The organism is Paenibacillus elgii NBRC 100335 (assembly GCF_004000865.1).
Lineage (GTDB): Bacteria > Bacillota > Bacilli > Paenibacillales > NBRC-103111 > Paenibacillus_G > Paenibacillus_G elgii.
In genome coordinates this window covers 57672-114630 of the sequence record NZ_BIMB01000015.1, presented here as the reverse complement: position 1 = coordinate 114630, position 56959 = coordinate 57672, and the positions used below count along the sequence as shown (strand labels likewise).

The 56959-nt window shown below is 55.1% G+C and carries 54 protein-coding genes (2 of these 54 only partly in view); 24 read left to right on the top strand and 30 right to left on the bottom strand.

Going from position 1 to position 56959, the window contains the following annotated elements:
- From PEL01S_RS13885 to PEL01S_RS13870, 4 genes are all read left to right on the top strand, one after another.
- Positions 1–909, top strand: the 3' portion of a protein-coding gene (locus tag PEL01S_RS13885; RefSeq protein ID WP_127460698.1) for an extracellular solute-binding protein. The gene continues 354 nt to the left of window position 1, outside the view; the window shows 909 of its 1263 coding nt (coding positions 355–1263); its start codon lies beyond the left edge, outside the window; its stop codon occupies positions 907–909.
- Positions 910–1032: 123 nt separating this feature from the next.
- Positions 1033–2436 (top strand): extracellular solute-binding protein, encoded by a 1404-nt coding sequence (locus tag PEL01S_RS13880; protein ID WP_127460697.1) that lies wholly within the window; start codon positions 1033–1035, stop codon positions 2434–2436.
- 78 nt (positions 2437–2514) lie between these two features.
- On the top strand, positions 2515–3399 hold the full coding sequence (locus tag PEL01S_RS13875) for a carbohydrate ABC transporter permease (protein WP_010500152.1): 885 nt from the start codon (positions 2515–2517) through the stop codon (positions 3397–3399).
- Between the two features lie 12 nt (positions 3400–3411).
- Complete coding sequence (locus PEL01S_RS13870) at positions 3412–4281, top strand: carbohydrate ABC transporter permease (protein ID WP_127460696.1); 870 nt, start codon at positions 3412–3414, stop codon at positions 4279–4281.
- Between the two features lie 127 nt (positions 4282–4408).
- Here the strand turns inward: PEL01S_RS13870 and PEL01S_RS13865 are convergent, their stop codons facing one another.
- The 3 genes from PEL01S_RS13865 to PEL01S_RS13855 all read right to left on the bottom strand — a co-directional run bounded on the left by PEL01S_RS13865 (position 4409) and on the right by PEL01S_RS13855 (position 6899).
- Positions 4409–5194, bottom strand: a complete 786-nt coding sequence (locus tag PEL01S_RS13865; RefSeq protein WP_127460695.1) for an endonuclease/exonuclease/phosphatase family protein — start codon at positions 5192–5194, stop codon at positions 4409–4411.
- Between the two features lie 104 nt (positions 5195–5298).
- Positions 5299–6213 (bottom strand): ABC transporter ATP-binding protein, encoded by a 915-nt coding sequence (locus PEL01S_RS13860; RefSeq protein ID WP_127460694.1) that lies wholly within the window; start codon positions 6211–6213, stop codon positions 5299–5301.
- Positions 6213–6899: an ABC transporter permease gene (locus tag PEL01S_RS13855; RefSeq protein WP_063181063.1), complete on the bottom strand. Its 687-nt coding sequence runs from the start codon at positions 6897–6899 to the stop codon at positions 6213–6215. Before PEL01S_RS13855 ends, PEL01S_RS13860 begins: the two co-directional genes overlap by 1 nt.
- Before the next feature lie 169 nt (positions 6900–7068).
- Between PEL01S_RS13855 and PEL01S_RS13850 the strand changes: the two genes are divergently transcribed.
- Both PEL01S_RS13850 and PEL01S_RS13845 read left to right on the top strand, forming a co-directional pair.
- A complete protein-coding gene (locus PEL01S_RS13850; RefSeq protein WP_127460693.1) occupies positions 7069–7794 on the top strand; it encodes a response regulator transcription factor in 726 nt (241 codons plus the stop codon).
- Positions 7791–9524 carry a sensor histidine kinase gene (locus PEL01S_RS13845; RefSeq protein WP_127460692.1) on the top strand — a complete coding sequence of 578 codons (1734 nt, stop codon included), beginning with the start codon at positions 7791–7793 and terminating at the stop codon, positions 9522–9524. Before PEL01S_RS13850 ends, PEL01S_RS13845 begins: the two co-directional genes overlap by 4 nt.
- Before the next feature lie 82 nt (positions 9525–9606).
- Here the strand turns inward: PEL01S_RS13845 and PEL01S_RS13840 are convergent, their stop codons facing one another.
- On the bottom strand, positions 9607–10698 hold the full coding sequence (locus PEL01S_RS13840) for a M24 family metallopeptidase (protein WP_127460691.1): 1092 nt from the start codon (positions 10696–10698) through the stop codon (positions 9607–9609).
- 105 nt (positions 10699–10803) lie between these two features.
- Here PEL01S_RS13840 and PEL01S_RS13835 point away from each other — a divergent pair, with 105 nt between their 5' ends.
- Complete coding sequence (locus PEL01S_RS13835; protein WP_063181055.1) at positions 10804–11082, top strand: DUF3784 domain-containing protein; 279 nt, start codon at positions 10804–10806, stop codon at positions 11080–11082.
- Positions 11083–11148: 66 nt separating this feature from the next.
- Here the strand turns inward: PEL01S_RS13835 and PEL01S_RS13830 are convergent, their stop codons facing one another.
- A complete protein-coding gene (locus PEL01S_RS13830; RefSeq protein WP_127460690.1) occupies positions 11149–12219 on the bottom strand; it encodes a YiiG family protein in 1071 nt (356 codons plus the stop codon).
- A gap of 238 nt (positions 12220–12457) precedes the next feature.
- Between PEL01S_RS13830 and PEL01S_RS13825 the strand changes: the two genes are divergently transcribed.
- Positions 12458–14482: a peptidoglycan D,D-transpeptidase FtsI family protein gene (locus PEL01S_RS13825; RefSeq protein ID WP_127460689.1), complete on the top strand. Its 2025-nt coding sequence runs from the start codon at positions 12458–12460 to the stop codon at positions 14480–14482.
- Positions 14483–14638: 156 nt separating this feature from the next.
- On the opposite strand, the gene PEL01S_RS13820 is transcribed toward PEL01S_RS13825, so the two are convergent.
- Positions 14639–15010 (bottom strand): winged helix-turn-helix transcriptional regulator, encoded by a 372-nt coding sequence (locus PEL01S_RS13820; protein ID WP_010500138.1) that lies wholly within the window; start codon positions 15008–15010, stop codon positions 14639–14641.
- A 133-nt stretch (positions 15011–15143) separates the two neighbouring features.
- On the opposite strand from PEL01S_RS13820, the gene PEL01S_RS13815 reads away from it, so the two are divergent.
- The 4 genes from PEL01S_RS13815 (at position 15144) to PEL01S_RS13800 (ending at position 18981) form a co-directional block, all read left to right on the top strand.
- Positions 15144–16361, top strand: a complete 1218-nt coding sequence (locus PEL01S_RS13815) for an MFS transporter (RefSeq protein WP_127460688.1) — start codon at positions 15144–15146, stop codon at positions 16359–16361.
- Between the two features lie 68 nt (positions 16362–16429).
- Positions 16430–17272, top strand: a complete 843-nt coding sequence (locus PEL01S_RS13810) for an aldo/keto reductase (protein ID WP_127460687.1) — start codon at positions 16430–16432, stop codon at positions 17270–17272.
- Positions 17273–17485: 213 nt separating this feature from the next.
- Positions 17486–18040: an RNA polymerase sigma factor gene (locus tag PEL01S_RS13805; RefSeq protein WP_127460686.1), complete on the top strand. Its 555-nt coding sequence runs from the start codon at positions 17486–17488 to the stop codon at positions 18038–18040.
- Positions 18037–18981 (top strand): DUF4367 domain-containing protein, encoded by a 945-nt coding sequence (locus PEL01S_RS13800; protein WP_127460685.1) that lies wholly within the window; start codon positions 18037–18039, stop codon positions 18979–18981. Before PEL01S_RS13805 ends, PEL01S_RS13800 begins: the two co-directional genes overlap by 4 nt.
- A gap of 193 nt (positions 18982–19174) precedes the next feature.
- On the opposite strand, the gene PEL01S_RS13795 is transcribed toward PEL01S_RS13800, so the two are convergent.
- The 4 genes from PEL01S_RS13795 to PEL01S_RS13780 all read right to left on the bottom strand — a co-directional run bounded on the left by PEL01S_RS13795 (position 19175) and on the right by PEL01S_RS13780 (position 22800).
- A complete protein-coding gene (locus PEL01S_RS13795) occupies positions 19175–19579 on the bottom strand; it encodes a hypothetical protein (protein ID WP_108533099.1) in 405 nt (134 codons plus the stop codon).
- Positions 19580–19836: 257 nt separating this feature from the next.
- Positions 19837–20016 carry a hypothetical protein gene (locus PEL01S_RS13790; protein WP_127460684.1) on the bottom strand — a complete coding sequence of 60 codons (180 nt, stop codon included), beginning with the start codon at positions 20014–20016 and terminating at the stop codon, positions 19837–19839.
- A 69-nt stretch (positions 20017–20085) separates the two neighbouring features.
- Complete coding sequence (locus PEL01S_RS13785; RefSeq protein ID WP_127460683.1) at positions 20086–22296, bottom strand: DUF4434 domain-containing protein; 2211 nt, start codon at positions 22294–22296, stop codon at positions 20086–20088.
- A 171-nt stretch (positions 22297–22467) separates the two neighbouring features.
- A complete protein-coding gene (locus tag PEL01S_RS13780) occupies positions 22468–22800 on the bottom strand; it encodes a hypothetical protein (protein ID WP_127460682.1) in 333 nt (110 codons plus the stop codon).
- Positions 22801–22969: 169 nt separating this feature from the next.
- On the opposite strand from PEL01S_RS13780, the gene PEL01S_RS13775 reads away from it, so the two are divergent.
- Complete coding sequence (locus PEL01S_RS13775) at positions 22970–23197, top strand: helix-turn-helix domain-containing protein (protein ID WP_010500131.1); 228 nt, start codon at positions 22970–22972, stop codon at positions 23195–23197.
- Between the two features lie 276 nt (positions 23198–23473).
- Here PEL01S_RS13775 and PEL01S_RS35290 read toward each other — a convergent pair whose 3' ends face one another.
- The 11 genes from PEL01S_RS35290 to PEL01S_RS13720 all read right to left on the bottom strand — a co-directional run bounded on the left by PEL01S_RS35290 (position 23474) and on the right by PEL01S_RS13720 (position 35039).
- On the bottom strand, positions 23474–23803 hold the full coding sequence (locus PEL01S_RS35290; protein ID WP_127460681.1) for a hypothetical protein: 330 nt from the start codon (positions 23801–23803) through the stop codon (positions 23474–23476).
- Positions 23804–24065: 262 nt separating this feature from the next.
- The gene (locus tag PEL01S_RS13765) at positions 24066–24473 is read right to left on the bottom strand and encodes an SUKH-3 domain-containing protein (RefSeq protein WP_127460680.1); all 408 of its coding nucleotides are present in this window, start codon (positions 24471–24473) and stop codon (positions 24066–24068) included.
- Positions 24474–24861: 388 nt separating this feature from the next.
- Positions 24862–25260, bottom strand: coding sequence for a ribonuclease toxin immunity protein CdiI (cdiI, locus tag PEL01S_RS13760; RefSeq protein ID WP_127460679.1), 399 nt, complete (start codon positions 25258–25260; stop codon positions 24862–24864).
- A 4-nt stretch (positions 25261–25264) separates the two neighbouring features.
- Positions 25265–28426 carry a CdiA family toxin C-terminal domain-containing protein gene (locus PEL01S_RS13755; protein ID WP_127460678.1) on the bottom strand — a complete coding sequence of 1054 codons (3162 nt, stop codon included), beginning with the start codon at positions 28424–28426 and terminating at the stop codon, positions 25265–25267.
- Between the two features lie 30 nt (positions 28427–28456).
- Complete coding sequence (locus tag PEL01S_RS13750; RefSeq protein ID WP_063181035.1) at positions 28457–28957, bottom strand: DUF4280 domain-containing protein; 501 nt, start codon at positions 28955–28957, stop codon at positions 28457–28459.
- A 26-nt stretch (positions 28958–28983) separates the two neighbouring features.
- On the bottom strand, positions 28984–29607 hold the full coding sequence (locus PEL01S_RS13745) for a hypothetical protein (protein WP_127460677.1): 624 nt from the start codon (positions 29605–29607) through the stop codon (positions 28984–28986).
- A gap of 11 nt (positions 29608–29618) precedes the next feature.
- Positions 29619–30119, bottom strand: coding sequence for an imm11 family protein (locus tag PEL01S_RS13740; protein ID WP_127460676.1), 501 nt, complete (start codon positions 30117–30119; stop codon positions 29619–29621).
- 15 nt (positions 30120–30134) lie between these two features.
- Positions 30135–31241 carry a pentapeptide repeat-containing protein gene (locus PEL01S_RS13735; RefSeq protein WP_127460675.1) on the bottom strand — a complete coding sequence of 369 codons (1107 nt, stop codon included), beginning with the start codon at positions 31239–31241 and terminating at the stop codon, positions 30135–30137.
- A gap of 18 nt (positions 31242–31259) precedes the next feature.
- On the bottom strand, positions 31260–32708 hold the full coding sequence (locus PEL01S_RS13730) for a contractile injection system protein, VgrG/Pvc8 family (RefSeq protein WP_127460674.1): 1449 nt from the start codon (positions 32706–32708) through the stop codon (positions 31260–31262).
- Between the two features lie 299 nt (positions 32709–33007).
- Positions 33008–33925, bottom strand: coding sequence for an AEC family transporter (locus PEL01S_RS13725; RefSeq protein WP_127460673.1), 918 nt, complete (start codon positions 33923–33925; stop codon positions 33008–33010).
- Positions 33926–34070: 145 nt separating this feature from the next.
- Complete coding sequence (locus PEL01S_RS13720; protein WP_127460672.1) at positions 34071–35039, bottom strand: YbhB/YbcL family Raf kinase inhibitor-like protein; 969 nt, start codon at positions 35037–35039, stop codon at positions 34071–34073.
- A 202-nt stretch (positions 35040–35241) separates the two neighbouring features.
- Between PEL01S_RS13720 and PEL01S_RS13715 the strand changes: the two genes are divergently transcribed.
- Positions 35242–35991 carry a PaaX family transcriptional regulator C-terminal domain-containing protein gene (locus tag PEL01S_RS13715; RefSeq protein WP_239551592.1) on the top strand — a complete coding sequence of 250 codons (750 nt, stop codon included), beginning with the start codon at positions 35242–35244 and terminating at the stop codon, positions 35989–35991.
- A gap of 152 nt (positions 35992–36143) precedes the next feature.
- Here the strand turns inward: PEL01S_RS13715 and PEL01S_RS13710 are convergent, their stop codons facing one another.
- Genes PEL01S_RS13710 through PEL01S_RS13700 form a run of 3 tightly spaced genes read right to left on the bottom strand, consistent with a single transcriptional unit; the run spans position 36144 to position 39051 of the window.
- Complete coding sequence (locus tag PEL01S_RS13710; RefSeq protein ID WP_127460670.1) at positions 36144–36989, bottom strand: DUF72 domain-containing protein; 846 nt, start codon at positions 36987–36989, stop codon at positions 36144–36146.
- Between the two features lie 36 nt (positions 36990–37025).
- Positions 37026–37268 carry a hypothetical protein gene (locus PEL01S_RS13705; protein ID WP_108534508.1) on the bottom strand — a complete coding sequence of 81 codons (243 nt, stop codon included), beginning with the start codon at positions 37266–37268 and terminating at the stop codon, positions 37026–37028.
- A 52-nt stretch (positions 37269–37320) separates the two neighbouring features.
- On the bottom strand, positions 37321–39051 hold the full coding sequence (locus PEL01S_RS13700; protein ID WP_127460669.1) for a proline--tRNA ligase: 1731 nt from the start codon (positions 39049–39051) through the stop codon (positions 37321–37323).
- A gap of 504 nt (positions 39052–39555) precedes the next feature.
- Here PEL01S_RS13700 and PEL01S_RS13695 point away from each other — a divergent pair.
- Positions 39556–40410, top strand: a complete 855-nt coding sequence (locus PEL01S_RS13695) for an EcsC family protein (protein ID WP_127460668.1) — start codon at positions 39556–39558, stop codon at positions 40408–40410.
- On the opposite strand, the gene PEL01S_RS13690 is transcribed toward PEL01S_RS13695, so the two are convergent.
- From PEL01S_RS13690 to PEL01S_RS13675, 4 genes are read right to left on the bottom strand one after another with little or no spacing between them, the layout of a single operon-like run.
- The gene (locus tag PEL01S_RS13690) at positions 40407–41702 is read right to left on the bottom strand and encodes an MBL fold metallo-hydrolase (protein ID WP_127460667.1); all 1296 of its coding nucleotides are present in this window, start codon (positions 41700–41702) and stop codon (positions 40407–40409) included. The two genes, PEL01S_RS13695 and PEL01S_RS13690, sit on opposite strands and share 4 nt — an antisense overlap.
- 6 nt (positions 41703–41708) lie before the next feature.
- Positions 41709–43379, bottom strand: a complete 1671-nt coding sequence (locus PEL01S_RS13685; protein ID WP_127460666.1) for an ABC transporter permease — start codon at positions 43377–43379, stop codon at positions 41709–41711.
- Between the two features lie 12 nt (positions 43380–43391).
- Positions 43392–44483 carry an ABC transporter substrate-binding protein gene (locus PEL01S_RS13680; RefSeq protein ID WP_127460665.1) on the bottom strand — a complete coding sequence of 364 codons (1092 nt, stop codon included), beginning with the start codon at positions 44481–44483 and terminating at the stop codon, positions 43392–43394.
- 18 nt (positions 44484–44501) lie between these two features.
- Positions 44502–45473, bottom strand: coding sequence for an ABC transporter ATP-binding protein (locus PEL01S_RS13675; RefSeq protein ID WP_127460664.1), 972 nt, complete (start codon positions 45471–45473; stop codon positions 44502–44504).
- A 170-nt stretch (positions 45474–45643) separates the two neighbouring features.
- On the opposite strand from PEL01S_RS13675, the gene PEL01S_RS13670 reads away from it, so the two are divergent.
- Together PEL01S_RS13670 and PEL01S_RS13665 are read left to right on the top strand one after the other, a co-directional pair.
- Positions 45644–46537, top strand: coding sequence for a LysR substrate-binding domain-containing protein (locus tag PEL01S_RS13670; protein ID WP_127460663.1), 894 nt, complete (start codon positions 45644–45646; stop codon positions 46535–46537).
- Between the two features lie 129 nt (positions 46538–46666).
- Positions 46667–47533: a hypothetical protein gene (locus PEL01S_RS13665; RefSeq protein ID WP_127460721.1), complete on the top strand. Its 867-nt coding sequence runs from the start codon at positions 46667–46669 to the stop codon at positions 47531–47533.
- A 174-nt stretch (positions 47534–47707) separates the two neighbouring features.
- On the opposite strand, the gene PEL01S_RS13660 is transcribed toward PEL01S_RS13665, so the two are convergent.
- Positions 47708–49051, bottom strand: coding sequence for a DUF2252 domain-containing protein (locus tag PEL01S_RS13660; RefSeq protein ID WP_127460662.1), 1344 nt, complete (start codon positions 49049–49051; stop codon positions 47708–47710).
- A 410-nt stretch (positions 49052–49461) separates the two neighbouring features.
- Here PEL01S_RS13660 and PEL01S_RS13655 point away from each other — a divergent pair, with 410 nt between their 5' ends.
- From PEL01S_RS13655 to PEL01S_RS13625, 7 genes are all read left to right on the top strand, one after another.
- Positions 49462–50355, top strand: coding sequence for a carbohydrate ABC transporter permease (locus tag PEL01S_RS13655; protein WP_063180993.1), 894 nt, complete (start codon positions 49462–49464; stop codon positions 50353–50355).
- On the top strand, positions 50352–51233 hold the full coding sequence (locus tag PEL01S_RS13650) for a carbohydrate ABC transporter permease (RefSeq protein WP_127460661.1): 882 nt from the start codon (positions 50352–50354) through the stop codon (positions 51231–51233). The genes PEL01S_RS13655 and PEL01S_RS13650 overlap by 4 nt, the downstream gene beginning before the upstream one ends.
- 42 nt (positions 51234–51275) lie before the next feature.
- Positions 51276–52646, top strand: coding sequence for an ABC transporter substrate-binding protein (locus PEL01S_RS13645; protein WP_127460660.1), 1371 nt, complete (start codon positions 51276–51278; stop codon positions 52644–52646).
- Between the two features lie 134 nt (positions 52647–52780).
- Positions 52781–53791, top strand: coding sequence for a LacI family DNA-binding transcriptional regulator (locus PEL01S_RS13640; protein ID WP_127460659.1), 1011 nt, complete (start codon positions 52781–52783; stop codon positions 53789–53791).
- Positions 53792–53818: 27 nt separating this feature from the next.
- On the top strand, positions 53819–54805 hold the full coding sequence (locus tag PEL01S_RS13635; protein ID WP_127460658.1) for an N-acetylglucosamine kinase: 987 nt from the start codon (positions 53819–53821) through the stop codon (positions 54803–54805).
- Positions 54798–56117 carry a 6-phospho-beta-glucosidase gene (locus tag PEL01S_RS13630; protein WP_127460657.1) on the top strand — a complete coding sequence of 440 codons (1320 nt, stop codon included), beginning with the start codon at positions 54798–54800 and terminating at the stop codon, positions 56115–56117. Before PEL01S_RS13635 ends, PEL01S_RS13630 begins: the two co-directional genes overlap by 8 nt.
- A gap of 208 nt (positions 56118–56325) precedes the next feature.
- Positions 56326–56661 carry a hypothetical protein gene (locus tag PEL01S_RS13625; protein ID WP_063180981.1) on the top strand — a complete coding sequence of 112 codons (336 nt, stop codon included), beginning with the start codon at positions 56326–56328 and terminating at the stop codon, positions 56659–56661.
- A gap of 88 nt (positions 56662–56749) precedes the next feature.
- Here PEL01S_RS13625 and PEL01S_RS13620 read toward each other — a convergent pair whose 3' ends face one another.
- A protein-coding gene (locus PEL01S_RS13620) for a hypothetical protein (protein WP_127460656.1) crosses the window boundary here: on the bottom strand, positions 56750–56959 show its end. 369 nt of this gene lie beyond the right edge of the window; the window shows 210 of its 579 coding nt (coding positions 370–579); its start codon lies off the right edge, out of view — the gene reads right to left on this strand; it ends in the stop codon at positions 56750–56752.

The window sequence follows — 56959 nt, the reverse complement described above, 5'->3', positions numbered from 1 at the left end:
CTGTCCCCGGAGCTGAAGGCGAACCTTCTTCCCAAGTTTCTGGAAATGGATTATTGGAACGGCGCCCAATACGCGATCCCTTATCTCACCACCGTCCGCAATCTGTATTACAACAAGGACATTTTTGACGAAATCGGGCTGACCGAGCCGCCGAAAACGTGGTCCGAGCTGGTCGAGACGGCGCGGAAAATCAAACAGACGGGCAAAGCCGAAGGCTTCGGCGTGGACTTGACGGACAACGAAAGCCAAGCCTACTTGTCCTACTTCTTCTTCGGAGCGGGCGGAGGCTGGATGAAGGACGGGCAGTGGACGATCAATTCGCCGGAAAACGTCGAAGGGCTGACCTTTCTGAAGTCGCTGTACGATCAAGGACTGACCGATGCCGAGCCGACCGTCACGACGCGCGACGAGAAGCACCGCATTCTCGGGAACGGAAAGCTCGGGACGATGATTTCGGGCAATTATTTCCCATCTGTCGTTCCCAGAGAATTTCCCGGTCTGAAATGGGGGATCGGACCGATGCCGGTCAAGGACGGAACCCCGCCTATCGCCTTCGGCGTGCAGGATGTGCTGGTGTCCTTCAAGACGGATCACACGAACAAAGAGGCGCTCTCCAAATTCATCAGCTTTCTGTACGACGATGCGCGCTACGAGAGCATCATTCTGCGCGAAGGCTTCCTACCGGTGACCAAATCCGTAGGGGACAAGCTTGCGGCCAAGGACAAGAATGTAAAAGACAGCCTCGAAGCGCTGCAGACGGCCCAATTTTATCCGGTCAACCACCCTGCCTGGCAGAAGGTCATGGACGGAACGCGAAAGATGGGCCAGGCCGTCCTGATCGACCACATGCCGCCCCAAGCCGCCCTCGATCAGCTTCAGCAGATCGCCCTCACGAAAAGCCGCGAGTAACGCAGTAAAAAAATAAAGAACTCTTGGAAGATATTCAATGGAGCTTTCGAACCAAACCTCCTAAGATAAGGGTAAGCAATCAAGATATGCCTTAGAGGTCCTAATTTTAGGAGGGTTCGAAAGATGAAAAAAGCATTGACTAAAAGCGCGGCCTTGGGCATGGCCTCCCTGCTTTGCGCGCTTTCGCTGGCCGGCTGCGGGGGCGCTCCGGCGGCTAAACCGGCCGACACGGCCAAGCCGGGCGAAGCCGCCAAGCCCGCCGACGGAGCGAAGCCTGCAGACGGCGCCAAACCGGCGGAAGGCGCCAAACCGGCGGAAGGCGCCAAAATCGCAGGCGACTTCGAGATCCAATACTTCGTCGGCGGCTACGGCGACGCCTGGTGGAAAGAAGTGATCGGCGAGTTCCAGAAGAAGTACCCGGATCTCAAAATCAAGCAATCGGCCGGCTCGCAAATCAACGATCAAATGAAGCCGCGTTGGATTCAAGGCAATCCGCCCGACGTCGTCTACATCGACGGGGCCGGATCGAACGAAGCCCAGATGGTCAAAGACGACCAGCTCATGGACATCTCCGACTGGGTGAAAACCGCGAAGAACGTCGACGGCGACAAGCTGACCGACCAATTGATCGCCCCTCCTCAGGATTTCAACGGCAAAAATTTCACGATCCCGCTCGTCTTCGGCTCCTGGGGCACGTTCTACGACGAAGCGCTGTTCAAGAAGAACGGCTGGACCGTGCCGACCGATTGGGACAGCTTCCTCGCTACCAGCGAGAAGATCAAAGCCTCCGGCATCAATCCTTACATCCATACCGGCAAATACCCGTACTACATCGTCGGCGGGCTGGTCAACTCCGGCTTCGTGTCTGAGAACGGCGACAACCCGCAAATTTTGAAGGATCAGGAAGCGGCGAAGGAAAAAGCGTTCAAGAACGACGCCGTCGCCAAAACGCTGCAAAAGCTGGTTGATATGCGCGATAAGGGGTATTTTGACAACGCCTCCTTCGGCATTAACCACACCGATTCGCAAATGCTCTTCCTTCAGCGCAAAGACGCCATGCTTCCGAACGGGCTGTGGCTGGAGAACGAGATGAAGAAGGACGTCCCGGCCGACTTCAAATTCGGCTTCGTTCCTTCCGTCATGCAGAAGCCGGGCGGCAAAAGTATCGCCATTCCATACACAAGCAATATCGCCATCGCGAAGAAAGCGAAAAACCCGGAAGCGGCAAAAGCGTTCGTACAGTTCATTTTCACGAAGAAAACGGCCACCCGCTGGGCGGAGCTAACCGGAGCCATCATGAACGTGAAGGCCGATCTGGAGGCGACAAGCGCCAGCGGCGTCGTGAAAACGGCCATGAAATATTTCAACAGCAGCAACACCATCGTCGCCCCCGTATTCAAGCTGAACGCCGACTTGGAGCAGGCCGAGAGCGACGCTACGATCGCGCTGCTGCAGAAGAAAATTACGCCGGACGAATGGATGGACCGCATGGAGAAAGCCGCCGCTAAAGTCAGAGGAAGCAAATAGCGTCTCGACCCGGGAACGATCGGCAGGACCCTTCCTGCCGATTTGTTTCTTCCAATCCCTAGCAGTGGAGGATGTCTTATGAAATGGAATCGCGCGCTTTTTATTACGACCTTCCTGCTGCCGACCTTCGCGGTGTTTCTGGTGTTCACGATCTATCCGTTATTCCGCGGCTTGTATTTAAGCTTCTTCGACTGGTCCGGCGGCTCGGAAACGATGAATTTCATCGGGCTCGGCAATTACCGGGAGCTGCTATCCGACGAGATTATCGGCCAAGCGATCAAGAACGATTATTTTCTCGTCTTCTGGAAAGTGGTTCTGATCATGCTGATCGCCACCTTCTTCGCCGTAGCTCTGACTCGGCTGAAGCTGAGGGAGTACGGCTTCTACCGCGTCGTTTTCTTCTTCCCGAACATCATTTCGGTTGCGGTCATCGGCGTGCTGTGGAGCTTCATCTATAATCCGCAGCTCGGCTTTCTCAATGCGTTCCTGTCGCTCTTCACCGACAAGCCGGTTGAGACGAACTGGCTGGGCGACGCGAAGCTCGCCATGTGGTCGCTGCTGCCGCCGAGCGTGTGGGCCGGGATCGGCTTCTACATGATTCTAATCATCGCTTCCATCCTGGCGATTCCAAGCTCGCTCTACGAGGCTGCGGAGATCGACGGCGCCGGGCAGTGGCATCAGTTCTGGAACGTGACGCTGCCGCTCATCTGGGAGCAGTTCAAAACCTCGGTGCTGCACATTGTCATCACCACGCTGAACGGATCGTTCATTATCGTCCGACTCATGACCGACGGCGGCCCCGACAACGCGACGCAGGTGATGGGCTACTATTTGTACCAGATGGGCTTCAAGCAGTATCACTTGAGCTACGGCGCGACCATCGGCGTCCTGATTTTAATCCTGTCTTTGCTGACCACGCTGATCTTGGGCCGGTTCTTGAAGCGGGAAACTATCGAATTGTAAGGAGGGATGGGTATGGCCGGGACTTCCGCCGCAGGCAAACCCGCACATGGCTTAGCGAAAGCGCTCGTCCGTTTGTTTCCTCTGGTCTGGAGCATTCTTGTCATTTACCCGGTCTTGTGGACCTTCTTCACCTCGCTGAAGGATAACCCGCAGGTGCTTCAGGGAAAGCCGTGGGATCTGCCGTCCCCGCTGATCTTCGAAAATTACGCCAACGTCTGGAGCCGCGCGCACTTCGGCGACTATTTCGTCAACTCGGCGCTGGTCACGACAGGCAGCACGCTGCTCTCGCTGGCGATGGCCGCCACGACCGCCTACGTGCTCGCCCGCTACGAATTTAAGGGACGAGGCGTGCTCTATTTCATCTACGTCGCCTCCATGATGATTCCGACGATTCTCGGCTTGATTCCGCTCGTCTTTTTGCTTAATACGCTGCAATTGTCCAATTCGCTGCTGGGCTTGACCTTGGTCTACTCGGTAGGGGCGGTCGGCATATTGCCCTTCGGCGTCTTCTTCCTCGTCGGCTTCTACAAATCGCTGCCGAAGGAGCTGGAGGAAGCGGCTACGATCGACGGGTGCTCGTATTTCGGAACGTTCTTCCGCATCATGCTGCCGTTGTCCAAGCCGGGGCTGGTCACCGTCGCCATTATGAACGCGCTGACCGTCTGGAACGAGTACATTATGGCGACCGTCCTGATCAACGATCCGACGAAATATACAGTTCCGGTCGGGATCGCCATCATGCAAGGGGAGATGCAGTACCGTACGGAATGGGGCCCCCTGTTCGCGGGACTCGCCATCTCGATGATTCCGGTCATCATCGCTTACAGCCTCTTCCAACGACAAATTACCGGCGGGTTAACCGCAGGGGCGCTGAAAGGATGACATGCGGGGAACATTTTCCCGACAAAATAAGGTCTGCTCCTTTGCCCGATTGAGGGCGAGAAGCAGACCTTAGGCGTGTGTCCGGATCGGGGGTCGTTGAGCGTACCGGTCGCCCATGGATCGCCTCCTAGAGCAGCCGCACGTGCACCTCGACGGGATAATGGTCCGACGGATACACGCCTTCCCAACGCTCGCGGTGTACGATCGTTCTCGTGAACTCGGCGCCTTCCGTGGCGAACAGGTAATCGATCGGCTGACCTTCCGTACCGCCTTCGAAGGCATGGAACGTCCGGCCGACCTTCTCCTCCAGAATATCGAAGGCATCCGCCAGCCGCTCCTTCAGCGCGGTGATCGCGGGATTGTCGGGGAAGGCATTGAAATCTCCCGTGAGCACGACCGGAACTCCGTCTGCCTCCCGACAGCGCCGGATACGCTCCAGCACGAGGCGCGCGCTTTCTTCTCTGGCCCGCTGCCCCAGATGATCGAAGTGCGTGTTGAACGCATAGAAGCGGCGTCCCGACGCCTTCACCTCAAAGCAAGCCCATGTGCAAATTCTCGGCAGACTGCTGTCCCAGCTCTTGCTGCCCGGCACGTCCGGCGTCTCCGACAGCCAGAACTGCCCGCTCGCCACCGGAGCAAGCACGTCATGCCGGTAGTAAATCGCGCAGCATTCGTCGTGGAGCTTGTCTTCCTCGTTCGTCGAACCGCTCCGTCCTTCGCCCAGCCGGCTGTACTCCGGCAGCTCCCGGTCCAAGTCGAGCAGCATCGCGTTCGTTCCTTCCTGCGTCCCCATGACAAGGGGGGCCGTCTTCTTGATGGCAGCGGCTGCGTGCCGGATGCGGTAGGGCCAAGCGTTGCTTCCGTCTACGGGCGTATTTACGCGCAGGTTAAACGTCATCAGGTTCAGTTCCATCGCGGCATTCTCCTCCAATGAGTGATTTGCTTCGGCGTGAAGCATCTTCACAGATGGGCTTTCCCATTTTCCATTGTCTACCATGAGTAGAGATCCCGCAAGAGCTAATCGAGCATAAAAATGTCCTCCAGCGACAAACGCGCCGTTTGTACGCTGAACATATCCACTTCATGCGAGCATAGCACGCGGATGACGGCGGCAATGTCCGCCTCGTCCCCGATCTCCGCCGTAAGGTGCCGCTCATCCCAACTCTGGATGCGGCAAACACCCTGCTGCTGCAAAGCTTCGCGCGCCTTCCCATACAGCTCATCACTCCGCGCCGCCAGCTTGACCGTCACCTGCATGCCCGGCTGGAACGTCCGCTGCAGCTCTTCGATCGTGCCCAGCCCAGTGATGTTGCCTCGCTTCATGATCGCAATGCGCGTGCAGAGCTTTTCCACTTCGTGGAGATTATGGGAGGTCATGAAGATCGTTTGCCGCTTGTCCGCCAGCGTGCGGATGAGCTGCTGCATCTCCAAGGCCGACTCGGGGTCCATGCCGGAGGTCGGCTCATCCAGAAAAATCAGTCCGGGCTGTCCGAGAATCGCCTGCGCGACCCCCAGCTTCTTTTTCATCCCGAACGAAAATTTCTTCGTCTTCACATACGCCGCCTGGCTTAAGCCGACCTTGTCCAGCACGTCTAGACATTCCCGCTTGGAAACCTTCAGCCCCTTCACACCCGAGAAATACCGCAGATGCTCAAGCGCCGTATCGTTCCCGTAAAATTCCGTGTAATCCGGCAGCACGCCGATATGCCGCTTGACGCGGTCCAATTGCCCATGAGGCGTGCCCAGAATGGAAAAGTCCCCGCCCGAAGGCCGGACGATGCCGGTCAGCATGTTGATGAACGTCGTTTTTCCCGCGCCGTTGCGGCCGAGGAAGCCGAAAATTTCCCCTTGGTTCACCCGCAGCGATATGCCGCGCACCACCTCGTGCGGGCCGTACGATTTTCTCAGCTCCTTCGTCTGGATCGCGAGCATTACAGATCCCTCCTTTGCAGCAGCAGAATGGAGCCGCCCAACATGACGGCCGCCATCAGCAATACAACCGCCCAACCCCAAGAGCCGCCATCGATAAAATAATAGTACGGGGTCGCGTACTTGAATATTTTCAACCACGGCTTGTCGGAAAACTGGCTCCACAGTCCGAACAGGGGGATGGCCAAGCCGACGAGCAGACCGCTAAACATCGACATCGAGCGTCTGGGGATCAGACTGGACAGCAGCAGGCACATGGACACCATGTACAGAATCATCACCAGCAGCTGGCCGAACGACTTGAAATAAAACTTTTCCGCGAACACCGTAATGATGCCGAACGACACCAGCAAGCAGACGAACCAGTACGTGAAAATACCGAGAAACTTGCCCAGCACGATCGACAACCGCGACGTTTTGGTTACCAGAAAACGGATGGTCCGGCTTTCCAGCTCGCGATTCATGGTATCGTGGAAAAGGGAAAACATAAACAAAAACCCAAAGAGATAAATCAGCAGCACCAAGCCGCCGACATAGCCTTCTTCGGCTACCTCTTTGCCGAGCACCGCGCTGTTCTTCGCTATGAAATCGGACAAATAATAAGAGACCGCCGTAAAAATCGCAATCGTCACGATCGAAAACACGCTTTTAAAGGACTGCACGAATTCTTTTTTCCAGATGGCTAACATCTTGCTTCTCCCCCTTCACTCCAACCAGCATACACCGCGAAGCTAAACGGCGGCGAAGCACCGGATAAAGACAAGATAAATCATGTGCCGCGCCGTTTAGGTTCTGTTAACCCGGAAGCGTTATACTTAATGACAGATCATCTTTGGACAATAGAGAGGAACGATAGATATGGAAGAAGCGGCTGTTTTGCTGGTGGACGACGAGCCGGCTCTCCTGCTGATGCTGGATATGGTATTGAAAAAAGAAGGCTTCCGCCGCATCGACCATGCCGAATCGGCCGCCGCGGCGCTCGTCCGGTGCAGACAGAAGCGTTACGACATCATTTTGCTCGATGTGATGCTTCCGGATAAAAGCGGCTTCGAGATTTGCCCGTTTATCCGGGAAACGACGGATGCCCCGATCCTGTTCGTGACCGCGAAGGGCTCGGATCTGGACAAGCTTACCGGCTTCGCGATGGGCGGTGACGACTATATTACGAAGCCGTTCAACCCGCTGGAGGTCGTCGCGCGCATGAAGGCGCAGCTGCGCCGCTCCAAGCCGCAGGCGGAGGAACCGGGCAAGTCCGCCCGTGCGAATACGCTCGTCTACGATTACGGACGGTTTCAGGTCGACGAGCTGGCCGGGGAATTACGCGTGGAAGGAAAGCCGGTCGCCTGCCCCGCCCAGGTGTTCCAGCTGCTGCTCTACCTCTGCAAGCATCCGAACCGCATCTTCACGAAGGACCAGCTATATGAAGCGGTCTGGGGCATCGACAGCATGGGCGACGATCATACGGTCATCGTCCATATCCGGCGCATCCGCGAGCGCATCGAGCGGGACCCGGGACAACCGGATTACCTGGTGACGGTCCGCGGGCTGGGCTATAAGCTCATCCCGCCGAAGGAGCTGCCATGAACCGGATCAGCCGCAGGCTCACCTTTCAATTCGTTGCGCAACTGGTCTTGTTCATTCTGGTCATGGCGCTGGGGGCGCTCATCCTGATCGTCTACATCGGCCTGCAGACGGAAAAGCACGCCGCCCAAAATCCCGAAGGTCTCCCGGGGTTAGGGGCGTTCCGTTCTTCGTTTGCCGTGAAGGGCGGTCAACCCGTCGTCGATGCTGGGTGGGCGTCCTCCTTGCCGGAGCGCGGCGGCTGGCTCCAGATCGTGAACCCGGAGGGGCGTGTGTTGGCCTCATCCGCGGCGCCCGCCGATGTGCCCGGGCAGTACGCGCCGGGAGAGCTGTTCGCCTACTGGAAGAAAAAGCTTCCTTTTCCATACGCGCTGACCGTCAATCGAGTGGAGAAGGATGACAAAACATACGTCGTCGTCTACGGCGCGAAGCGCAAAGCCGATGAGGCGCTACAGCAGGTGCTGCCCGCCTTCGACGGGCGGGCGTTATCGCCGGCAGGTGAGCAGGCGCTGCGGCAGCAGCAGGCTTCGCTGAGTATTTACGATGCCGACGGCCGGCTGCTTCACGCGTTCGGGGAGGAGCAAGCGGTCCGTCCGGAGGCCACCCTCGGCGACATGCTGGGGAGCGCCTCAGCTGCGGGGAAGACGGAGGCGGAGGAAGCGGTGCACTTTGACCCGGCGACCCGGCAGACGTGGATCGTCCGCACCTCGGACGGGATGGCCGCCGAGGCCGGAGAAGGGATAGATCAGATCATCTCGAATGCGTTTCTCGCCTATTTTATCGGCTTGGCCGCATTCATTCTGCTTCTCTCCTACATCTACGGCGTCCGCTTCGGCCGTCCGTTCCGGGCGATGCTGGAATTCATCGAGCAATTGGCTTCGGGGAACTATGCGCAGCCGCCCCGGACGGGCAAGGGGAAGTCCCGCGGCAGCGGGAATCGGCTCAGGAAGCCGAAGGGGACCTTCCGGTTGTTCCGGGAGGTGAACGAGTCGCTCGAAGGCTTGAGGTTGGAGCTTGCCCGGAGCGAGCAGCTGCGGAACCGGCTGGAGCAGACGCGCGAGGAATGGATTACCGGCGTATCCCACGACTTGAAGACGCCGTTATCGTCGATCAGCGGCTACGCGCATGTGCTCGAATCGGCCCCATACTCCTGGTCCGGGGAGGAGCTGCAGACGATTGGCCGCACCCTACGCGAGAAGTCCGATTTCATGTCGGAGCTGATCGAGGATTTAAGCCTGACGTACCGCTTGAAAAACAACGCGCTGCCGCTCGACCGGAAGCCTTCGGACGTAAACGAGGTCGTGCGCCGGGCGGTCGTCGCCTTTATGAACGATCCGCAGGCGGCCTCCTACGCCATCACGTTCTCCCCTTCGGGCAGCCCGGTCACGTATCCGATCGACCGCAAATGGTTCACCCGCATCGTCGACAATATGATCTCCAATGCGATCAAGCACAATCCTGCGCAGACGGCGATCGACATTGCGGTAAAAGCAGAGCCCGGCCAAGGCTTCTCGGTCACGATTCGCGACAACGGCGTGGGGATGGACCCGCGGACGCTGGACCGGCTGTTCGATCGCTACTACCGCGGCACGAATACGGAGGAAACGACGAGCGGCTCGGGCCTCGGCATGACGATCGCCAAGCAGTTGACGCTGGCGCATGGCGGCGAGATTGCCGTACGCAGCGAGCCGGGCGAGGGGACAGAGATCGTGCTGCGTTTTGGCGGAGCATAAGGTTTAGACGCTTATTCGCCAATACAAAAAAAGGTCTGCCCGCCGTCCGAAGGACAAGCAAGCAGACCTTTCTTCATGCAGTTTACCCGATCACCGTCAGTTCCTTCGGGAACGACGTTAGCACTTCTACGCCGCTGTCGGTTACCCGGACGTCGTCTTCGATGCGTACGCCGCCAAGCCCCGAGACATAAATGCCCGGCTCGACCGTAAAGACCGCGCCCGCAACGAGAAGATCGGCGGTTCCGGCATGAATCGACGGGAACTCGTGGATATCGATGCCGAGCCCGTGCCCGAGCCGGTGCACGAACTGCGGACCGTACCCGGCCGCCTCGATCACATCTCTGGCCGCCTTATCGATGCTGGCGTACGTCACTCCGGGCCTAGTCGCCTCAATCGCCCGCAAATTCGCCTGCAGCACCGTATCGTAGATGCGCTTCAGCTCGTCGTCGATATCTCCGACGGCGAAGGTCCGCGTAATGTCGGAGGCGTATCCGTCCGCGAAGACACCCAAGTCGATCAGCAGCAGCTCACCGCTTTGGATTTTTCTCAGCCCCGGCGTTCCGTGCGGCATCGCAGACTTTTCACCGGCCAGTACGGACGTGGAGAATGACGGGCCTTCCGAGCCGAGCTTCTTCATCTGGTACTCCAGCTCGGCGACAATTTCGATTTCCGTAACTCCCGGTGCGACCTTCTCCAGCCCGCGCCGCAGCACCTCTTCTACCAGCGACACCGCCCGCTTCAACCGCACGATTTCGTCGTCCGACTTCACGACCCGCATCTCGCGGAGCGGCTCATCCACATCGACGTATTCCGAAGCGCCGATCGCTTCGTTCAGCTGTTCGAACCGGCTGACGGTCAGATGCGTCTTTTCCAGGCCGAACCGGCGGATTCCTCCCGGCAGCAGCCCCTTGAGCACGACGTACGGATCGTCCGTATCCGTATGGGTGGCGAACGCGCCGACACCCTTAGCTGCGCCCCGCGCAGCTTCCTCGTCCAGCGCCGGGACGATCAGCGTCGGTTCCTCTCCACAGGCGATTAGCAGTCCGAGAAAGCGTTCGTGCGGGTCCGAGGCGAAGCCCGTCAAATAAAATACATGCTTCGGCAGCGTAATTAACACCGCGTCCAATTCATGGCTCTCCATATAAGTTTGCAGCTTCGCGATTCTGTCGTTCATATCCAATCTCCCCTGCCCTTCATGTTTTCATGCCGGGGCGACAAATCCTTGGTATAATGAAATCAAAGGCTATGAATATACGATGATACGAGGAGGTTCCTGCCTATGAACTATCATCTCATTCTGCTGGGATTCATCACCTATCTCTTAGCTTATCTGATCGGCGCGAAAAAATATACCCGTTTTTTATCCGGTTTCAACGAAGGCCGGGTCCGCGATAAAGAGAAGCTGGCGAAAATCGTCGGGACCTTCAATCTGATCGTCAGCGTGCTCTTCATCTTGGTCGGCGCGCTCAACCCCCCTTACGGCAACGCACTCGTTCCCCTTGTTATCCTGGGATATGTCATCCTCCTTGTCTATGTGAACATGAATATGGTGGAGTGATCGGCCATGGCACGATGTTCCCGGCGGGCGGCGAAATGCCGCCTCGGGCACGGGAGAGGCCGAATCCTACTTCAAGCGGTTGTACTTTTGGATGGCGTCGCGAAGCGTCTTTTCGAACTTTTCCGGCGTGCCGTCTTGATTCTCGGTAAAGAAACGACTTTTCAAATCAAACTCGTCCACCTTGCGTTTCTTGTTCACGCGCTCAATGATGTCGGAAGCAGCCACCTTGACCTTTTGAGCCTCTTCTATATATGAATTCAAGTTATAGCTTTCTATCTTTTCTTTCTTCAGCCGTTTCTCGTCCTGGGCGTGCTGTGTCAGATTTTTAAGATCGTCCACCAGCGGATCGTACTTCGCTCTAAACTTCTCCATGTCCAGATCCAGGATGTTTTTGGCCGTTACGCCCTGCTCCTCCATCTCGGCGGACAGCTCCTGGGCATCGACTAAAAACTTCAAAGCTCCATACCTGATCTGCTCGTCATTCTCCTGGAATTTCTTCAGGCTTTCCTTCTTGCGCTCGGCTCCCATGACGGCCATCGCCTTCAAGTACTCGTCCGCGACGGCATAATACGCATCCGCCGCCTTGACGATCTTCGGATGCATTTCTTTGGCTTTGGCAAAATGGTCATCGACATACCCTTTGGTTTTATAATACTCTCGGGCCTCGGTCAGAATCGCCGTCAAATCGTTCATCACCGGCTTCAATCGGACGACAACCGGATCGATTGCCGGAAAGGCAGGCGCTTTATCGGCGAAGCCGAACTGCGTTTCCAAAGCTTTCGCGTCGCCCGATGAAATCGAGAGCATGGTAAAGCTGAAGTTCTTGTCAATGACAGGCTGCTCTTCATCGCCAAACTCGTCAAAATAATCGGTTAACACCTGATCTAACCGTCCGGTCATAAAATTATTCAGGCCTACATACCCGTTATATTTCCCGACTTCCATTGCCTCTTCCAAGGCCTCGATGTTCCCCCCGTCGCTTTTTTTCTTATCCGACTCCCCCGACGCGTCTCCGGACGGTTTATCGGCCGTCGTGCCGCTTGGCTCCGCAGCCGGCCGGTTTATTTTCAGATTCGAGCAGGCGGTAAACATCGTGCATAGCAGCGCGAGCGCAACAAATGAGCTGAACTTTTTCAAAATACAAGCCTCCAAGCGATTTTAATTTTTGGTTCAGACCTGGCAAATAGATAACAGCTTTTTATCGGCGAATCGGTTTGAAAGCTTTAGGACAAATCCCAGTAAAGTGGTAATTTTCACAGTTCTGATCGTACGGAAAAAATAAATCCCCTTTTTTTTCGTCCGATGCACCTTTTTTCCATATTGGATCGTCTGTACAATAGCAGAAATTTCTTCCTTTTTCCGCTCAGGAGGCACAATGTTGAAAAAGTTAGCCGAACGGATGCGTCCGCCAAGCAGTGGACTTACCATTGCATCCAGAATCAATGTCTTTTTCTTTATTACGTTTTGTTTGTTCTCGGTCTTGATTCTCCGGCTTGCCATGCTACAGTTTGTGGAAAGCCAACATTTGAAGGATGAGGAAGCCAACCATAAAAACACGCCCATACCGCCCACCCGGGGCAATATTTTCGATCGCAAAGGCGCTCCGATCGCCTATACCACACCTACCCAATCGCTTTATTTTCGTATCGAGCAGGGGCAAACGCAGGATGAGATCATCGCCCTTGCGCGCGAGCTGGAACGAATTTTCTCGGAGCGAGGAGCCCCGTCTCCCAAAAAGCTGTCCGCCGAAGACATCATCAGGCTGATGGATGTCGGCTACGACCTAACGAAACAGGAAACCAAGAAGCCCTCCTTCTATTTCGTCCCCCGCCGGATCAAGACGGATCTCACCCGCGACGAAATCGCATACATCGGGGAGTGGCGCGACGAACTGAAGTGGGTTCAAGTTATCGAGGAAAGCACGCGGACCTACGACCGGGAAAATACGGTTGCCGTCCAATTGGTCGGGTATCTGAAGCCGTTCCCCGCCGCCCGGGAACCGAACAACGGACTTCCCTTTTATAAAACGAAAGAACATACGGAGGGCTACGTCGATACGGAGGATGTCGGATTCGATGGCATCGAGCTGATGTATCAAAAGGAGCTGCGAGGCGAAAGCGGATACAAAGCATTCCCGGTCAATGCAGCCAACAAAATTGCCGGCCCCGAGGTGACGCTGCAAGCACCGAAGAAGGGCAACCATCTTTATTTAACGATTGATAAGGATGTCCAGCTTATCACCGAACAAGCGATTATGGACCATCTGGCGACGCTGCAATCGTCCGGCAACCGGTTCGCATACGCTCCGAATGCCCGGGCGGGATATGCGGTCGCGATGGAGGTGAAGACGGGTAAAGTGGTCGCCATGGCCAGCATGCCGGATTACGATCCGAATCTATGGATCGGCGGAATCTCGAAAAGCGATTACGACAGCATCCTGCCTTTTGTCAACAACGGCACCATTACGACCGCCTACGGCAATTTTCCGGAAGATGAACGGAACAAGCATCCCACCTCGATCGTCTATATGGGCTCAACAATCAAGCCGTTGTCCGTATTGATCGGCTTTAAGGAAGGGCTCATCCATCCCGGAACCCAATATTACGATACCGGCGAATTTACCTACGGCAAAGATAACTCGCGATTAACCAACTCCGATCGGGCCGCTTACGGGTGGCTGACACCGGCCACGGCCATCGCGCATTCGTCCAATACGTTTATGTCGGCCAAAATCGGCAATGCGCTGCACTCGAAATATGGCGAGAAAGCCGTAGACGTATGGCAGGATTATTTGGCCAAGTTCGGGCTGGGGGTTTCCACGCAAAGCGGCCTGCCGAGAGAGTATAAAGGTGCCAACGAGTTTAAAACGAATAAGAGCGAATCGTTCCAATCCCGGATGGTTTTCGCCTCCTGGGGTCAAAATGAACGCTACACAACGCTGCAATTGGCCCAATTCGCCACCACCCTCGCCACGCGGGGAAAAAGGCTCAAGCCCTTGTTGGTGGACAAGATTGAGAGCTACGATAGAGGCCAGCTGATCCAAAAGTTCGACGAACCGGTCGTACTGGACGAAACGGAATTTGCCGCGGCCGAGTGGAACGCGGTGCTGCAAGGCATGGCCGATGTCAAGGTACAGGGCTTCGACGGGTTCCCATACCCTTTTGCCAGAAAAACGGGCACCTCGACGCAGTCCGTCGGCAAAAAGCTGGTCGACAACGCCGTCTTCATCGCCTTCGCGCCTCTGGACAATCCGACGCTCGCCATAGCCGTCGTCGTCCCGGAGGGCGGATTCGGCGCATGGGGCGCCGCGCCGATTGCCCGCAAAATATTCGACGCCTACGACCAATATTACGGCCTGGACGGCGTGCCCAAGGGAACCAAAGCGGCCGAGCCGAAATAGAGCCACGATGTTAATCGTGAGGAGAAAAGTTACGTCAAAGAGAAAAAGAAAGAGAGTACCTCAACGCGGTACTCTCTCGGGAATGCTTGAAGCCTTAGCTCAAGTATTCCTTTTTTTATCGTCCAAAGAAATCGTGGAAAGATCCATGTTCACGTCTCAATGATTTAAAATATTGTCCTCCAATACGGTGAACTTATCGCCGTATTCTTTAATAATATGGTGCTCTCCCCAGGAGCAAAGCGCATCCAGAATCGGCTTAAGGCTCCACCCGTATTCGCTCAGCTCGTATTCGACTTTGGGCGGCACTTGATGATACGTAATCCGGTTGACGATCCCGTCTGCCTCCAGTTCCCGCAGCTGCTGGGTTAACATCTTCTGCGTAATGCTGGGCATAATACGCTTGAGATCACTCGTCCGCTTCTTTCCTCGCGTCAAGTGACAGAGAATCACGCACTTCCATTTTCCTCCGATGACTTCCAAGGTCGCTTCCACCGAAATGTTATATTTCTTATTGGTTCCCGTGCTCATACTAAGTCCTCCAATGGTTATAGGCACTTTTTTGTGCCTACCGCACTTTAAAGTACGTACTAGCCAAAAATGCTTGCTCCTCTCATAATAGCATATATCGGCCGAAGATTACCAAGAATAGAGGTGAGAAAACATGCAATTGGATCAAAAACGAAGTATACTCGCGCTTCTGGCTCTGGCCATCAGCGCCTATGCGATCGGAACAACCGAGTTTATCAGCGTGGGGCTGCTGCCCCTGATCGCCGAAAACCTTCATATATCGGTCACAACGGCAGGACTGACCGTGACGCTGTATGCGCTCGGTGTCACCTTCGGGGCTCCTGTGCTGACCTCACTCACTACGGGAATGTCCCGCAAGTCGCTGCTGGTTGCCATCATGGTCGTTTTTATCGCCGGCAATAGTCTGGCGGCGGCTTCTGGAAGCATCGGCGTCCTGTTGATTGCCCGCGTGCTATCCGCTTTGTCGCACGGCGTATTCATGTCGATCGCATCGACCATCGCCGCCGACCTCGTGCCGGAGAACAAACGGGCGAGTGCGATCTCCATGATGTTTTCGGGCCTGACGGTCGCCATCGTGACCGGCGTGCCGCTCGGTACCTGGATCGGCCAGCAGATGGGCTGGCGGGCGGCCTTCGTCACCATCGCCGTCATCGGCCTGGTCGCGCTGATCGCTAACCTGATCTTGATCCCCGCCTCGCTGCGTAAGGGCGTTCCGACCCCGGTGCGTGAGCAGGTGAAGCTGGTGACGAATGGCAGGCTGCTGCTTGCATTCGCCATCACGGCTCTCGGGTATGGAGGCACCTTTGTCGTATTTACTTATTTATCCCCATTGCTGCATGAGATAACCGGATTTGCCGAAAACACGGTAGCGGTTATCCTGCTGATTTACGGCGTCGCGATTGCGATCGGCAATGTCGTCGGGGGAAAGGTGGCCAACCGCCGGCCGCTCAAGGCTCTGTTCTATATGTTCATCCTGCAGGCGATCGTGCTGCTCGTGTTGATGGTGACCGCGCCATTCAAGGTAGCCGGATTGATCACGATCTTCTTCATGGGCCTGCTGGCCTTCATGAACGTTCCCGGGCTGCAGATTTATGTCGTCATGCTGGCCGAGCGCTTCGCGCCGGGAGCTAAGGATGTCGCTTCCGCCGTCAACATCGCCGCGTTCAATGCGGGCATCGCCATTGGGGCCTATCTGGGGGGGGTGATCACCGATTCGATGGGATTGATTCATACCACCTGGATCGGCGCTATCATGGTCCTAGCCGCGGTTTTGCTGACCGGCTGGAGCATGGCACTGGAACGCAAGGGCGAGCCGGTTCGCGCCGTGCGGATGGGGCCGGCCCGGTCTTGACTATCAAACTCTTTCAACAAGACATCATGTATTTAAATTTACCATTTACCCTACTGGAGGTTTTATCTATGACAACGCATCTGCAAGCAACTACGACTCTCAATAACGGAAAGGCTATGCCCTGGTTCGGAATCGGCGTATTCAAAGTCGAGGAAGGTCCCGAGCTCGTGGACGCGGTCAAAGCGGCTGTCGCCCATGGCTACCGCAGCATCGACACGGCGGCCATCTATGACAACGAGCGCAGTGTAGGTCAGGCTATCCACGAAGCCCTCCAAGAAACGGGACTCTCCCGTGAAGACCTGTTTGTCACTTCCAAGGTATGGAACGCCGATCTCGGCTATGAAGCGACGCTCGCCGCCTATGAGACCTGCTTGGAGAAGCTGGGACTGGATTATCTCGATCTGTACCTGATTCACTGGCCGGTGGCCGGCAAGTACAAGGACGCTTGGCGTGCGCTTGAAGCGCTGTACAAGGCCGGACGTGTCAAAGCGATCGGCGTCAGCAACTTCCAGATTCACCACCTGGAGGACCTGATGAAAGATGCCGAGATCAAACCGATGGTAAACCAGGTCGAGCTCCATCCGCGGCTCAGCCAGCAAGCGCTGCGCGACTTCTGCGCCCAGCATGGCATTCAGATCGAGGCATGGTCGCCTCTGATGCAGGGCCAGCTGCTGGACAACCCGGTGCTGCAGGAAATCGGCGCTCGTCACGGCAAGTCGGTCGCCCAAGTCGTTCTGCGCTGGGATCTGCAGCACGGCATCGTAACGATTCCCAAATCGACAAAGGCTCACCGGATTGTCGAGAACGCCTCGGTATTCGACTTCGAGCTGACGAGTGAAGAGATGGCCCGCATCGATGCGCTGAACCAGAACCTGCGGGTTGGACCGGACCCTGACAATTTTGATTTCTAAGAACGCCAGTTCCCCTAGCTGGGGGCTGATCAGCCTGTTGAGAAACCCTCAACAGGCTATTTCTTATTTTTCCACGTTCCCAAAGCTATCCCCCCCATCATGGTCATTGTCAATTCCTTGCTTGCCCGGTTGGCGCAAAATTAATTATTCTGTTGTTACTGTCACATTTCAGTGCGGATGATTCGTAGTACAGGGTGAAAGGGAGTGAGCGAGGTGGATGATTCAGAACTGCGTCAGATGATCGCTGACGTCCTGGAGGGTGATATCGCAAAGTTCGAGAACATCGTGCAGCATTACCAAAAACCGATTTTCCGCTATTGTTATCACATGCTGGGCAACGATACGGAGGCCGAGGATAGCGGACAGGAAGTATTTTTGAAGGCATTTCGCAATTTGCAAAAGTATAACCGGGATGTGCCGTTCGGCGCATGGTTATACAAGATTGCCTACAATCAATGCATCGATGTGATCCGCAAGCGCAAGCTGGCCAAATATCTGCCCTTCTTTTACCGGGATGAGAAGGAAAATAAACACATCGATTTGCAGATCGAAGCCAACTATTTCAATGAATATGTGCACCAGGCCCTATCGAGATTATCGGCGGAAGAGCGGAACTTGTTAATTTTGCGCTGCGTGGAGGAGAAGAGCTATGAGGAAATCAGCCTGATTCTGAATCAAAACAGCGCCAATCTTCGAAAAAAATACGGACGTTCGGCTGCAAAGTTCCGGAAGTACTACGCTCAAGTGAAGGAAGTGGGATTCGTATGACGTTGGATAAGGATCAGGATTTGAAAGCACTTTTTCATGACCCGCCTATGCCCGATGCTGACTTGACTGGACAAGTAATGAAGAAACTGTATGCCGAGCGGAACAAGAAGGAGCGATTTTTAGTGAAATATAAAGTCGGTGTGTTGGTCGCAATGGGAATGCTTTTGACCGTATCGTCAGGGTTTGCTGCGGTAAAGTACGGAGTATTGAAAAACGAACAAGGCCAAGCGGTTTATGAGGTGAAACCCTTGAACTCGGCTCCTCCCCAGCCCAAATATTCGGAAGAAGATACCCGACGCATAGGAATGAGCCGGGATTTGGCGGAAGAACTGTTGCCGGATGGTTCGGCAGCGATCTTTTATATCGTTCCGAACAATCCGAACAAGCAAACGGATACCAGATTCAAGCCGTTCGTCTTTAACGATGTGTCCGCACTCCGTGCCAAAATGGCAGGCATGCCGATTAAGATTCTTGACCGTTTGGAAGAGAATTACCAATTCAAAGACGCTAAGGTCTTCTTTAATCCAATCAATGAGGTGAACCCTCCTGCCCCGGACGAAAAGGCGGCGACGGCTGAAAAGCTGCGGAAGCAGGCGGAGGAATCGGGTAAGGATTATGCGATGATGCCGATTGAGTTGTCTGATGATCTTTTACATTTGAGGTCCGTTTATAAGCATGGGGACCAAGAAGTAGCCGTTACTGTCATTAAATCCAAGGATACGTTTACAGCCTACGTGGATGAAAAAATCGACTTCAGGCAAGAGAAAATTACCGTCAACGGGGTAGAAATGCTTTACACGCAATATCTAGACAAAAACGGAGAAGACGGAAGGAAAAATATTACATGGAACATCGACGGCGAATATACGTATCAAATCGACGAATTCAGTAAAATGAGCAAAGAGGAATTGATTAAAATCGCCGAAGCGTATTTGAACTAAAATTAACGTGCCAAATCATCAATAACGTAAAAAGTTCCTCTACTTGCTTAAGCCGGGGAGCTTTTTTACGCTTACTTTTAAAATGGAAAAAGACTCCCGGTGGGGAGTCTCGTCCTTATGACCTTACTACTCTATACTATTTCTCAGATCGAGAATAAAAGTGTGAAGGAACTGTACTTTGCCTAGAATGCAGCTAGCGAACCACCCGAATATTTACCTTCATCAAGTTGGTGCATTGCTTTTTGTTTTTGATGAAAAGCATGTACTGGCTGCTCTGTTTCACATAAATCGTATTGTTTTCCGCTTGCTCTTTTCGGATCGTCTGGTTGTTGTTCCTAAGATCCACAAGCCACCAATCGTACTCGTCGGCGATAATCGAGGTGATGCGAATGCCTTCGTTCGGCTGGAGTACATATGGACCGGCAACCGCTACGGCACCTGGCGCCAAATGATACGTAACCTCGCCTTCCGGCGGCGCGACAATAATCTGCTGTTGAGGCGCTTGTTGAACCGGGGCTCCCTCCGCCGCAAAGCCAGGGCTTGAAACAAGACTTGCTCCAACCACGGCAATCGTTAAAGCAGTTGTCATTTTTTTCATTTTTCTTTATCCTCCTCCGAATAACACCGTGCAAAAATAATTTTGAGGTCTGGCCAGTGCCCTCAATCAATTAATACCATATCAACCCTTAATTTGGAATATTTTTCAATTAAATCATACGACCTTTTTCTCTAAATGTTACAAATATTTGAAGTTAACGTTGTCATTATTTCATTTAACCCCTCGGTAAAGTTGTATATCTCCTGGGTTTCAGGCCAACCCGGTCTCATGTTTTGACGAGGCACAGTGCCTTTTTTTTACCGGGCATGCAGCAATTCGATTTGCAAATCAAGGGCCGCTCGATGAAAGGTTGAAACATCTTCCACCGCTAATTTATGTAATGGCATTAATTGACCACTGGTCATATTTAATTGAACCATGCTGCAAGCTTCATCGGTTTGAATTCGCCGCATCTGGTCTCGTTCTTCGGCATCCATTCAAAAAGCTCCCGATGCTTTATTCAGGCTTCAGGAGCTTTTTGTGCATAGAATTTTAGAGTTTCTTCGTTATTGTTTTACCTGTATCTCATCGATCAATGTCCACGCGATACTTGCAGGCTCGATGGTTACTTTGACATAACGGCCCGTGATGCCGGATAAATGAGTCAGCCTGTAGGTTTTCGTCTGGTCGCTGGAACTGACGGCGGGTTTATGGACAATACCGATTTGCTTAAAAGAGATGTTATCGCTGGAACTGGAGAACGTAACGGTTTCGGGCAATAACACACCGGCTGATATGGCTTGCAAGAAATTGGCGTTCACTTCTTTGATGCTCTTGGAAGATCCTAAGTCAATCGTGAACGAATAAGGGCTGGCGGCATTGCTGCCTCGCCAAGCTTCATCCCAGGAAGCTGTGGTTCCGAAAGCTCCGTCGGTTAGCTTGCCTCCGCTGTCCGGATAGGATGGATGGGTAGGGATCGTTGAAGTATACTTTTTGCCGGATGCGAGATTGGTAGGATAATTTGTTTCCGCATAAGTTGTAACGGTAACGGGTAAAGACTGAGCAGAATAATTGCCTGCCGCATCAAATGCCTGCACGGCGTACCTATAGGAAGTGTTGGAGTGAAGCTGGCTGTCCGTAAAGCTGGTCGCATTCGTATAAGCTGTCCAGACCAGCTCATTGTTTCGATAAATTTTGTAACCCACGATGCCGAAATTATCTGTCGATGGAGTCCAATTCAGCAAATTGGTATCCGAGTTGACAGCGCGTCCTGAAAGATGGGCTGGAGTCGTTGGCGCGGCGGCATCCAGGGCACCGGATAAAACATAGTCTTTATACGTTGCGTAATATAACGGATTGACTTGCTGCGGGCTTATATAATGGTTGAAGCTAAAGCTTATATAGTCCGAAACATAAGGACGGACGGCATTTAGATCGGCAACTACTGTTTTTAGATCCAAAGTCTTGAAGTTATCCGTGAAGGTTTCCGCATTATCCCAGAACTGCATGGACGGACGGGCGTTATTGATGGCTGTTTTTGTTGCGGAGAACCATGCATCCAACTCGCTTGTCTCGGCGTGCCCGGCACCGATACCGTCTTGAAGGGCAAAAATATCCAAAGGACTCTTCGAGAGAATATACTCCCACATCGTTTGCCAATTCGCAGTTGTTTGACCGCGCGAATTGAAGAACGGAGAAATCATCACGGTCATGGAGGAGGATTGCTGCTTGATATAGCTGCCTACGGTTTGATAAAAGGAAATTAACCGGTCCCATTCCGTAGTCGAAGGTAAGTTCAAGTTATCGACCTCGAACGGAAGGTAAAAGCCCTTTAAGGAACGGTTCGTCCCATATTTTGTCCACAAATCTCCAACCAGCGCCTTGGAAATATTCGCTTCGTTCGATAGCCAGGTTGCATCATTCGCATAATTGACGAACCAGTCCTGATTGATCTGTAAACCCAAATAAATATCAACCCCGTAAATATTTCCTTTGCTTAAAGCTTTCGCAACGAGATCGGCAGATGTATTTTGCGTATAGCCGGCAAGAGCGGTTGTCGGGTATACTGTGGTTTTATTTTTGCTGTCGGCCGTCCAATTCAGAATCAGCTTGTTGATCCCAACATCCTTCATTTTCTGAAATTCGGTATTCCACTCCGCGTCGGTCCACTGATTGGCCAAATAAGGTTGAAGGAACGTCCCGCTTAAAGCGATGGAGGATGATACTTGCGCAGGAGTGACCTCCCATTCGTCAACAAAAGAATAGGTGCCAGGCGCACTTGTAACTGTCATCTTCACATATCTTGCCGTTATATCAGAAGCCGCTGAGCAGCGATATGGTACAGGAGCCACGTCTACAGCATTTCCTTGCTGGGAAACCGAGCAGGCTGTTATCCAGGTGGAATGATCGGCAGATGAGCTGAATTCAACTTGGATTGGAGTCTGAACGCCGGCTCCCGTGTATTTGTAAAAGTTCGTTTTGAAATTTTTAAAGGTTTGCGGCTTACCCAAATCAACTGTAAAACTATAACTTGTGGCATTAAATCTTCCCTGCCAAGCCGGATCCGCGAGCAGGTAGGAAGCCTCTACACCATCGGTCAGTTCTTTATGGTTTGTGTCCGGATATCCGGCATCCGCCTCGGAACTGGAGGTATAAGGTTTACCCAATAATAAATTCGTGCTCATTGCGGAAGACGGTTGAGGGTTGAATCCTGCAAGAGCGAACAGGGAAAATACCATAGTAAACAAGACGGTAATAGAGACGGAACGTGATTTCATAAAGGGACCCTCCTCGATAAATGATGGCTTGCGTGGAACCTTTGACGATGTGTATGTAGGGAGAAGATTTTATTGCGTGGAATTTTCGGCCTCCTTTGCAAAGTAATTCTCTTTATACCATAATTTCTTACAATAACATTATATACTAAATTTTGGGTGATGATAGCTGGTCTATGTGGCGCTGCTTAGTCTTGCTTTGGCTAATTGCATATGAAGCAAATTCTCACGCTGTTCCATCTCTACTTTAAAAAGGGATATCAGCAAGTCTTCCATTACGATCCCGTTAATTTTACCGTTTTGCTGCCGCACAAAGTTCAAAATAATATCTCTGCACGTTTCACACACTTGAATCATTCCGAGTAAATGAATCTCCTCTTGTTGGTAGATTTCTGCGACATCTTGCATGCTTGCTTCCTCCAATCCCTTGAACAAAATTTTTTGGCTTGTCATTTTAAATATGAAATAAGCAACAAATGCAGCTTCTACATCCCGATTAATGGTCATTAGTTTAACTCTGATCTTTAAACCGTGTCGCCCCTCCTCTTTCATTGCAGATTTAATATTGGTAGAATTGCATTAGCTGTACTCTCTTTACGCGCCACTATAGTCAACTAGTAATTGACTACACTTTAGATATTAGTAAATTAACAATTGACTGTCAAGGAGTTTTTATATGTTTAACAAAGAATCCTTTTCCGCAAGATTGCTTGAACTTCGCAATGAAAGGAAAGTAATGGCCAAAGATTTGGCAGAACATTTAGGCATCACAAAACAAGCCATGAGTTCGTTGGAAAAAGGAAAGAATATCCCAAGTGTTCCAACCCTCATTGCTCTTGCTGACTATTTCGACGTAAGCCTTGATTACCTGGTTGGCCGCTCGAATGACCGGACCTTGCTTTAATTTCCTTGCATCATCCGAACTGAGTCCCTTAGATAGAGGCTTCTTCTTTGCCAAGCTTTCCCGGATTTCTAACTAAAATGGCAAGTCATAGTTTTGTGCAGGAAGTTGCTTGCTATGTTAATAGTTAATGATCTTGAGCATGCAAAAAGGCTCATTTCTACTTATGGTTCAAGTTGAAATAAGCCTTAGCAAGTTTATCTAGCGTTCGTAAGTTGTTTTAGTATTTACTCTAATTTTTCACAGACCCCATATCCAAGAAAACTTGTGCAATCAGAGTTATGTAAATATCGATGCAACTATTAAAATGAATCCTGTCACTAGACCGACAGGGCCCCAATAATGCATAGGGATGAAAAACAGACTGTGCGAGGTTCCCATTTTATAGTGTTGTCCCGTTTCCACATCAACTAGCACTTTCCCTGATTGGGCGTTAAGTGCTTTCCCCATATACCAGATAATAAGTCCCGATACAATGAAGACGAAAGCCATCGGCAGCCTGGAATCTATTGACCTAAGCCCCAAAGCGGATAGTAAAAAATTAACTATAACAAACATAATCACTGGAACAACGATATTCAAAATTCCTAAACCTCTCCAAATAATCATATAAACATCCTTTCTGGTTGTATTTACGTTAATCGCAAGACTTTGCCGAAGACTGAATCACAATAACTTCTCGTAGGTCTATAATTCCCCATCTTAAAATCATCTACAGACCATTTTTTTAGATTTTTTGTTTGTTGCTTAACAACAAATTTTTCCCAAACCTCACTCAAAATACCCCTTGCACCTTTATTTTCAGCAGGAGAATAGCAATCGAAAACCTGTTAACTTTACATAATTTACACATTTTATGAAACCCTTTATATTAGAAATACCCCCACGGCTTAAAACCTCTGCCCCCGATTAATCTTTCCCATGCTTCTGTTGCATTGTCGCCTAATTTACCAGTACTGCAGTACACCTTTCCACTTTCTGAAACAAATAGCACTAGAAAATCGCTATCGATCAACCCTACAGGAACTAGTTTCTCTTGAGCATATTCTTCCTCTGCTTTGAAAGCTCCGTAGCTATTGAATCTTACACTTGTATTGTGCGTCTCATCGTTTATAGTATCTTCGATCACTAGATTTCCAAACTCTTTCAAAAATTTTTTCACTTCTGGAAAAACAAAAAAACCTATTTTCTCCAAATTTTCTTCTATTTCTTTAGTATCAATACTTCTTCCCTCATACCAACCAGAATCTCTTAAGATCTTTAAGGTTTCTTCACTCATCTTCACTTGCTTTTTCTCCCTAATCCATTGACAATAGTTCAGTAGTGCCAGATCTTCTTTATCTAAATAACCGGTTTATCTGAATGGGTATTGATCTTTAAACACCCTTTTATTCTTTTCATTAGTGAGTAGGAGGAATGATTTTCTACAAGCCTGTCTAGATCGTTCAACCGCAACAGCCTTCCAGATAGTTCAAGAATTTTAGAATACCCGATATCAAATAATCGAGTTATAAATTGAATATTGATTAGAACGTTCGTATCCACACCGTACGATTCGTGATTCATTTCTCGAAAACGTTCTATTCTTCCTAGACGAACGGCTAGCTTGCATTGTGGCATTGTTGGTTGTATTGAAAAAATGTTACACATAATTCTTGTCAGACCCTCTAATCTATTTTGTATTTTTCTTTAATTTGAATCATAATTTTTTTCGCTTCTTCTGCCTTTTCTTTATTTCTATCCATAAAAAATTCACATGCTACTTGTAAATAACAACATAACTCATCATGTGTAACAATATCATGCCAATCATCATCTATTCCATAATAAAACAGAACCTTATTCTCCCCAAAATAACCTTCATCCCCAATTTCATATTCATCTGAATAAACTACTCCGATAGTGTCCCTTCTTAGCACATTTTCATCTAAAAAACCAGTCAAAATTTTTATAAAATCGAAGTCTAATACAAATCTCGCTAAAACAGTAATAACAAAATCTTTACTTAGTCCATTCATTTTAAATCTATCAACTAGTAATTGATAATTTTCTTTGGAATTATCCATCGTTCTACTCACTCCATTCCAATACATGCCAGAAGTTTTCTATTTCACCTGTATCAACATTTCTTATACCTTCATATTTTAATCCATTAGTAGCAGTGCCTTGAATTAACTCCTTGCCCTGAGCTTCTAATTGTCTCACTTGATTCTGATTAATGCCATCTTCCATAGCCTCTTTACCAAATTTAACAATGTCATCACTCGATATAATATTTGGATCATATATTGTTTTTTTGAAAGGGTCTTTATTTTCTTTGGGGATATACTTATATTGACCTGTGCCAATCCCTCGATAATCCTTTATTTCAACCTTCATTCTGTATTCCAAATCATATATTCCATTAATATCAGGATGTGGTAATTTATTCACTTCTTCTAATACATACTTCCCATTTCCATCAAAATATTTCTTGAATTCATCGTAATTATGTCCACCGCTGACACCTTTCCAGTCCGTACATTTTGTGACTTCTCCGGTTAAATGTTCAACATAGTAACCCTCTTTATAATTGAGATTACCTGTCCCCTCAGGCCCCTCTTTATCCTCCAAACGCTTACGCTCTGCTTCGCGATGCTTACGCTCTTCTTCTTCCCGGCGCTTGCGCTCCTCCTCATCCTTACGCTTACGCTCTTCTTCTTTACGTTTGCGCTCCTCTTCCTCCCGGCGCTCACGTTCCTCTCTTTCCTTACGCTCACGCTCTTCTTCATCGTGGCGCTTACGCTGCTCTTCTTCATCCCGATGTTTGGGTTTATCCCGATCATGCCGGCCCGAGCCGCCGCGGCCGCCACCGCCCGTATGATCGCTTGCGCTGCTATATAGAGCATTGTAATCCTCACGCTTCATGATTGTAAACGTGTATCTGGGGCCGCCCTGCATGCCAATTCCGACGGGTACGGGCTGCTCCACTCTCGCAATCACATACGGAGAATTATCCTTCATCTCCTTCATCATCTTCTGGAGCAAGGCTCCAAGCGCATCCGACGGATTCGAGGCATCGAATCCGCCAGCTATATACTTCCCGTTCTTCGGCGGTCCGCTTGGGGCCGAGTCGCCTTCCGCGCTGCCGTGAGGCCGTTTCCCTGCGCCTTCTCCATGCTCGGATTCCTTCGCTTTGTTCTCGCTTGCCCCTTTTTTGAGGTCTTTCATGCTGATCTTTTTCCCGTCTTTGACCGCGTTCTTCAAGGTCTTGATTGCCGCTTTCGCTTCGCCGATTCCGACGAAGTTCAGTGCGACATCCACCTCGATCATCGTTCCCTTGAAGTCGGCCTCGCCAAGCTTGCGGTTTTCTTCCTCGCCGGTGACAAGCGGATTGTGCTGAAAGTCCCCCTGGTATTTCGTTTTAATCGGCTCTACATAATCTTCATACAACTGCTTCTTGACGTGCTCTATGGCATCGCTTCCCATCTCGGCCCATTGACCGTTCTTCACATGCTCGGCGACATACTGCGTTCCCGAGACCGCCGCTTTGGCGATGCTGTTTCGTTCCGCAAGCGGCGCCAGCGTGTTTCCGGTAATTTCCTCGTAGACGTGTTCGCCAAGAAGAACCGCCGGGGATGAGATTTCCACGGCATCCACGACAAAGCCCCATAGCCCTTTGACCCCTTCGATCAGCGCGTCTTGTTTTCCCTGCGCCCGGACGGCCTTGTTGCGTTTGGTCCGTTTCTCAATCAACCCGGACAGTCCCAGCTCGTCCCGCTGCTGCTCAAATGCGCTCTTGATCGGGGTATACTCCTGCGAGGAGGTCAGGTTCATCTTGATTTGGCCGCTGCTTGCTTTGAACCCGCCTTCGCCCAGCTCCAGCGTGTCCGACATCGTCTGGAGATGCAGGCTTTTCTCTCCGTACAGCATGACGCTGCGTCCATGAAGCTCCAAGTCGGCGCTCGAATTCATCCGAATGCAGGTGGCGCTGTCCATAAAGACGCCGATCCCCGACTGCATCGTGATATAAAGCAAGCCCTCCTTCGCCGTCATCGTCAGATCGTGGTTCCCCAACGTTATTTCTTTGCCTTGCGGATTCCCGAACGATTTCACGCCCGGGTCCTGCATTTTTCGGCCGCTCTTCTCGACAAATTCGCCCTGCGGCGCATGACGCACCGACTGGATCACCATCGCGTCGTCTTCCTCCGCGCTTGGAAAATACAGCTTGACCTTCGAGCCGGTCTCCGGCATGAGATACCATACCTGATTGCCCTCCGCGGCGTAAGGAAACCAGCGGGCGTCCTGCACGCTCTGCGCCTCGTCGATATCCAGATGGATCTTCACCTGATTGCGGCTGATCTTGAGGATGCTTCCCTCGATCGCAGCCCCGATGATCGGCAGGTTATAGGTCTTTTTCCGCTTGAGCCCTTGCGGCAGCGCACACGTGTACTCCCACTTGAGCGCCCCCTGTTCGATCGTCCCGCGCCGCTTCGTAATGACGAAGGCTTGCCCTTCCCGCAGCACTTCGTCCCCGATCTCAAGCATCGTCTCCAGCTCGAACCGGCAGCTCGTATAATCGCTCTCGTTGACGGCGGCTTGCCCGTTAGCGCTCGTCTCCCGGTACGCATCCATCTCCCGCTGAATCGTATACGGGACGTCCTCCAGCTTCACCTGCTTGCGCCCTTCGGGAATCCCGATCCAGAACCGGCTGCTGTGCGCCGTGATATCCGGCACCAGATCCGCTCCTACATGGGAAGCCAGCCGCCGCAGAAAGGCCCAGTCTGTCTCCTGATACTGCATCATGAACGTTCCCTGCTCCAGCTTGTCAAAGCTTCGATCGATGACCGCCGAGCCGGGATACGCCTCCAGGATGTGATCCACCACTTCCATATACCGCGCATCGACCTTTTGAAACGAGCGCGTCCTTGTCCCGATGTCCAGCTCATAGGTATGCGAAACCGCCGTTACGCTTACGCGGCACATACCGCGAACGACCTGGAGTCCGACCTCCTGAAGCTGCCCCATAAAAAGCGGACGCTCCTGCCCCGAAGCCTTCAGTTCAATCCGGTCGTAACGGCCGCTGCCGACGGCGATCGCATCTTCTTGCTCCGCATCCACGGTTCCCGTAAAATACAGCCTGGCATGATCGCCCATCTGCTGAACTAGCTCCAGGGCATCGAGCCGGATCGTTCCGTACGGCCAATGGACGTTTAAATCCGAATACGCGATGACGCGCTCTGTCTGCTGCATCGTCCCACCCCTTCAATCGGCCGCCGTCCGTTAATCCTGCCCGTCATGTTCTATCGTAATGGTGCCACCCAAAGAGCACGTTAACGTCGACTTGCTCAGCAGCGCTTGCTCGTTGTTAATCAGAAGATCTTCCTTGCCGCTCGACCATTTCCCGCAAATACCCGGGGTGCATACCGTATGCGGAGCGGTTATGGCATTCAGCTGATCCGCCCCGAACTCCAGAATCCCTTTAAGCAACGGGTTCGATTGTACCGGCAGGCTGTTGCTCGTCGTTCGGCTCCAGCCGGCGATATGGTCGAGGACGCCCCCCATCTTCGCCTGACAAAACCCGAAGCAGCCAATATTGTCGGGCGTGCAGTCCGCGACCGTCATCACGGGCTTCTTCTTAATGTACACACCGTGGCTTTTAGGCAAATTCAAGACGCCGGGGTCCGTGCCCAGGCTGCATTTCAGCGTTGCGCCGCGCACGACGTACTTCTGCTCCGCTTGAAGCAGACCTTTGACTATAGCTCCAATCAGCAGGTCCAGCATATGATCATCTCCTATATCCAATAGGTCTATTTGCGCCGCAATGCCCGGATCATGGCGGCAGACAACGGCTGCCACAGCTCCGCTCCTTCCAAAGGGAACTGAAAGCTGCCGAGCAGTAATCTTTCCTCCAACGATGTCATGAACAGCACTTGATATCCGTACCCTGTCGGCAGTTGAAATAACGATTCGCAGCAGCCTACCTGCAGCCCGTCCGCTTCCAGCATGATGGTTTCCATAATTTGCATATCCGATTTTAAGCTTTGCAGCTGCCGGAGCAGCGCATCCTGATACGGCTCGACCTGTTCCATGGCCAGCGCCTGCGTGGTCCATTTCAAGCCAAAAAGAACCTGCCGCCCCTTGTCCCGGAACAGGTGCTGGTCGTTCCCGCTCATGCCGTACTCCGTCGCCGCCAGTCCTCTCGGGACGGGCAGCAATAACCGCGGCAAACGAAAGCTCACCCGCTCCCCGAGCAGCCGGTGTTCGTCGAATTCGATCACTTGATCCGGCAGCTCGATCCTCCCCTCCTGCACCCCTCGATCCCAATCCTCCTGCGAGATCGAACCGTCGTTCTCAGCGCTTTTCTCCATCTGCTCTTGAATCTGCCGTTTATGGTCGATATCTAGCAGCAATTCGTCCCAATAGGTCGTCATCCGGCCCTCCGTTACGCCTGTTCGATTTTCTGCAAAATAAATCCCGTCCAATGTCTGCGCAGCAAACTTTCCGCCACATCGAGGCTAACCACGATATACGGCTCCAGAATGCCTTGTATGGCGAACATATGGTGCCCCTTCACTTGCTCCCGGTCCAATACGAGCCGTTTCAGCGTGCCTCCGGGGTGAAACTCGCTTTGCGGGGAAAGGCACTCGACAGCCGGCACCTGCATGACCCAGTAGGAGTGCTGCCCGCTTTGTTTCGTATCGATCAGTTCCATCCGCTTAAACCGGATGTGACGGTTATATTTCTCCATGAGGCTCTTCATCCGGTCCGATGCCATGCGCATCGGCTTGCCCAGCCAATCGACGTACTCGCAGGTTCGGCTATACTCAACAGGCAGGACCGCAACCGGTGGAAGCTCCTCGAATTTCACGTTGTTTCCGAGCCCGGCGGGCTGCGCTTTATCGATAATCCGTTCGTCATCCAGCAGCAAAAAATAATCGCGCATTCCATCAGCCCCTCTCTACCCGGATACCCACCGGATCGATGCGATTTGCGCTTCGCTAAGCCACGGCCGCAGCCGCTCCCGGTCCCGCTCCGCAAATACCGCCTGATTCAGGTTAGCGCCCTCGAAGTTCGCTTCGGGCAAGTCCGCATGCAGGAAGTTGGCGCCTTCCAGGTCGGCGTTGGCGAAGTTTACGCCCAATAGCCCCGGGGTACGGTGAAGCTTGTCGGCGAAGCCTTGGCCGTCTGCCATGCGAAAATTCGCCCCTATCAAATCGCAATCCCGAAAATCGGCATCGCACAGCTGCGAATAACTGAAATCCGTGTGGCGCAGCCGACAGCCGTGCCAGCGCGTTCCAATAAGCACGCAACCGTTGAACGTGCAGGATGTCAGATCGCTGCCGCTGAAATCCGAATAGCGCAAATCCAGTTCATCGTAATGGCCCTGGGAAAGCGGCAGCCCCCGAAAGCTCTCGTACGAGCAATCCGCTCCCTGCTTCTGCTCAAGCCGCCGCCTGATCTGCTGCACATCCTGCTGCCCCCGGTCCTCCACATAAAGCGGCTCGCTCCTATCTTTAAATTCGCCGATCCGAATTTGCAGGCGATCGGCCTTGGCAATCTGCTGAAATTCGGGAAGCTTCACCGCTTCCGGGATCGCCCAGCGGGCGAGAGCCGTGACAAACTGGCTGAAATAGTCGATCTCCTGCACCACAAGACGTTCCGAATCGGCGGAATGAAGGATATTCATATAGGCTTTGCGGCTGTCGTCCAGAACCGACAGGAGCGGGCGAATCCCTTGAAACGCCCAACCCGCATCGTAGGCGGCGTCGCAATACGCCGTATCCCAATACCAATCGTCCGAATACGCCTCGATCAAGTAGGTGTTGGCGCCTTCCCTTATCGACGTGCGCAGCATGGAATAGTGAATGTAGGCAATCGGCGCTTTTTCCTGCCGTTCCTGCATCGCCTTAATCTTTAGGCATAGCTCCCGGAACGACGTTACGAATCCGGCCGCAAGCTGCCTCTTGTGTTGGCGGAAATCGGCGTCCAGAGCCGAGATTCGTTCCGTAAGCGCAGGGTCCAACACATGTTCGCGCAAATGCAGCAGCGCTTCCTCCTTGCCCATCTCTCTCCTGCCCCCAGCCTAGTTCATCTTAATTTCCGAGCCTTTGAACTCCATATGGTTTTCCAGCGTGATCACATTTTCTTCTTTGCCCTTCAGCTCCAGCTTGTTCGCTTTGATCTTCAGATTTTTCGAAGTCATAAGGATGTCTTCGTCGGCAGAAATGATCACGTTATGGTCGCTTTTAATTTCGATTCCTTCTTTATCGCTGATGGTGATGTGCATTTTGCCCGATGAGATGACGATTCGGTCCGGGGCCAGCATAATTTGTTTTCCGTACTTGGTCTGAAACGTCTTGATAGCCGGATCGCTCATCCGGTCCTCCCCGGAATCTCCATGGCGGGCGGCCGACGCCGAACGGCTTGGTGGACTCTCCCGCTGTACCGAGCTGATCGCAATGCCTTCCTCTTCCTTGTTGCTTGGAAAATAAATGCGGATACGGTCGTTCACTTCCGGCATGCAGTACCAGCCCGTATTGTTCTCGGAAGCATAGATCGTCGAATAGGGAAACCAATAATCCGTGCTCGGGTCCACCTGTTCGTCCATATCCAGCTTGGCGCGGACGGTATCTTTGCGGATCTGGAGCACATGCCCTTGGATGGAAGCCCCGATAATCGCGTTGTTGAATATCCGTGGCTGCGCCAGCCCCTGACGCGGATACAATTGGTAGGTATACGTGAGAAGGCTGTCCTTCATTTGCGCAACCGCTTGGCCCACGACGAGCGGCTTGGACTTGAAGACGACCTCCTGGCCTACGTCCAGCAGCCGGGCGCACTCGACCTCGTAGACGATATAATCGGCTTCCCCGATGCCGGGAATATGATTCTCCGAAGCGTTCCGGTAATCGGCGATATGCTTCTTAAACGTATAGTGCGCAGCCTGGATTTCGACGACAGACTCGTTCCTCGGCAGGCCGAAATAAAACTTGGGGCTGTCAAAGCCCGTTGTCGGAATCAGTCCCGTATAAAACCGGGACGCCATGCGCTGCAGAAACTGCCAGTCCGTTTCCTCATACTGCATGACGAAGCTCCCGATCGCCTCGCCGTCCGAAGCGTAGTCGATGACATCGGCTTGGTCGTAGCCGGACAGAATGTCGCGGAGCAGCTCGGTATAGGGCATTTTTGGATTTTGGAAGGAGCGTTTGTGCAGCTTCACGTCCAGCAAGCAGGTATGCGAGGCAGCTTCGACCGTTAAGTAATAAATACCGCGGACGGCCTGCACCTGAATGTTCCGGATGATCCCTTGAAACCACGTTTTTTGTTCTCCATCGTCGTCGGTCAGGACGACTTTGACCTGCGTTTGCGCGTTGGCCATTTGGACGTAGCTGTCCCTTCGTTCTTCCGGCACAATCCCGGTTAAAGTCAGCTTTGCATGATCGTTGAAGGCTTTGATCACTTGCAAATCTTGCAGATTCGTCAATTCAAAAGGTCCCACTTCGATGTTTCCATAGGTGATGACCGAAACTCCCATGCGGATCTCTCCCCAATATGATCAACTGAGGTGCTTATTTGTAATTTTTGTCATTTCGCATATGTCTTTATCGACCTTGTTTATTGAAAACTTTAGGTTTTTAGCAATAAAGTGGTAAGTTTCACAAAAGCAGAACCAGCAGTTTCCAGTCCGGCCCCCCGGACACAAAAAAACAGGCCCAAACCCGGAATATCCGGGCCTGAGCCTAGTCTCAAAACCAACTTTGCGCTTAAACGAGTCAACCGCAGTCAAGCATTCGCCATCCGGCAATTGAGCCCAGAGCACAGAAATGTCCGGAGCTACAATCCAAACGACCAATAAATAATCATCGGCAAATATAAGAAGCTTGCAACCGTCGTTATGGCAACATTTAACGCTACCAACTCTTGGTCTCCTCCATATTTCTCCATAAGCACAACGGAATTGATGGCGGAAGGCATGGAAGATTGAACAAACAGCACGGATGCAATAAGGCCATGTATCCCTAGCAGAGTGAGGGTTAGCCAGGACAAAAGCGGTACTCCGACGATTCGCATGATGATTGCAATCCACAGTTCTCGTCGCAAGCTGCTGCGCCAGTTCGCTTTTTTCAGTTGCATGCCCAGCATCAGCAAAACAATGGCCGCATAAGCACCGCCAATGAGCTTGAATCCATCCTGTAAGCTCGAAGGCAGCGGGATATGGAAAACATACAAAATCAATCCGACAGCCGCAGCATAAATAAGCGGATTGTGCGCCATTTTGGAAACGGCTTGGCCGGGGCTGAATGAGCTTCGCGACGCAATGTACAGACCGAGCGTGTTTACAAGCACGATATGCAGAATCACATTCGTTACGCCGATCGCGAAGCCTTGTGTCCCAAAGGCCAACAACAGCAAAGGCAGTCCATAATTGTTGGAGTTGGCAAAAATCGTCGTCAGCTCCATGGCCCGCAGCGAAGGGGAGCTGAAGCGGAAAAGCTTGCCTGCACCGAAGGCCGCCGCCCAGCACAGAAAGGTTTGAACCAAGGTGAATAATGCAATATGACCAAAAGAGGACCCGTTTAAGCTGCTCTCGGAAAGCGAGCTTATGATCAGGCACGGGGACAGTACGAACAAGCTTACATCAGCGAGCACCTTGGAGTCGGGCGATTTGTACTTCTGATACAAGTAGCCTAAGACGCAAGCTAAAAGTATAGGGATGCTTACAGAACCGAAAATGCTGGCGTAATTGCCCACGCAGTGCCGCCTTCTTTCTATGCATGAATTTACTATTGATAGTAAAGAGAATATTTTAATTCATGAAATATATAAAAAATATAATTTTTATAGTTAAAAACTATAATATTCGGCAACGGCGGAGCGACCGTAACGGCTTTCCGAATTATTGCCGGAAAAATCCGTCCGTCTCCGCATACCCTAGCGAGTGCTTCCGCAAGAGAGGCTCCAGCTCCTCGAAGAAAGTCGGCGCTTGGGCCGGAGCTTCAAGCTTGTCGGTATCCAGTGCGTACACGGCTATCCGGTAAAGATGGTCCCCGGAATAGCGCGGCGGCTCCATGCCGTAGTAACCGTTCAGCTCGACTGCGCCGTTCTTGAGATGACCGGCCGCACCTTCAGGTAGTCCGTTGTCCGTAACCGGTATGTTCAGCACGCTCCAGTGAACGAAGTTGTCCGCTATCGGATGCACATCGTACATGACAACAGCGAACGATTTGGTCCCTTCCGGAACGCCCTCCCATCCGACAGGTAAACTGATATTTTGCCCGCCGACAACGCCTTCGTGTGCATATTGAACCGGAATCGTGCCGTATTCCTGGAACGCATCCGACCAGACCCGGAAGCCCGATGCGGCCGGTTTGGCGGAGGCAGACAGAACGCGTTCCGCGGAATCCCAGCGAAGCTCCAAGCCTAGCGCAGCCTCAACCAGCCTGGCGGAAACGAACGCGTTCCCGTTCTCAAGCACCGCCTCCTGGTCAAGCTCATAGGCAACTCCGTTCACAATCGCTTTCTTCTCCCCCAGCTTCTGTCCGGCGGTCATCCCCTTGCCCTCCGCATGCCAAGCTTGCTCGCTCGAATCCCAAGTCACGACCGCGCCAGCCGCTTCGAATACCTCACGAACGGGCACGAGCATGCGGGTATTGATCATCTCGCCCTTCGTTTCTAATTTCTTTCCGTTCACCTTGACCGTAAACGGCGTGTTCCACTGAGTATAGCTCGCCACATTCCGCATGACATCTTTTGTTGAAGCGGCGGAATCCGTTTTTTCCGCTGCGGTGGAAACCGCCGGCATAAACAGAGCCATCACAAGACCGCCCGCAAGAAGGTTACGGCTATACCGAAATTTCATCGTCATCGTCCATTTCTCCTTTTAACCGATTCTGAGGTACAATACAATTAGCAGCACTGCATTTGTAACATATTTTTCGTTCGTCGACGATATTCATGTTATATTGAATCTATCAAAATGTCAATACGGAGCGTGAACAGATTTGTTGTCGGTAGAGAAACAGATGCTCTTTCTTTTATCCAAAGCTGACGAACTGGAAACACAGGATATGATCCGAATCTACGAAAAACGGGGATACTCCGCCCCCTATATACGCAATGGACTGTCGCGTCTAAAAAAGGACCGTTATGTCATTTCTCCATCCCGGTCCGCCTACCGTATAACCGAGGTAGGACGAACGTTCATTCGCACGATCAACCGCAAACCGGAGCATTACACTCTTTCTTGGGACGGTTGCTGGCATCTGGTGTTGACTTCATTTCCCGAGACCGATCGCAAGCGTCGCGACCAGCTGCGGGCGGATTTGCTGCAAACCGGTTTCGGACAGTTGCACGCCGGTGTTTACATTTCACCTTGGCCTTATCGGGAGGAGCTTGACGAGCTGCTCCGCAAGCATAAGGCCGAGGGGTATGCGACCGTGTTCGCCGGTCGTCTCGAGCATGGGGAGGCACCTCGGGACATAGCGGCGAAAGTATGGCCTCTGGCCGATACGGCGCAGATGTATGAGGAGAAGCGGCGCTGGTTTTCGGAGGAATTCAAGCCTATACTGCTTAAAGCTGCAGGAAACGCCCCAGACGATGCGAAGAAGATGGAAACCGACCCGCTGGAGCTGTTCATCCTGTATCTGGAGCTTGGCGAACAGATCAACGAGCTGTACTTGATCGATCCGATGCTGCCGGAGGAGCTGCTCCCCGAAGACTGGTCAGCCCAAAGGATTCTCCGTCAGTTGACCGAATGCATGGCGCAAATTAAGGCGGCGATTCCGCACGACTCCGCCTACTCCCGTTATGTCAACTAGCTGTTCCGCTCCGCAAAAGCCGCCTGATTCAGGTGGGCGCCTGCCAAGTCGGCATTAGCGAGCTTTACGCCGAATAGTCCCCCTGACCTGAATGTTCCGAAGGCACGAAAAAACAGGCCCGGAGCCCGGAATATCCGGGCCTGAGCCTGTTTTCAAAATAAATCCAGCTGCCGTGGGGCGAACGGCTTCGTCGGCAAACCGAGCAGCTCCAGCATCTGCATCGCATTCGCCGCGGCGTCGCCGCCCGAGTTGTTGTTGAAAATAACGCAAATCTCCTTGCTCCGCTCCTGCAGCTTTGCGAGATGCTCTTTCCACTCCGCGAGCTCGTCCGCGTTATACCGGTACAAGTAGCGGACCTCCCGCCAGTTTGGGCCGCCTCCTTGGTTCCAGTTGGCCGCGTTGCGGCCGTGCATGCGGACGATCGTGACGTCCGGGTCCGTCGGATGCAGCACGGTCGGCACCGAGCCGACGCCGGCCTGCGGCTCGTCGCAGACGCTGTGAATCCAGCCTTCTTTTTCCATAAAAGCCAGCGTCTTTGCCTTCATCTCTCCGTCGAACCAGCTCTGGTGACGAAATTCCAGCGCCACGGGCAAGTCGCCCATCCGCCGCTTCGCCTCCCGGAGCTGCTCGACGTTCAGCCGGTTGCAGTCAAACCAAGGCGGGTACTGGAACAGCACCGCCTTCAGCTTGCCCACTACCCGCAGCGGCTCGACCGATTCGCGGAACGCTTGAAACATATGGTCCGCATCCTCGAAAGGGCTGTTCCCGCGCTGATGCCCGGTCATGCCTTGGTAGGCTTTGACCACGAAAGCGAAGCCGTCCGGCGTATCCGCCGCCCATCGCTCGAAGTTGGCGGACGACTGCACGGCATAGAACGAGCTGTCTACCTCGACAAGCGAAAAGTACCGGCCGTACACCTTCAGTTTATCGCGGGCCGGGAGGCCCTGCTCGTATAAGTCGCTATGGTCGCCCCATCCGGCCAAGCCGATTCGGATCATGAACGTGTGCCTCCTTGCCTTGCTGTGCCTTACTTTCTATCCTATTTCCGACAATATCACCGAAATGACGATGCCTGCCGCAGCGATCCAAAACAGCTTCGATTTGAAATATCTTTTCACCGCGTTATCCTGTCGTTTGAATTCTTTAGCAGGGTCATGCTGCATGTACAAATCCGTGGTGTACGCAGAGACGCCGGTATACCGCCATCCTCCGCCCACAAAACTCAAAATAAGCATCAGCAATGAGGCCATAAACAAATAGTCCGAAACGGTTTGCATTTTAATTCCTCCTCGGCATCCTGTTTTGGGTCTACCTATTTCAAGCGATCCGTCACTTCTGCTGCGCGCCTTCGGAAGCCGCAGGCTTCACCAGCTCAAGCAGCCGCCGTACCGCTTCCTCCACGGTAAGCTGCTCCGCTTCCGGCGCTTGGCGCTCCTTGTACTCGACCACCCGCTCGCCTGCTTTCTTGCCGACGACGATGCGAACCGGGAGGCCGATCAGATCGGCGTCCTTGAACTTGACGCCCGGCCGTTCCTCGCGGTCGTCCAGCAGCGCCTCGACGCCCAACGCGTGCAGCCGCTCGTACAACTCTTCCGCCAGCTTCCGCTGGGTATCGTCCGCCACGGCTACCGGAATGATATGCGCGTGAAACGGCGCCAGGGACAGCGGCCAGACGATGCCCTGCTCGTCGTGGTGCTGCTCCAGCACCGCGGACAACAGCCGGGAGACGCCGATGCCATAGCAGCCCATAATGACGTCGTGCTCCGTGCCGGAGACGCCCGTCACTCTCGCGCCCAGCGCCGTGCTGTATTTCGTGCCGAGCTTGAACACATGCCCGACCTCGATCCCCCGGTGCAGCGTCAACGGCTCGCCGCAGCGGACGCAGCGATCGCCGAGCCGCACCTCGCGGAAATCCCCTGTGTGCGCCAGTGAGAAATCCCGGCCCGGCCGGACATGGCGGTAGTGGTAGTCCCGCTCGTTCGCGCCGGCGATGCCTTCGCTCAAGGCGGCGACCTCGCGGTCGACCAGCAGAGGCACGTTCAGCCCGACCGGTCCGGCAAAACCGACCGGCGCGCCGGTAACGGTCTGCACCGTCTCTGCATCGGCCAGCTCAAGCCGATCCGTGCCCAAAGCCCGCTGTACCTTTAATTCGTTCACTTCGTCGGCGCCCCGGACCACGACGGCCACCGGCTTTCCGTCCGCCACATACAACAACGTCTTCATTAGCCGCGAGGCCTCCGGTCCGAGCAGCTCCGTCAGCTGCGCAATCGTGCGAATGTCCGGCGTATGCCAGCGCTCCAGCGGCGGCGCGGCTTCCTCAACTGCCGCGGCTTGCACGGCGGCCGCTTCCGCCTTCTCCAGATTGGCCGCGTAGCCGCAGCCGTCACAGGCGACGACCGTGTCCTCCCCGATCTCCGCCAGCGCCATAAATTCGTGCGTCTCGCCCTCGCCGCCGATCGCGCCCGCATCCGCTTCCACCGCCCGGTAATTCAGCCCGCAGCGGGTGAAAATCCGGTGATACGCCTCGTACATCGCCCGGTAGGTCGCATCCAGCCCTTCCCAGTCCGTATCGAACGAATACGCGTCCTTCATCAGAAATTCCCGCCCGCGCAGCAGGCCGTACCTCGGACGCCGCTCGTCGCGGAACTTCGTCTGAATCTGGTACACCGTCAGCGGCAGCTTGCGGTACGAGCTGATCTCGTCCCGGACGAGCGCCGTAACGACCTCCTCGTGCGTCGGCCCAAGCGCGAACTCCCGGTCGTGCCGGTCGCGCAGCCGGACAAGCTCCGGACCGTATACGTCGTACCGGCCGGACTCCCGCCACAGCTCGGCAGGCTGCATGGCCGGCAGCAGCACCTCCTGCGCGCCGATCCGGTCCATCTCCTCCCGGACGATCGCCTCCGCCTTGCGAAGCGCGCGACGGCCGAGCGGCAAATACGTGTACACCCCCGCCGCAAGCGGTCGGATCAAGCCAGCCCGCAGCATCAGCCGGTGGCTGACCGCCTCGGCATCCGACGGGACTTCCCGCAGAGTAGGCATAAGCAGATTTTGTTGTCGCATGGAAATCCCTCCAAGTTCGGATATAAAAAATAAACACGTCTTCGTCAGGGACGAAAACGTGTCGTGGTACCACCCTTGGTTCAACCGCATGTGCCTCGGATTGCAGGCGCGCGCGGTCCTTCATTCGGATAACGGGGGAGGCCCGGCAGCGGATACGTCCAGCTCAGTTCCCCGCTGCAGCTACAAGGTGGGGCGAAGCATACGGCGGTTGGGGGTCTTTCAGCCTCGGACGCCCTCTCTGGCGCAACCGGTCGCACGTTCCATGTCCTTGATCGTTGCTTTTCGCTTCATAAAACATTCGAGCAATCACGATGTTGTATGTTCCAATTTACACCAATTCAACCAAAGTTGCAAGTGCTTCCAATCAGCTTCTTCTTCCGCGCCGGACACCATTTTTCTCCAGAATCCGCCACCCCGAAGCAGCACGGAAAGTAACCCGGCCCGCGCTTGCATCCTTCCAAGGACTCGCACCGTAATACGGGGTATAAAGGAGCTGATCCATTCATGACGATACATGATAACGCTCATTCGCTGCCTGCCCCCGAGACGAAAGACGAGTTCCGGCAGGCGCTTCTCGACATCGAGGCATGGGAGGCAAGCCAGAAAGATTTGTGGTTCTGGGAGAAGCTCGGCAGGCTGCCCTTCCAGCTGCTTGACCGGCTCACGCCGAAGGCGCTGCAGAACAAGCTGGCGCAGGCCGTAGACGAGGTCGGAAGCTTCGTGCAAACAGGCGGCCGATATCTGATCTCGGAGCAAAGCGTGCTCGACGAGTTGAACCGGCAGCTCGCGAGCCGACAGAGCAACCCTGCGCTTGCCGGTGCGCACACCTTAGGCGAGGTCGCCTCGCTGCCGCTCGCCGTCATGGACGGCGCCGCGGACGAATTCGCCCGCAGCCGCACCCTCTTCGCGACGGCTCAAGGGGCGACGACCGGCTTCGGCGGCATCTTTACGCTCGCCATCGACATTCCGGCCATCCTCGGCTTGTCGCTCAAGGTGCTGCAGGAGATGGCGATGGTGTACGGCTACGATCCGAACGACAAGCGCGAGCGCGTCTTCGTGATCAAGTGCCTGCAGTTCGCTTCCTCCGACATCGTCGGGAAGAAGGCCGTGCTGGAGGAGCTGGCCGACTTCGACAACGAGCACCGACAGCGGGATGCGATCTCGCAGCTTCAGGGATGGCGCGAGGTCGTGACGATCTACCGCGACAACTTCGGCTGGAAGAAGCTGTTCCAGCTTGTCCCGGTCGCCGGGATGATCTTCGGCGCGGTGCTGAACCGCAGCACGCTGCAGGATGTCGCCGAAGCGGGCAAAATGCTGTACCGCAAGCGCCGGGTGCTGGAGCGGCTCCGCAGCGGCTAGAAGCGCAGCGCTTCGCCCGGCCCCAGCGAGTGCAGCCCGGCGAAGCCCTCCGCGGCCAGCGCTGCGCAGAGCGCGTCCGTCGCGCTGCGTCCCGTATGCACCGGGACCGACTGACGGCTGCCGAAAGCCCGCAGCATCCGCCTGACATCGGTCAGGCCTTGGTGCACCTTGTAGCGGATCGCTTCAACCGAGCAGCCGCCCCCGCTCTCCGGCTCGTCCAGCAGACGCTGCCCGAAGCTGCCCGCGGCCAGATGGCCGGTTAAGATGACGCAGCCGTTCCCCGCGGCGGCCAACCTGCGGTAGTACCACTGCGCGCGCTCCGACTGCATCATGCCGTCGGCGGTAAAATAAAGCGCGCTCCGCCCCGCGGCCAGCGCCTGCTCCCGCTCCGCATCCGTCGCCACTGCGACGACGCGCGGGTCTTCCAGGCAGCGCCGAATCCGCTCGGCCGCGCCCGGCTTCAGCCATTCGGGCCGGTCGAGCATCGGGCCGAACGCCTGAAGCAGCTCCCGCTCCGCGACGAGCGGAACGCCCGGGAACCGCTCCCGCGCCCAGACGAGCATGTCCTGCCCGCGCCCGAAGGCGGGAACCGGCAGCAGCACGGAGCCGCCTTGCGCCAGCGCCTGCCCGATCCGGGCGGCAAGCCGTTCCAGCAGGACCGGCTGCGCCTCGGCGTCCATCCCGTAAGCGGCGTCGATCACCGCGAGATCGGCAGGCTGGTGGCCCGCCGTCCCCGGCGGCAATGCCTCCGGCCCATCCGCCGCAAGCAGCACGGACTCCGAAGAGTAATCGCCGGAGAAAAAGACCCGCTTGCCCTCCAGTTCCAGCATCAGCCAGACGGAGCCGACCAAGTGCCCGCTCCGGCCCCAGCAGACTTTAACGTGAGGAGCCGCGTCAATCCACTCCCCCGAAGCTCCGGCCTCCTCCAAATACGCGAACCGGATCGCCTCCACATGCTCGTCGCCATACAGCAGCTCTGCCGACTGTCCTCTGACATATTTTTTCCAGGAAGCGAAATACGTGTCCAGTTGCTGCGCCGTCGCCCGGGTCGTCCAGACGACGCCGCGATAGCCATGCTTGTACAGCAGCGGCAGCGCCATCGAATGATCCTCGTGCGCATGGGACAAAAAAACGGCATTCAGCCGCGGAATGACGTTCGGGTCGACGAGCGGGTATTGTCCCGCACCCGTCTTTTTGACGCCGCAATCCAGCAGTACGCCGATGCGGTCATTGTGTAGGAGGTAGCTGGAGCGGCCGTGTTCGCCCGCCCCGCCCCAAATATCGAGCTGCATGAGATCTCAATCCACTTTCTGTTTTGAACTTAACCGGTCGATCCCGAGCAGCATCAGCGTCGTCAGACCGACCGAGACGACCGCCATGGCCATGCCGAGCGACACTTTCCCCTGCTCGAACTGCGCGAAAATATACGTGGCCGACGTTTCCATCGAAGGCGGCAAAATCATCAGCGACGCCACCAGCTCGCGGACCGAGATGGTGAACGTCATCATCCAGCCCGCCAGCATGCCCGGGACGATGAGCGGCAGCAAAATGCGGCGGAATACGTAGGCCGGCCGGCCGCCGAACACTTGCCCCGCTTGAAACAGCGCCTCGTCAAGCTGGGAGAAATTCGCTTTGACGTACTGCACCGTGTACGGCAGAAAAAAGACGACATATGTCAGAACGACCATCCCGTACGTGTTGTACAGCGGCACGGGCATCCATGGCGCGTTCCACAGCAGAATCAGGCCGACGACCAGCACGATGCCCGGCACCGTGTTCGGCAGCAGGCTGAACAAGTCGGTCATCCGCTGCGGCCATGTTTTCGACTGCTTGATCGTCAGCGCGAACCACGTACCCAGAAGCACTGAGATCGTCGCTGCCGCCAGCGACAAGCCGAGGCTGTTCAGCAGCGCGGTCATGCTTTTGGAGCCCCAGGTCAGCAGCTCCACGTAATGATTCAGCGTCAGATTGCTCCAGGCGAGCCCGACGCCCCGCAGCTTCATCATTGAAGCGGAAATAATCGAAAAGTAAGGAACGCCCACGGACAACACCAGCAGCACGATCACATAACCCCAAGCCAATAGCCGCGTCAGTCCGCTTAGCGGATAGATTTTGCTCCGCGTTCCCTTGCCGCCGACCAAACGGTACGTATACCGCCGGGTGACGACCGTCTGCGCGTACCACAGCAGCAGGCACGTGCTCAGCAGCACGGAAGCGAGCGCCGTCGCTTTGCCGAAATCGATCGGCCAACTGGAAATGTACTTATGAATTTCCGAGGTCAGCACGTAAAAGCCGATTTTACGGCCGAAGGTGGCCGGCGTGCCAAATTCGGCGATCGTCTTGACGAAGATGAGCAGCGCCCCCATTGCGTAGCTGGACAACAGCAGCGGCAGCACGATCCTTCGGAAGCTGTAGAAGAAACGGCCTCCGTGGACGGCGGCGGCGTCCTCCTTGCTCCCGCCGATCTGCAATAACGCGTTGCGGAGGATCAAATAAAGAAAAGGGAACAAGTGCAGACTCATGATCGCCACCATGCCGAAGACGCTGAAAAATTTCGGCGTCCACGTCTCCGCCATAGGAAGAAGCTGCTCCATGTAGCCGTTTTTTTGCATGAACAAAATCCAGCCCATCGAACCGATGTACGGCGGCGTCATGAACGGGATCAGCAGCACGATATCCAGCCATGCGTGCCGGCCGAGGCTTGTTTTAGCCAATATCCAAGCAAGCGGCAGCGCCAGCGCCGTCGTTCCGAGCACAACGCATAGGCCCAGCCAGATCGAGTTCCAGAATACTTCGCCGAGCTTGTTCTCCAGAATGGTCCGCAGCGGCGCGGACAAATCCAGCGTCTGCTCCGGATAGACGCTCGTCAGAAAGATGAAAAAAAGCGGGACGACCACCAGGATCGCCAAAAGAAACAAGGCGAGGGTCATCCCTACCGTTCGAATCGAAATCCAGCTTCTTACCTGCATGCCTTCACCGTCTTATTTGAACATTTGGGTAAATTTCTTCGTCACCGCGTCGCCGTTCGTGTCCATCCACGTCCAATCGATCTTCATCTGCGTGATTTGATCGACGCTCGCGCGGTCCTTCGCCTTCACGTCCTTCCGACCCGGCAGCAGGTAGGTGTCCGCCACCATCTTCTGCGCTTCGTCGGACAGCAAGTAATCGATGAACGCTTTGGCGTTATCCTGGTTTTTGCTCGACTTCAGAATCGCCGCCGGGCGGGGGCTAATGACCGTACCGCTGGCCGGATACACCATGTCCACCGGTTCGCCCTTCGCCTTCGCTTGGTACGTCATATAGTCGACGCCTGCCGCTACGATGCTTTTCGCCCCGGTGATGACCGGATCAAGCGCCTCTTGGTTTGCACCCGCCAGAGCGACGCCGTTTTTCTTGTATTGATCGAACAGGTCCCAGCCGCCGTCGCCCTTAGTGCTCAGATAGCCGGTGATGAAATCCAGCGCGGAGCCGGACAGCGCCGGATCGGGGATGTTGACCTTGCCCTTCCACTCGTCCTTGGCGAGATCGCTCCATTCCTTCGGAGGCGTCTTCACCTGCTTCGTGTTATACACGATGCCGAGCGCGGAGGCGCTGTAGCCGAAGAAATGACCGTCCTTGTCGGACCAATCCGGGACCAGCTTGTCGGCGTTGGCCGCGTTTTTGTATTCCAGGGTGAGCCCGCTCTTTTTGAGCCCTTGGGCCGACGGCAGGGAAGCCAGCACGACGACGTCGACGACCGGGTTCGCCTTCTCGGCTTCCATCCGGGCCAAAATTTTGCCCGTCGTCCCCTGGAACATTTCCACCTTCACGCCGGTTTTCGCTTCGTACCCTTTCTGAATGCTTTCGGCCAGCTCCTTCGGTCCGGCGCTGTAGACGACCAGCTTGCCCCCGAGCTTCTTGTCCTCTTTCTTGTCATCTGTCTTAGCAGTCGCCTGCTCCGTCTTCGGCGCAGAGGCTGCGCCCGTGTTCGCGGATTTGTCCGCAGCCGTCGTTCCGCAGCCGGCGATACCGAAGCCCATCACAGCCGTCAGCAGCAGCAAAGCCCCGTTTTTCAATCCCTTCCCCTTGTTCATCTGTCGTTCCTCCTCTTTCTATTCGCTAATATGGTGAATATGCTGCGGCGATACGTACACCGTCACGCGTTCTCCCGCCTGCAAGCGGGTGGAATGATAAGCCGTCCATTGGCCTATCCCCCCCATGTCCAGCCCGATCTCGTAGCGGTCCCCGACATAGCTGACGCTGCGGATCGTGCCCGGGTAAGCCGTAGCCGCACCTTCCTCCGGCTCCGACCAGCGAACGTACTCCGGACGAAGCAAGCTGCGGTCCGGCACAAGCCAGTTCGACTTACCAATGAAGCGGGCGACGAACGGATGGGCCGGCGTCCGGTAAATGTCCTCGGGTGCGCCCTGCTGCAAAATGCGGCCCTCCTGCATGACGACGATCTCATCGGACATCGACATGGCCTCCGTCTGATCGTGCGTCACGTACAGCGCCGTCAGCCCGATGTCCCGCACCAGGCTCATCAGCTCCAGCCGCATTTCGTCCCGCAGCACGGCGTCCAGGGCGCTGAGCGGTTCGTCGAACAGCACAAGCTGCGGCCTCAGCGCAACGGCCCGGGCGAACGCTACGCGCTGCTGCTGCCCGCCCGACAACTGGTGCGGGTACCGCTTCTCCATCCCTTGCAGCCGCACCTGCGCTACCGCTTCCTCCACCCGCCGCTTGAGCTCTTTCGTTTGTCCGGTGGCGCGCAGGCCGAAGGCGACATTTTCGAACACGGTCATATGCGGCCACAAGGCGAAGTCCTGAAAGACCATGCCAAAATGCCGCTTATGCGCCGGCAAATCGATCCGCTTCTCGGCCGAGAACAAGCACTCGTCTCCGAGCAGGATCTCTCCCCGGTCCGGCCGCTCCAGCCCGGCGATCATCCGCAGCAGCGTCGTCTTCCCGCAGCCCGAAGGCCCGAGCAGCGTCGTAAACCGCCCTTTCCTGATGACCAGATCCGTCCGGCGTAAGGCCTGCATCGCTCCGAATGATTTTTCCAACCCCCGTATGACCACATCCATGCTGCAACCCATCCTATCTTGCAATCTAGCTCTAGTTTACATGGCGAAATGCAGAAGATTGTCAGCGGGACGTAAAGATTGTGTTAATTAATTCAATGGGTACTATTCATTCTCATAGATTTTTTCTATACTGTGGGAAAATGCGGAGCCGAACAAGGGGAGTGGGCACATTGAACTTCAGTCTGCTGAAGCTGGAAATCGTGGAGCTGTTGGAGAAGCACAAAAAAATTACCGCCGTCGCCGAGCAGCTTGGGCTCAAGCAGCCGACGGTGACGTTCCATATGAAGAGTATGGAGCAGGAGCTTGGGGTGCAACTGTTCGAGACGCGCGCGGGCAAAACGATGCTGACCGAGGCCGGCCGGTCGCTCTACCACTACGCGGTCAAAATCAACGCGCTGGCGCAGGAAGCGGGGCGGGTCGTCAAAGAATTCGACGAGTTGGGCCGCGGCACGCTGAAGATCGGCGCCAGCTACGTGCCGGGAACGTACCTGCTGCCGAAGGTTCTGAGCGGCTTCGCCAAAGCGTATCCGCGAATCACCTTGTCTTTGCAGGTCAAGACGGCCCCCGTCATCCGGGAGCTGCTCCGCAATCACGAGATCGATCTCGGCCTCCTGTCCACCGAGCCGTTCCAATCGGCTCCACTGATCGCCGAAACCGTCTGCGAGGACGAGCTGGTCGTCGTCTTTGCGCCGCGTCACCGGCTGGCCGCCCACCCGCAGTTGTATCCCGACCAGCTCGCCGAGGCGCCTTTTCTACTCCACGGGCCGGAATCCAGCACGCGGCAAATGACCGACCGGTGGGCGCAGCGCAACCGCGTCCAGTTGAAAGCACATATGGAGCTCGATTCGCTGGAAGCGATCAAGCAGGTCGTCATGCAGGGGGAGAGCGTGTCGTTCGTTTCGCGGCAGGCCGTGCAGCGGGAAGTGGAGCGCGGGGAGCTCGAATTTCGCCCGATTCCGCAAAATCCGTTCAAACGCTACGTGTACTGCGCGTACAATGCGGACCGGCGGCAATCCGCCGTCATGGAACGGTTCATCGACTTTTTGCGGAAAGAAGCCCAGTGAATCTAGTATTTATATCAATTTCCAAATTTTTCTTTACAAAAACAACATATCTGCTTAACATCTAGATAACATACGATCATTACAGTCTAGCGTGTAAGCCTATTCCAAAACATGAAGGAGTTGTCGATGATGAACAAACGATCCAAATGGATTGGGGCGCTGTCCGCGGTCGTCCTGACCGCCGCTTTGACGGTATCGTCCGTCTTCCCTGCCGCGTCTGTCAAAGCTGCAAGCAACCTGGTGCCAGATTACGAGGTGAAGCTGCTCATGCCCGCGAGCGTCGTGCTGGGCTCGGACGACAAGCTGAAGAGCGAGGTCCGCAGCGCGTTCGGCATACCGGACAGCGTGACGAAGATGAACGTGCAGTTTCTGGATACGGACGGCAAAGACATTTACAGCAACGGCTGGAGTCCCCGCATTCGGAAGAAGGAAGGCGACAGCAAGTTCGAGCTGAGCTACAAGAAGCGCTATCCGATCGTCAACGGCAATATCGATGCGGCGCTGACGAAGGCTAATCAGGAAGGCTTCGACGCGTCGGACACGAACTACGAGGCGCAGGTGGAATGGGGCTACCAGAACAAGACGCTCAGCATCACACGCTCCAAAGACGTCAAAAAATCCGGCTACAGCGGCATGGATCTCCCCTCGGTCAAAGACTCCCGCCAGCTGCTGATCGATAACGCCCCAGGCAAATTCGACAAGTGGCTGTACGCCGGTTGGGGCTCCGAGAAGCTGCAAAAGTCCCGCATCTACGGCCCGGTTCTGGCCAAGCGGTACACCGGCACCTATAGCGGCCTGAAAACGTACATCGAAGTGTGGCCGATCCGCAGCGCAAACGGCTCCGGTACGGAGAACGTAGTTGAAATTTCGTTCAAAACGGACGACCGGGACACCGCCTCGCAGAAGCATGACGAGCTGGTGACTTATCTGAAAAACAAAGGCTGGTTCCTGGCCCAGGATTCGCTGAAAACGCAGCTGATTATGGACCGCTACTAAGCCTGCGCGAGCCGGGCGGATAAGCAAGCTTTTGCCGCACGGCACACCGCCGTTTTCGCATAACATACCAAAGGAGCTGTTCCCGTCCGCAACCGTTCGTGGCTGCAAGGGACCAGCTCCTTTTTTCGCAAGATGATGATGCGCATTGCCGCTCACGAACACCGACCGGCCGGCCTACGCCCGCTCCTTCCGCTCGTCCAGCCATTCCACGAACAGCGCATAGTCCTCCTCGACCTGATGCGCGTACGCGATCGCCCAATGCGCGATATAGTCGCAGAACGCGTCCGTGTCCGGTCCGATCGCGCGCTGGATCTCCTCCTCGCTGTGGTATGCCATCAGCCCGTGCTTCATGTCCGCATCCGCCCGCGCATGAAGCTTCGCCGTAATCCGGCCCATGCAGTCCAGCACGGACAGCAGATCTTCCTTCTCCGTCAGCTTGTCCGCCTTCAGCCGTTTCTTGTAGGGCGACCGCTCCCTGACGTAAAAATGCCGCCCGTCCATCGTCAAGAAGCCGAGAAACGGGTCCGCCTCGTGATGCATCGCCTGCTGCGTCACAATGACCCGCTTGCCCTGGTGGCTGAAATAGTTCCAGAACGCCTCGTTAAACGGCATAAAATAAGCCGGTATCGGCGCGCGCACTTCCTTGACCTCGATCACGATATCGTCCAGCGCCTGCTCGCCGCCTTCGCCCTCGATGAGCACATAGAAGCGGTCCAGCCCGATGGAGGCTGTGCCCGAGCCGTGCTTTACCGCCACGTCCTTGATGGCGTAATAGCCGTCGGAACGCTTCGTCTTCCACTCCAGCGATTGCAGATACTGCGGCCAGCTCTCCTCCAGCATGCGGCGCTCCTGCGGCGTCGGCGGAACGATCTCCTCCGATTTGGCGAACCGCCTCGTCGTCCTCGTCAGCGTCGTCACGCCTTCCAGAAACTGCGACGCAATCCGCTTCTCCGTCTTTTTCAGCAGCTTGCGGATCGGCCCTGCCGTGCGGTCCTTATCGAAGACGAGCGTCCGCGGGTCGTCCTTCCGCCGGGCGAAGCGCCGGATCTGGTTCGCATACGCGTCCAGATAAGCGGTGATCGCTTCCTCCTGCCCGTCGGCGCCGATGTCCTTCGTCCGGCAAACGAGCGCTACGCTGACCGACATCCGCAGCAGATCGTACAAGTAGGAGCCCAGATACCCCTCGTCAAAATCGTTCACATCGTACACGATCCGCCCCTCTTCGCTGCGGAACGCCCCGAAATTCTCGAAATGCAGATCCCCTTGAATCCACGTCGGCCGTTCCGGCGAGCTGTGGTACGGAAACCATTCCCGGCTGGCGTCAAAATAAAACAAGTACGCGCTCCCCCGGAAGAATGAAAACGGACTTCCCGCCATCTTGGCGTATTTCTGCCCCCGTTTGGCCTCGGGCAGCGCCATAATCTGTCCGTCGAACTCGTCCAGCACACGGGTCAGCAGCTCCTTGCGCAGCTTTTTCTGCGTGAGCCGGACACGTTCCGTAAGCAGCTCCGAATTCATGCGCGGTTTCCCCCTTTTGCGGCGATAAGCAAAGTATTTTTCTCATGGTAGCTTACGCGCCGACAGCGTGTCAATTCGCGCATAGAACGGCCCTCTTCGGCCTCGGACGCCCTATCCGCAAGTCACCGGGGACATGCTGGAAAATTAGGGATTGACGCCACCCTTGAAAACGATTACTATAGGCGTATAAAAATATAAACGTTTATAATTTTAGAGCTTCGATGCAATCCGCAATTCCCCCTCGTTTCAACAACATCCTAGTTTAACCGGCAAAACTTTTCAGAAAATCATGAAGAAAAAATCAATTTTATGTTGCGTGGAACCGGACGAGCGGCTTCGCACCGGCCGGCAGGGGGCGTGCCTTAATTCGACAAAAATATAAACGTTTATACTTTAAGGAGGGATTGCCCATGCGGCAGGGGGCGCGCAGACGGGAGACCAAATATTTTTACCTGTTCATTTCGCCGTGGCTGATCGGAGCGGCGATATTCACGCTGTACCCGATTCTGTATTCGCTCTACATCAGCTTCACGGAATACAACATCACCAGCCCGCCGAAGTGGGTCGGCCTGCAGAACTACACCAAGATGTTTCAGGACGATCTGTTCTGGCGCGGGGTGAAAACGACGGTGCTGTTCACGATATTCAGCGTACCGCTGCAGCTTCTGCTGTCGCTGTTTCTGGCGTTGCTGGTCAATCAGAAAATTCCGTTCAAGCGGTTTTTCCGGACAGCGATTTATTTTCCCAGCATGATCTCGGGCGTGGCGATGTCGCTCGTCTGGCTGTGGGTGTTCAACTCCAAGATCGGCATGTTCAACTGGGCGCTTGGGCTGCTTGGCATCGACGGCCCCAAATGGCTCGAAGACAGCAACTGGGCGCTGGCCTCCATGGTCATCATGACGATGTGGAGCGCCGGGGCGGGCATGGTCATCTTCCTCGCCGGTCTGCAGGGCGTGCCCCCGATTCTGTACGAGGCCGCCAAGATCGACGGCGTCACAAGATGGCAGTCGCTCTGGCGCATCACGCTGCCGATGATTTCGCCCGTCGTGCTGTTCCAGCTCATCATGGGCATCATCGATTCGTTCCAGGTGTTTACGCAGGCGTTCGTCATGACCAAGGGCGGGCCGCACTACGCCACCCAGTTTTACGTCTATTACCTATGGCAGAACGGCTTCAAGTTTTTCAAGATGGGCTACGCTTCGGCCATGGCCTGGCTGCTGCTCATCGTGATCATGCTCATGACGTTCCTGATCATGAGGGTATCCCGGAAGCTTGTTCATTATGAAGGAGGCGGCGGCGTATGAGCACGGCAACCGTAACGCAGAAGCGTCCGGTACGGCAAGCGGTCGGCAAGCGCAAAACAACCCCGTTCGAGTGGCTGGTCTTTCTGCTGCTGATCGTCATTGCGGTCATCATGATTTTCCCGACGCTCAACATGTTCTCGACCGCGTTCAAATCGCAGGCGGAAGTGCTCAAATTCCCGCCCAGACTCATCCCGGAGCAGTTCGCCTGGGGCAACTTCAAGAACCTGTTCACCCAATACCAGTACGGCCTGTGGTACAAAAACAGCCTGCTGATCGCCTTCTTCAGCGTCATCGGGACCGTGCTTTCGTCGTCCCTCGTCGCCTTCGGGTTCGCGCGCTATAACGCCCGGGGGAAAAACGTGCTGTTCCTGTTTCTGCTCAGCACGATGATGATTCCGTACCCGGCCCTGATGATTCCGCAGTTCATTTTGTTCAAGAATCTCGGGTGGATGGACTCGATTCTGCCGATTACCGTCCCTGCTTTTTTCGGCTCGGCCTATAACATCTTCCTCATTCGGCAGTTCTTCACTTCGTTATCGAACGAGCTGTACGACGCGGCCAAAATCGACGGCTGCTCCGAGTGGCGCCAGTGGTGGAACATCGCGCTGCCGCTCTCCGGTCCCGTGCTGGCGACCGTGGCGATCTTCGCCTTCATGTACAGCTGGAACGATCTGCTCGGGCAGGTGCTGTACCTGAACTCGTCCGAGCATTTCACCCTGACGATCGGCATGACTGCGATGTATTCGTCCGCTACCCGGCTGGTGCCGTGGAACCTTGTCATGCTGTCCGCCGTGCTGGCTCTCGTTCCGATCCTGGTTTTATTCTCCGTCGCACAAAAATATTTCGTAGAAAGCATCGTGCTGACTGGAGTGAAATGAATAACCCGTCTGCGGGGTCACCAAACGAAGGAGTGAGCAAAGATGAAAAGAAACAAGACGGCTTGTCTCGGCGCGATTCTGCTGACAGGCGCAGTACTGCTGCCGGCTTGCGCAAGCGACACGAAAGATGGCGGGTCCAAGGGGGACTCCACGGTCACGATCACGCAGTTCGTTCCCGACGTTCCGGATAAAACCTTTGTCGAGAAGCTCGTTCCGGAATTCGAAGCAAAGCACCCGAACATCAAGGTCAAGATCATGAAGACGCCGTACGAGGAATTCGATTCGAAGCTGCAGGCGATGATTGCCGCCGGTACGACTCCCGACGTCACCTCGCATTGGGGCGAAGGCGGCTTCATCGAGTATTACGATAAGGGCTTGCTACGCGACTTGACCGACCTGATGAAAGAGGACAACTTCAAAGCGTCCGATTACGGTATTCCCGACAACCTGATGGACATCTACAAAATCGACGGCAAAAACTACGGCATCCCGGTTTACAGCTACGTGACGATGCTCCTCTACAACAAGGACATGTTCGACAAAGCGGGCGTTCCGTACCCGCCGTCGGATTACGAAGACAAGTCCTGGACGTTCGACAAAATGGTCGAAACCGCCAAAAAGCTGAGCAAGCCGAGCGACGATTTTGAGAAAGTGGAGTTCGGCATGGACTGGGTCTGGGGCGAGAAGGATATGCGTCCGGTGTATTTCGGAGCGAAGGTCTACTCCGACGACACGTGGACGAACGGCGGCCATGCGACGTCCTTCCACTTCAATTCGCCGGAGGTCGTCAAAATCAACCAACGCTTGTCCGACCTGATCCTGAAGGACAAGGTGATGCCGTCGCCGGAATTCACCAAGGCTGTCGCCGGGCAGGGCGGCGATCCGTTCGCCACCGGGCGCGTAGGGATGTCCGTCGCCGGGGCCTGGATTCTCGCCTCGGTCAAGGATTACAGTTTCAAGGTCGGCGTGGCCGCCGTCCCGTACAGTGGCAGCGACAAGAACCGCAACGTGCTGTACGTCGACCCGCTCCTCATCCTGAAGGATTCCAAGCATCCGAAGGAAGCGTACGAATGGATCAAGTTCCAGCTCGGCAAAGACATTCAGGAAAAGTCGATCGAGCTGAGCGGCGGCACGCCTCCGGCCAACCAGCAGGCGGCGGAGAAGTATTTCAGTCTCTACAACCCGGCGATCGACGCCAAAGATATGAAAAACGTCGTCGAGGGCGGCCTGAAATACGGCGTCGAATCGTATAACCATCTGATCACCCACTACTCCGAGATTTTGAACATCGTCAAGAACGAGCTGGACCTCGTGGACAACGGGCAAAAAACCGTAGCCGAAGTCAGCCCGCAGCTGGAGAAAAAGGTGAACGACCTGCTGAAGGAGAAAAACGCCGGCAAAGCCAGCAAATAAGTGCGCAAGCCTTCCGACCCTGCCGCGCCACGACTCCCCTTGCCCCCCGGCCTCTCCTTGCGGAGGGGCCGGACGGAGCTATGGTATACTATTGCTTATAAGAATGAATACCGATCCGGGAGTTTGATCTAATCATGAAAAAAGTAAGCATATGGGACGTCGTAAAAAAATCGGGACTGTCGCTTGTGACCGTGTCGAAGGTGCTTAACAATTCGCCCACCGTCCGGGAGAGCAACCGTCAGAAGGTGCTGCAGGCCATTCAGGAGCTGGATTACCGGCCCAATGCCGCCGCCCGCAATCTGGCGCGGGGGTCGACGGGACTGATCGGCCTGACGCTGATCACCCTGCAGGATTCGGTGTTCGACGGCATCGTTCACGCCGTGAACGAAGCGCTGGAGGAGAACGGCTATTTTTTGGCGCTGAATGTGTGTTCTTCTCCGGACGGCGGCTTGAAGCCAACCAACTTTTTGTTTCAGGAAGACCGGGTCGACGGCATCATCGTGCTGTCGCCCATGGAAGAAGAACAGTATGTGCTGGAGCTCAAACGGAAGAAGATCCCGTTTGTCATTATCGATAATCAGATTGAAAAAACAAATGCCACTACGGTGAATGTGGACAACTATACGGGCGGCTACGAGGCGACCAAGCATTTGATCAGTCTGGGACATACGCGCATCGCGCACGTGAGCGGGCCGGAGCTGTTTCTCAGCGCCCGGGAGCGCAGACGCGGATTCGAAGCGGCCATGGCCGAAGCGGGACTGTCCCCGCTGGCCGTGGCCTGCACCGAATTCAACATCCGCAGCGGCTTCGACGTCGCCAAGGAATGGCTGCGCAGCGGGATCGTGCCGACGGCCGTCTTCGCCGGAGAAGACGGCCTTGCGCTCGGCGTCATGGATGCGTTCCGGGATGAAGGGTACCGCATCCCGCGCGATCTTTCCATCGTCGGGTATGACGACCAAGTGTTCGCCGCCGATATTCATCCGCGTCTGACGACCGTCAGACAGCCGATGGAGCAGATGGGACAGCAGGCCGTCCGCCTGCTGCTCAAGCTGATCGACGGCTCCCTGAAACGGAACACTTCGGTCTGCTTGAAGCCGGAATTGATCGTGAGAGAATCCACGTCGCCTTATTCCCCCACACCGTAGCTGGCTATAGGACGGGAGTGGAGTACATTGAAATACTACTTGGGGATGGATGCCGGCGGCAGCAAAACGTATGCCGTCATTACCGACGAAACGGGCCGGCTGGTCGCAGCCGGCAAGGGCGGCCCCGGCAACCATCAGATTGACCGCGATACGGCCGAGCAGAGTATCCGCCAAGCCGTTGCTCAAGCGCTCGGCCAAGCCGGCCTGCGCGAGCAGGATATTGCCGCGGCCTGCTTCGGACTGGCAGGCGCCGACCGCGAAGCCGACTTTCGCATTTTGCGCCCGATGATCGCCGAGCTGGGACTGCCCGGCTCCGACGTCGTCTGCGACACCGTCATCGCCCTGCGCGCCGGCACATCGAAGCCGTACGGCGTCGTGGCGATTTGCGGCAGCGGTACGAACTGCGTTGGCATGTCCCCTTCGGGCGAGATGTACCAATGCGGCGGCTTCGGCTATCCATACGGCGATTTCGGCGGCGGCGGGGACTTGGCGGCGGAAGCGTTCCGGGCCGTGATCCGGGCATGGGAAGGCCGCGAGGAAGAGACGCTGCTGACCGTTTTGGTCACGAAGGAGCTCGGCTACCCTTCGGTCGAACACATGTTCCACCACTTTCTGGACCATGCGCTGCCCGCCCCGCTTGAACTGACGCCGCTGCTATTCGAAGCCGCCGCCCAGGGAGACCGCGTGGCGGCCCGCATCCTCCGCATGCAGGGAACGGAGCTCGGGCTGGCGGCCCGCGCGGTCATCCGGCGTCTGGGGATGCAGAAAGAGACGTTCGATCTAGTGCTTGCGGGCAGTGTGCTGACAAGAGGAGACGGGCAATTCATTCATCCGTTTATCGTAGATATCGTGCAGCCGGAAGCGCCCGGCTGCCGGCTTCAGGCGCTGGATGTCGAGCCGGTGGTCGGGGCAATCTTGCTGGCTATGGAAAAAGACGGCGCGACCGTCTCCGAGCCGGTGCAGGAGCAAGTCCGACGCATATCCGATTTGAAGGGAGTGCTTGCAGGTGGCTGAAACCAAAGGACTGAAAGTCGTCGTGATCGGCGGCGGATCGTCGTATACACCGGAGCTGATCGAGGGTTTTATCATGCATCATGACCGTTTTCCCGTCACGGACCTGTGGCTGGTCGATATCCCGGAAGGGGAGCACAAGCTGCGCATCGTCGGACAGCTGGCGCAGCGCATGGTGGAGAAATCGCAGCTGCCGATCACGGTCCGCTTGACGACCAATCGCCGGGAAGCGCTGGCGGGCGCCGATTTCGTCACGACGCAGCTGCGCGTCGGGCTGCTGGAAGCGCGCATCCGGGACGAGACGATTCCGCTCCGCTACGGCATGATCGGCCAGGAAACGACCGGCCCGGGCGGCATGATGAAGGCCCTGCGCACGATTCCCGTGCTGCTGGATATCGCCAAGGATATGGAGGAGCTGTGCCCGGACGCCTGGATGCTGAACTTCACGAATCCGGCGGGCATGGTGACGGAAGCGATCCTCAACCATTCGAACATTCGGGCCGTCGGCATCTGCAATTCGCCGATTGGGGTGTACAAATGGCTGACCGGCCTCTACGAGGTGCCGATGGAGCGAATCTACGCCGAATTCGTCGGCCTGAATCATCTGCACTGGGTCACGCAGGTACGGATCGACGGCGAATCGAAGCTGGAGGAACTGCTGGCGAACCGCGACGGCTATTCCGCCAAAAACGTCCCGCAGTACGAATGGAACGCGTCGTTCATCCGTTCGCTCGGTGCTATCCCGACATACTATTTGAAGTATTTTTATTTGACCGAAGAGATGCTGGCCGACCAGATCGAGTCGTCCGCCCGGGAAGGCACCCGCGCCGAAGTCGTGAAGCGGCTGGAGGACGAATTGTTCGAGCTGTACAAGGACCCGGAGCTGGCCGAGAAGCCGAAGCAGTTGGAGAAGCGCGGAGGCGCATACTACTCGGAGGCCGCCGTCAACCTGATGACGTCGCTGTACAACGATACGCGCGACATCCAGACGCTGAACGTCCGCAACCAGGGCATTCTCGACTTCCTGCCGGCGGACGCCTGCATCGAGGTCAACTGCGTCGTCACGAAGCAGGGGCCGATTCCGCTGCCGGTATCGGTCATGCCGGAAGCTGCCAAGGGCTTGATCCATGCGGTGAAAACGTACGAGCGCCTGGCGATCGCCGCCGCCGTCTCGGGCGACCGCGGGCTTGCGCTTCAAGCGCTGGCCCACCATCCGCTCGTGACCTCGGTCAACAAAGCGGAGCCGATGCTGGACGAGATGCTGGAGCAGAACAAAGCGTTTTTGCCGCGTTTTTTCGCCGCGCAGACCGTGTAAGCCGTTCTAATGCTTCAAACCTTAAAATAGACTTACAGCAAGCCGGCATCGGTCGCCGAACCGTTAGCCGGCTTGTTCGATATTTGTGGTAAAAAAAACCATGTTTCAACCCGGCCGGAAACGGGTAATGGCAAGCATGCGTCCGCCCACCCAAGACTACCGGCAGTCCTCCGTCCGCAAAATCCAATTAGACGAAGGTGGTGTTTCTATGGTTATGGGAGGTTTATTGCTCCTGTTGGTTGTCCTTGCCGCGATGTACCTGCTATACAGCCGCTCCGCGCAGTGGAAGACGGTGATGGCCGCTTCCGGGCCCGAGGCACGCGACCTTCACGCGAGGCACGCCTTCTTAAAGTCGAAGCAGGTGAAATGCCGGGTGAAATCCGAGACCGATGCGGCTCTAAGCGCAATTCAGACGGCAGCCGAAGCCGTCGATCTCCATCACCCCGAAAGCTTGAAGCTCGATGTGCACGCCAAAGATTTAGACAAAGCCGAAGCGCTGCTGCTGCAGTATGAAGAGAAGCACGCTGCCTCGGCTCTGCTCTAAGCTTATATCCTCGCCAACAAAATCCCCTGCGATCGGCGGCCTCGCGCCAGACGCAGGGGATTTGCCTCGTGCGGATCTTTTGCCGCCTTCAGAACCCGCCGCCAAAGATCAGGTTGTCAAGACGGAACGGACTGGCCGCGTATTTGAAGCTGCACCGGATGCCTGAGCTTTCGATGGAGACGGAACGCAGATGCGAGGTCTTGATCATACTGCGGACCAGTCGGTCAAGCAGCCCTCGGTTGCCGCTGCGGATCGCCCGGACGACGATGCAGGCGAACGGCCGGTTGGTGACGATTTC

Excerpts from the sequence above, each read along its gene's own strand:
- PEL01S_RS13745 (WP_127460677.1), bottom strand. The coding sequence starts at position 29,607 with ATGACGACCTATTGGGACGAATTGCTGCTAGATATCGACCATAAACGG.
- PEL01S_RS13780 (WP_127460682.1), bottom strand. The coding sequence starts at position 22,800 with ATGACCATTAATCGGGATGTAGAAGCTGCATTTGTTGCTTATTTCATA.
- PEL01S_RS13665 (WP_127460721.1), top strand. The coding sequence starts at position 46,667 with ATGAACAAACGATCCAAATGGATTGGGGCGCTGTCCGCGGTCGTCCTG.
- PEL01S_RS13655 (WP_063180993.1), top strand. The coding sequence starts at position 49,462 with ATGCGGCAGGGGGCGCGCAGACGGGAGACCAAATATTTTTACCTGTTC.
- PEL01S_RS13710 (WP_127460670.1), bottom strand. The coding sequence starts at position 36,989 with ATGATCCGAATCGGCTTGGCCGGATGGGGCGACCATAGCGACTTATAC.
- PEL01S_RS13845 (WP_127460692.1), top strand. The coding sequence starts at position 7,791 with ATGAACCGGATCAGCCGCAGGCTCACCTTTCAATTCGTTGCGCAACTG.
- PEL01S_RS13685 (WP_127460666.1), bottom strand. The coding sequence starts at position 43,379 with ATGCAGGTAAGAAGCTGGATTTCGATTCGAACGGTAGGGATGACCCTC.
- PEL01S_RS13680 (WP_127460665.1), bottom strand. The coding sequence starts at position 44,483 with ATGAACAAGGGGAAGGGATTGAAAAACGGGGCTTTGCTGCTGCTGACG.
- PEL01S_RS13815 (WP_127460688.1), top strand. The coding sequence starts at position 15,144 with ATGCAATTGGATCAAAAACGAAGTATACTCGCGCTTCTGGCTCTGGCC.
- PEL01S_RS35290 (WP_127460681.1), bottom strand. The coding sequence starts at position 23,803 with ATGATTATTTGGAGAGGTTTAGGAATTTTGAATATCGTTGTTCCAGTG.
- PEL01S_RS13855 (WP_063181063.1), bottom strand. The coding sequence starts at position 6,899 with ATGTTAGCCATCTGGAAAAAAGAATTCGTGCAGTCCTTTAAAAGCGTG.
- PEL01S_RS13625 (WP_063180981.1), top strand. The coding sequence starts at position 56,326 with ATGGTTATGGGAGGTTTATTGCTCCTGTTGGTTGTCCTTGCCGCGATG.
- PEL01S_RS13795 (WP_108533099.1), bottom strand. The coding sequence starts at position 19,579 with ATGAAAAAAATGACAACTGCTTTAACGATTGCCGTGGTTGGAGCAAGT.
- PEL01S_RS13750 (WP_063181035.1), bottom strand. The coding sequence starts at position 28,957 with ATGCTGGACCTGCTGATTGGAGCTATAGTCAAAGGTCTGCTTCAAGCG.
- PEL01S_RS13790 (WP_127460684.1), bottom strand. The coding sequence starts at position 20,016 with ATGGATGCCGAAGAACGAGACCAGATGCGGCGAATTCAAACCGATGAA.
- PEL01S_RS13740 (WP_127460676.1), bottom strand. The coding sequence starts at position 30,119 with ATGCGCGATTATTTTTTGCTGCTGGATGACGAACGGATTATCGATAAA.
- PEL01S_RS13755 (WP_127460678.1), bottom strand. The coding sequence starts at position 28,426 with ATGCAGCAGACAGAGCGCGTCATCGCGTATTCGGATTTAAACGTCCAT.
- PEL01S_RS13695 (WP_127460668.1), top strand. The coding sequence starts at position 39,556 with ATGACGATACATGATAACGCTCATTCGCTGCCTGCCCCCGAGACGAAA.
- PEL01S_RS13640 (WP_127460659.1), top strand. The coding sequence starts at position 52,781 with ATGAAAAAAGTAAGCATATGGGACGTCGTAAAAAAATCGGGACTGTCG.
- PEL01S_RS13850 (WP_127460693.1), top strand. The coding sequence starts at position 7,069 with ATGGAAGAAGCGGCTGTTTTGCTGGTGGACGACGAGCCGGCTCTCCTG.
- PEL01S_RS13735 (WP_127460675.1), bottom strand. The coding sequence starts at position 31,241 with ATGGGCAAGGAGGAAGCGCTGCTGCATTTGCGCGAACATGTGTTGGAC.
- PEL01S_RS13840 (WP_127460691.1), bottom strand. The coding sequence starts at position 10,698 with ATGAACGACAGAATCGCGAAGCTGCAAACTTATATGGAGAGCCATGAA.
- PEL01S_RS13870 (WP_127460696.1), top strand. The coding sequence starts at position 3,412 with ATGGCCGGGACTTCCGCCGCAGGCAAACCCGCACATGGCTTAGCGAAA.
- PEL01S_RS13835 (WP_063181055.1), top strand. The coding sequence starts at position 10,804 with ATGAACTATCATCTCATTCTGCTGGGATTCATCACCTATCTCTTAGCT.
- PEL01S_RS13645 (WP_127460660.1), top strand. The coding sequence starts at position 51,276 with ATGAAAAGAAACAAGACGGCTTGTCTCGGCGCGATTCTGCTGACAGGC.
- PEL01S_RS13650 (WP_127460661.1), top strand. The coding sequence starts at position 50,352 with ATGAGCACGGCAACCGTAACGCAGAAGCGTCCGGTACGGCAAGCGGTC.
- PEL01S_RS13765 (WP_127460680.1), bottom strand. The coding sequence starts at position 24,473 with ATGAGTGAAGAAACCTTAAAGATCTTAAGAGATTCTGGTTGGTATGAG.
- PEL01S_RS13775 (WP_010500131.1), top strand. The coding sequence starts at position 22,970 with ATGTTTAACAAAGAATCCTTTTCCGCAAGATTGCTTGAACTTCGCAAT.
- PEL01S_RS13730 (WP_127460674.1), bottom strand. The coding sequence starts at position 32,708 with ATGGGAGTTTCGGTCATCACCTATGGAAACATCGAAGTGGGACCTTTT.
- cdiI (WP_127460679.1), bottom strand. The coding sequence starts at position 25,260 with ATGGATAATTCCAAAGAAAATTATCAATTACTAGTTGATAGATTTAAA.
- PEL01S_RS13825 (WP_127460689.1), top strand. The coding sequence starts at position 12,458 with ATGTTGAAAAAGTTAGCCGAACGGATGCGTCCGCCAAGCAGTGGACTT.
- PEL01S_RS13660 (WP_127460662.1), bottom strand. The coding sequence starts at position 49,051 with ATGAATTCGGAGCTGCTTACGGAACGTGTCCGGCTCACGCAGAAAAAG.
- PEL01S_RS13700 (WP_127460669.1), bottom strand. The coding sequence starts at position 39,051 with ATGCGACAACAAAATCTGCTTATGCCTACTCTGCGGGAAGTCCCGTCG.
- PEL01S_RS13705 (WP_108534508.1), bottom strand. The coding sequence starts at position 37,268 with ATGCAAACCGTTTCGGACTATTTGTTTATGGCCTCATTGCTGATGCTT.
- PEL01S_RS13860 (WP_127460694.1), bottom strand. The coding sequence starts at position 6,213 with ATGCTCGCGATCCAGACGAAGGAGCTGAGAAAATCGTACGGCCCGCAC.
- PEL01S_RS13875 (WP_010500152.1), top strand. The coding sequence starts at position 2,515 with ATGAAATGGAATCGCGCGCTTTTTATTACGACCTTCCTGCTGCCGACC.
- PEL01S_RS13785 (WP_127460683.1), bottom strand. The coding sequence starts at position 22,296 with ATGAAATCACGTTCCGTCTCTATTACCGTCTTGTTTACTATGGTATTT.
- PEL01S_RS13690 (WP_127460667.1), bottom strand. The coding sequence starts at position 41,702 with ATGCAGCTCGATATTTGGGGCGGGGCGGGCGAACACGGCCGCTCCAGC.
- PEL01S_RS13880 (WP_127460697.1), top strand. The coding sequence starts at position 1,033 with ATGAAAAAAGCATTGACTAAAAGCGCGGCCTTGGGCATGGCCTCCCTG.
- PEL01S_RS13800 (WP_127460685.1), top strand. The coding sequence starts at position 18,037 with ATGACGTTGGATAAGGATCAGGATTTGAAAGCACTTTTTCATGACCCG.
- PEL01S_RS13810 (WP_127460687.1), top strand. The coding sequence starts at position 16,430 with ATGACAACGCATCTGCAAGCAACTACGACTCTCAATAACGGAAAGGCT.
- PEL01S_RS13720 (WP_127460672.1), bottom strand. The coding sequence starts at position 35,039 with ATGACGATGAAATTTCGGTATAGCCGTAACCTTCTTGCGGGCGGTCTT.
- PEL01S_RS13820 (WP_010500138.1), bottom strand. The coding sequence starts at position 15,010 with ATGAGCACGGGAACCAATAAGAAATATAACATTTCGGTGGAAGCGACC.
- PEL01S_RS13675 (WP_127460664.1), bottom strand. The coding sequence starts at position 45,473 with ATGGATGTGGTCATACGGGGGTTGGAAAAATCATTCGGAGCGATGCAG.
- PEL01S_RS13715 (WP_239551592.1), top strand. The coding sequence starts at position 35,242 with ATGATCCGAATCTACGAAAAACGGGGATACTCCGCCCCCTATATACGC.
- PEL01S_RS13865 (WP_127460695.1), bottom strand. The coding sequence starts at position 5,194 with ATGGAACTGAACCTGATGACGTTTAACCTGCGCGTAAATACGCCCGTA.